Origin of the sequence: Mesorhizobium sp. ES1-3 (assembly GCF_020164795.1) — a bacterium.
Lineage (GTDB): Bacteria > Pseudomonadota > Alphaproteobacteria > Rhizobiales > Rhizobiaceae > Mesorhizobium.
Genome location: NZ_JAIUGW010000002.1, coordinates 284,862 through 342,223, shown reverse-complemented (window position 1 = coordinate 342,223; position 57,362 = coordinate 284,862). Strand labels below are relative to the sequence as shown.

At 62.5% G+C, this 57,362-nt stretch carries 53 protein-coding genes (2 of these 53 cut by a window edge); 19 read left to right on the top strand and 34 right to left on the bottom strand.

The annotated features are described in order from the left end of the window. The 4 genes from LB536_RS04680 to tpiA form a co-directional block, all read right to left on the bottom strand. A protein-coding gene (locus LB536_RS04680) for a CTP synthase (RefSeq protein ID WP_318013397.1) crosses the window boundary here: on the bottom strand, nt 1–1,623 show its 5' portion. It extends 15 nt beyond the left edge of the window; 1,623 of the gene's 1,638 nt are visible here — the first part of the coding sequence; its start codon is at nt 1,621–1,623; its stop codon lies off the left edge, out of view. A 301-nt stretch (nt 1,624–1,924) separates the two neighbouring features. Further along, nucleotides 1,925–3,055, bottom strand: coding sequence for a L,D-transpeptidase (locus tag LB536_RS04675; RefSeq protein WP_224590275.1), 1,131 nt, complete (start codon nt 3,053–3,055; stop codon nt 1,925–1,927). Between the two features lie 211 nt (nt 3,056–3,266). Next, nucleotides 3,267–3,716 (bottom strand): preprotein translocase subunit SecG, encoded by a 450-nt coding sequence (secG, locus tag LB536_RS04670; RefSeq protein WP_140808433.1) that lies wholly within the window; start codon nt 3,714–3,716, stop codon nt 3,267–3,269. Nucleotides 3,717–3,883: 167 nt separating this feature from the next. Continuing rightward, nucleotides 3,884–4,654: a triose-phosphate isomerase gene (gene tpiA / locus LB536_RS04665; protein WP_140757441.1), complete on the bottom strand. Its 771-nt coding sequence runs from the start codon at nt 4,652–4,654 to the stop codon at nt 3,884–3,886. Nucleotides 4,655–4,797: 143 nt separating this feature from the next. Here tpiA and LB536_RS04660 point away from each other — a divergent pair, with 143 nt between their 5' ends. The 5 genes from LB536_RS04660 to glp all read left to right on the top strand — a co-directional run bounded on the left by LB536_RS04660 (nt 4,798) and on the right by glp (nt 10,303). Beyond that, complete coding sequence (locus tag LB536_RS04660; RefSeq protein ID WP_224590274.1) at nt 4,798–6,690, top strand: SurA N-terminal domain-containing protein; 1,893 nt, start codon at nt 4,798–4,800, stop codon at nt 6,688–6,690. Further along, nucleotides 6,687–7,697 carry an anthranilate phosphoribosyltransferase gene (trpD, locus tag LB536_RS04655; protein WP_140808436.1) on the top strand — a complete coding sequence of 337 codons (1,011 nt, stop codon included), beginning with the start codon at nt 6,687–6,689 and terminating at the stop codon, nt 7,695–7,697. Before LB536_RS04660 ends, trpD begins: the two co-directional genes overlap by 4 nt. 3 nt (nt 7,698–7,700) lie before the next feature. After that, nucleotides 7,701–8,549: an indole-3-glycerol phosphate synthase TrpC gene (gene trpC, locus LB536_RS04650; protein WP_224590273.1), complete on the top strand. Its 849-nt coding sequence runs from the start codon at nt 7,701–7,703 to the stop codon at nt 8,547–8,549. Between the two features lie 66 nt (nt 8,550–8,615). Then, nucleotides 8,616–9,098: a cyclic pyranopterin monophosphate synthase MoaC gene (gene moaC, locus LB536_RS04645; RefSeq protein WP_224590272.1), complete on the top strand. Its 483-nt coding sequence runs from the start codon at nt 8,616–8,618 to the stop codon at nt 9,096–9,098. Next, the gene (glp, locus tag LB536_RS04640) at nt 9,098–10,303 is read left to right on the top strand and encodes a gephyrin-like molybdotransferase Glp (protein ID WP_224590271.1); all 1,206 of its coding nucleotides are present in this window, start codon (nt 9,098–9,100) and stop codon (nt 10,301–10,303) included. The genes moaC and glp overlap by 1 nt, the downstream gene beginning before the upstream one ends. Nucleotides 10,304–10,349: 46 nt before the next feature. On the opposite strand, the gene LB536_RS04635 is transcribed toward glp, so the two are convergent. Beyond that, nucleotides 10,350–11,180 carry an alpha/beta hydrolase gene (locus LB536_RS04635; protein WP_224590270.1) on the bottom strand — a complete coding sequence of 277 codons (831 nt, stop codon included), beginning with the start codon at nt 11,178–11,180 and terminating at the stop codon, nt 10,350–10,352. Between the two features lie 313 nt (nt 11,181–11,493). Between LB536_RS04635 and LB536_RS04630 the strand changes: the two genes are divergently transcribed. Next, entirely contained in the window at nt 11,494–13,119 is a 1,626-nt protein-coding gene (locus LB536_RS04630; protein WP_224590269.1) for an AMP-binding protein, read from the top strand. Next, nucleotides 13,116–13,952, top strand: a complete 837-nt coding sequence (gene kynA, locus LB536_RS04625) for a tryptophan 2,3-dioxygenase (protein ID WP_263488823.1) — start codon at nt 13,116–13,118, stop codon at nt 13,950–13,952. The genes LB536_RS04630 and kynA overlap by 4 nt, the downstream gene beginning before the upstream one ends. A gap of 69 nt (nt 13,953–14,021) precedes the next feature. Here kynA and kynU read toward each other — a convergent pair whose 3' ends face one another. Genes kynU through LB536_RS04605 form a run of 4 tightly spaced genes read right to left on the bottom strand, consistent with a single transcriptional unit; the run spans nt 14,022 to nt 18,057 of the window. After that, entirely contained in the window at nt 14,022–15,269 is a 1,248-nt protein-coding gene (gene kynU, locus LB536_RS04620; RefSeq protein WP_224590358.1) for a kynureninase, read from the bottom strand. 34 nt (nt 15,270–15,303) lie between these two features. Further along, nucleotides 15,304–16,227 carry an ABC transporter permease gene (locus tag LB536_RS04615; RefSeq protein ID WP_224590268.1) on the bottom strand — a complete coding sequence of 308 codons (924 nt, stop codon included), beginning with the start codon at nt 16,225–16,227 and terminating at the stop codon, nt 15,304–15,306. 5 nt (nt 16,228–16,232) lie between these two features. After that, complete coding sequence (locus LB536_RS04610; protein WP_224590267.1) at nt 16,233–17,012, bottom strand: ABC transporter ATP-binding protein; 780 nt, start codon at nt 17,010–17,012, stop codon at nt 16,233–16,235. 58 nt (nt 17,013–17,070) lie between these two features. Beyond that, the gene (locus tag LB536_RS04605; protein ID WP_224590266.1) at nt 17,071–18,057 is read right to left on the bottom strand and encodes an ABC transporter substrate-binding protein; all 987 of its coding nucleotides are present in this window, start codon (nt 18,055–18,057) and stop codon (nt 17,071–17,073) included. Nucleotides 18,058–18,210: 153 nt separating this feature from the next. Here LB536_RS04605 and LB536_RS04600 point away from each other — a divergent pair, with 153 nt between their 5' ends. Next, the gene (locus LB536_RS04600) at nt 18,211–18,984 is read left to right on the top strand and encodes a GntR family transcriptional regulator (protein WP_224590265.1); all 774 of its coding nucleotides are present in this window, start codon (nt 18,211–18,213) and stop codon (nt 18,982–18,984) included. Between the two features lie 410 nt (nt 18,985–19,394). After that, on the top strand, nt 19,395–20,138 hold the full coding sequence (gene lexA, locus LB536_RS04595) for a transcriptional repressor LexA (protein WP_140757454.1): 744 nt from the start codon (nt 19,395–19,397) through the stop codon (nt 20,136–20,138). On the opposite strand, the gene LB536_RS04590 is transcribed toward lexA, so the two are convergent. Continuing rightward, entirely contained in the window at nt 20,132–22,585 is a 2,454-nt protein-coding gene (locus LB536_RS04590) for a ComEC/Rec2 family competence protein (protein WP_224590264.1), read from the bottom strand. The genes lexA and LB536_RS04590 overlap by 7 nt on opposite strands. 103 nt (nt 22,586–22,688) lie before the next feature. Between LB536_RS04590 and gltX the strand changes: the two genes are divergently transcribed. Next, nucleotides 22,689–24,113 carry a glutamate--tRNA ligase gene (gene gltX / locus LB536_RS04585; RefSeq protein ID WP_140808458.1) on the top strand — a complete coding sequence of 475 codons (1,425 nt, stop codon included), beginning with the start codon at nt 22,689–22,691 and terminating at the stop codon, nt 24,111–24,113. Between the two features lie 199 nt (nt 24,114–24,312). Further along, the gene (gene gltA / locus LB536_RS04580) at nt 24,313–25,635 is read left to right on the top strand and encodes a citrate synthase (RefSeq protein ID WP_224590263.1); all 1,323 of its coding nucleotides are present in this window, start codon (nt 24,313–24,315) and stop codon (nt 25,633–25,635) included. Between the two features lie 84 nt (nt 25,636–25,719). Here the strand turns inward: gltA and lpxB are convergent, their stop codons facing one another. The 13 genes from lpxB to LB536_RS04515 form a co-directional block, all read right to left on the bottom strand. Next, entirely contained in the window at nt 25,720–26,895 is a 1,176-nt protein-coding gene (gene lpxB / locus LB536_RS04575) for a lipid-A-disaccharide synthase (protein ID WP_224590262.1), read from the bottom strand. After that, nucleotides 26,888–27,802, bottom strand: coding sequence for an LpxI family protein (locus tag LB536_RS04570; protein ID WP_411966529.1), 915 nt, complete (start codon nt 27,800–27,802; stop codon nt 26,888–26,890). Before LB536_RS04570 ends, lpxB begins: the two co-directional genes overlap by 8 nt. Further along, on the bottom strand, nt 27,774–28,607 hold the full coding sequence (lpxA, locus tag LB536_RS04565) for an acyl-ACP--UDP-N-acetylglucosamine O-acyltransferase (protein ID WP_140808464.1): 834 nt from the start codon (nt 28,605–28,607) through the stop codon (nt 27,774–27,776). The genes LB536_RS04570 and lpxA overlap by 29 nt, the downstream gene beginning before the upstream one ends. A gap of 13 nt (nt 28,608–28,620) precedes the next feature. Continuing rightward, nucleotides 28,621–29,088: a 3-hydroxyacyl-ACP dehydratase FabZ gene (gene fabZ, locus LB536_RS04560; RefSeq protein ID WP_140757460.1), complete on the bottom strand. Its 468-nt coding sequence runs from the start codon at nt 29,086–29,088 to the stop codon at nt 28,621–28,623. Beyond that, nucleotides 29,081–30,136: a UDP-3-O-(3-hydroxymyristoyl)glucosamine N-acyltransferase gene (gene lpxD, locus LB536_RS04555; RefSeq protein WP_224590260.1), complete on the bottom strand. Its 1,056-nt coding sequence runs from the start codon at nt 30,134–30,136 to the stop codon at nt 29,081–29,083. The genes fabZ and lpxD overlap by 8 nt, the downstream gene beginning before the upstream one ends. A 73-nt stretch (nt 30,137–30,209) precedes the next feature. Continuing rightward, entirely contained in the window at nt 30,210–32,582 is a 2,373-nt protein-coding gene (bamA, locus tag LB536_RS04550) for an outer membrane protein assembly factor BamA (RefSeq protein ID WP_224590259.1), read from the bottom strand. A 217-nt stretch (nt 32,583–32,799) separates the two neighbouring features. Further along, nucleotides 32,800–33,942, bottom strand: coding sequence for an RIP metalloprotease RseP (rseP, locus tag LB536_RS04545; protein WP_224590258.1), 1,143 nt, complete (start codon nt 33,940–33,942; stop codon nt 32,800–32,802). Nucleotides 33,943–34,039: 97 nt separating this feature from the next. After that, entirely contained in the window at nt 34,040–34,855 is an 816-nt protein-coding gene (locus LB536_RS04540; protein ID WP_224590257.1) for a phosphatidate cytidylyltransferase, read from the bottom strand. Then, nucleotides 34,852–35,586: an isoprenyl transferase gene (locus LB536_RS04535; RefSeq protein WP_140757465.1), complete on the bottom strand. Its 735-nt coding sequence runs from the start codon at nt 35,584–35,586 to the stop codon at nt 34,852–34,854. Before LB536_RS04535 ends, LB536_RS04540 begins: the two co-directional genes overlap by 4 nt. 32 nt (nt 35,587–35,618) lie before the next feature. Beyond that, a complete protein-coding gene (gene frr / locus LB536_RS04530; RefSeq protein ID WP_027142617.1) occupies nt 35,619–36,173 on the bottom strand; it encodes a ribosome recycling factor in 555 nt (184 codons plus the stop codon). 101 nt (nt 36,174–36,274) lie between these two features. Next, nucleotides 36,275–36,997, bottom strand: coding sequence for a UMP kinase (pyrH, locus tag LB536_RS04525; RefSeq protein ID WP_140808474.1), 723 nt, complete (start codon nt 36,995–36,997; stop codon nt 36,275–36,277). A 151-nt stretch (nt 36,998–37,148) separates the two neighbouring features. Next, nucleotides 37,149–38,258: an aldo/keto reductase gene (locus LB536_RS04520; protein ID WP_224590256.1), complete on the bottom strand. Its 1,110-nt coding sequence runs from the start codon at nt 38,256–38,258 to the stop codon at nt 37,149–37,151. Between the two features lie 35 nt (nt 38,259–38,293). Continuing rightward, nucleotides 38,294–38,821: a nuclear transport factor 2 family protein gene (locus tag LB536_RS04515; protein WP_224590255.1), complete on the bottom strand. Its 528-nt coding sequence runs from the start codon at nt 38,819–38,821 to the stop codon at nt 38,294–38,296. Between the two features lie 117 nt (nt 38,822–38,938). Here LB536_RS04515 and LB536_RS04510 point away from each other — a divergent pair, with 117 nt between their 5' ends. Beyond that, a complete protein-coding gene (locus LB536_RS04510; RefSeq protein ID WP_224590254.1) occupies nt 38,939–39,874 on the top strand; it encodes a LysR family transcriptional regulator in 936 nt (311 codons plus the stop codon). Nucleotides 39,875–39,887: 13 nt separating this feature from the next. Here the strand turns inward: LB536_RS04510 and tsf are convergent, their stop codons facing one another. The 4 genes from tsf to LB536_RS04490 all read right to left on the bottom strand — a co-directional run bounded on the left by tsf (nt 39,888) and on the right by LB536_RS04490 (nt 43,050). Continuing rightward, complete coding sequence (gene tsf / locus LB536_RS04505; protein WP_027142611.1) at nt 39,888–40,808, bottom strand: translation elongation factor Ts; 921 nt, start codon at nt 40,806–40,808, stop codon at nt 39,888–39,890. 110 nt (nt 40,809–40,918) lie between these two features. Further along, a complete protein-coding gene (gene rpsB, locus LB536_RS04500; protein ID WP_023777441.1) occupies nt 40,919–41,701 on the bottom strand; it encodes a 30S ribosomal protein S2 in 783 nt (260 codons plus the stop codon). 203 nt (nt 41,702–41,904) lie between these two features. Continuing rightward, on the bottom strand, nt 41,905–42,183 hold the full coding sequence (locus LB536_RS04495; RefSeq protein WP_140808480.1) for a DUF4031 domain-containing protein: 279 nt from the start codon (nt 42,181–42,183) through the stop codon (nt 41,905–41,907). 36 nt (nt 42,184–42,219) lie between these two features. After that, nucleotides 42,220–43,050: a cell envelope integrity EipB family protein gene (locus LB536_RS04490; protein WP_140757471.1), complete on the bottom strand. Its 831-nt coding sequence runs from the start codon at nt 43,048–43,050 to the stop codon at nt 42,220–42,222. A gap of 138 nt (nt 43,051–43,188) precedes the next feature. Between LB536_RS04490 and LB536_RS04485 the strand changes: the two genes are divergently transcribed. The 5 genes from LB536_RS04485 to LB536_RS04465 all read left to right on the top strand — a co-directional run bounded on the left by LB536_RS04485 (nt 43,189) and on the right by LB536_RS04465 (nt 47,644). Next, nucleotides 43,189–43,656: a RidA family protein gene (locus LB536_RS04485; RefSeq protein ID WP_140757472.1), complete on the top strand. Its 468-nt coding sequence runs from the start codon at nt 43,189–43,191 to the stop codon at nt 43,654–43,656. 10 nt (nt 43,657–43,666) lie between these two features. Continuing rightward, entirely contained in the window at nt 43,667–44,395 is a 729-nt protein-coding gene (locus LB536_RS04480) for a glycerophosphodiester phosphodiesterase (RefSeq protein WP_224590253.1), read from the top strand. Nucleotides 44,396–44,450: 55 nt separating this feature from the next. Beyond that, complete coding sequence (locus LB536_RS04475) at nt 44,451–45,665, top strand: GNAT family N-acetyltransferase (RefSeq protein WP_224590252.1); 1,215 nt, start codon at nt 44,451–44,453, stop codon at nt 45,663–45,665. Between the two features lie 174 nt (nt 45,666–45,839). After that, nucleotides 45,840–46,271, top strand: coding sequence for an HIT family protein (locus LB536_RS04470; protein ID WP_140757475.1), 432 nt, complete (start codon nt 45,840–45,842; stop codon nt 46,269–46,271). Between the two features lie 254 nt (nt 46,272–46,525). Then, nucleotides 46,526–47,644: a phosphatase PAP2 family protein gene (locus LB536_RS04465; RefSeq protein WP_224590251.1), complete on the top strand. Its 1,119-nt coding sequence runs from the start codon at nt 46,526–46,528 to the stop codon at nt 47,642–47,644. A 278-nt stretch (nt 47,645–47,922) separates the two neighbouring features. On the opposite strand, the gene clpA is transcribed toward LB536_RS04465, so the two are convergent. The 3 genes from clpA to LB536_RS04450 all read right to left on the bottom strand — a co-directional run bounded on the left by clpA (nt 47,923) and on the right by LB536_RS04450 (nt 51,331). Further along, nucleotides 47,923–50,391 carry an ATP-dependent Clp protease ATP-binding subunit ClpA gene (gene clpA, locus LB536_RS04460; protein ID WP_224590250.1) on the bottom strand — a complete coding sequence of 823 codons (2,469 nt, stop codon included), beginning with the start codon at nt 50,389–50,391 and terminating at the stop codon, nt 47,923–47,925. Nucleotides 50,392–50,397: 6 nt separating this feature from the next. After that, nucleotides 50,398–50,727: an ATP-dependent Clp protease adapter ClpS gene (gene clpS, locus LB536_RS04455; RefSeq protein WP_010909565.1), complete on the bottom strand. Its 330-nt coding sequence runs from the start codon at nt 50,725–50,727 to the stop codon at nt 50,398–50,400. Nucleotides 50,728–51,001: 274 nt separating this feature from the next. Then, a complete protein-coding gene (locus LB536_RS04450) occupies nt 51,002–51,331 on the bottom strand; it encodes a phasin family protein (RefSeq protein ID WP_095774324.1) in 330 nt (109 codons plus the stop codon). Nucleotides 51,332–51,627: 296 nt separating this feature from the next. On the opposite strand from LB536_RS04450, the gene LB536_RS04445 reads away from it, so the two are divergent. Further along, nucleotides 51,628–53,049 carry an SPOR domain-containing protein gene (locus LB536_RS04445; protein ID WP_224590249.1) on the top strand — a complete coding sequence of 474 codons (1,422 nt, stop codon included), beginning with the start codon at nt 51,628–51,630 and terminating at the stop codon, nt 53,047–53,049. A gap of 47 nt (nt 53,050–53,096) precedes the next feature. On the opposite strand, the gene LB536_RS04440 is transcribed toward LB536_RS04445, so the two are convergent. From LB536_RS04440 to LB536_RS04430, 3 genes are all read right to left on the bottom strand, one after another. Then, nucleotides 53,097–53,798, bottom strand: a complete 702-nt coding sequence (locus LB536_RS04440; RefSeq protein ID WP_224590248.1) for a DnaJ domain-containing protein — start codon at nt 53,796–53,798, stop codon at nt 53,097–53,099. A 274-nt stretch (nt 53,799–54,072) separates the two neighbouring features. Further along, entirely contained in the window at nt 54,073–54,510 is a 438-nt protein-coding gene (locus tag LB536_RS04435) for a DUF1489 family protein (protein ID WP_224590247.1), read from the bottom strand. 76 nt (nt 54,511–54,586) lie between these two features. Then, nucleotides 54,587–55,990, bottom strand: coding sequence for an L-serine ammonia-lyase (locus LB536_RS04430; protein WP_224590246.1), 1,404 nt, complete (start codon nt 55,988–55,990; stop codon nt 54,587–54,589). A 169-nt stretch (nt 55,991–56,159) separates the two neighbouring features. On the opposite strand from LB536_RS04430, the gene LB536_RS04425 reads away from it, so the two are divergent. Next, nucleotides 56,160–56,903, top strand: a complete 744-nt coding sequence (locus LB536_RS04425) for a DUF599 domain-containing protein (RefSeq protein WP_140757482.1) — start codon at nt 56,160–56,162, stop codon at nt 56,901–56,903. On the opposite strand, the gene LB536_RS04420 is transcribed toward LB536_RS04425, so the two are convergent. Further along, a protein-coding gene (locus LB536_RS04420; protein ID WP_224590245.1) for a YdcF family protein crosses the window boundary here: on the bottom strand, nt 56,852–57,362 show its 3' portion. The gene runs 287 nt beyond the window's last position; only the last 511 of its 798 coding nucleotides appear in the window; its start codon lies beyond the right edge, outside the window; its stop codon occupies nt 56,852–56,854. The genes LB536_RS04425 and LB536_RS04420 overlap by 52 nt on opposite strands.

Here is a 57,362-nt window from a genome sequence, read left to right as displayed (position 1 = left end):
CTGCTCCACCGCCGCCTCGATGAAGCTGGCGAACAGCGGATGCGGATCGAGCGGCCGGCTCTTCAGTTCGGGGTGATATTGCACGCCGATGAACCAGGGATGGTCGGGATACTCGACCGTCTCCGGCAGCACACCGTCGGGCGACATGCCCGCAAACACCAGCCCGCAATCCTCCAGGCGCTGCTTGTAGTCGATATTGACCTCGTAGCGGTGCCGGTGACGTTCGGAAATCTGGGTGTCGCCATAGATATCGGCGATCTTCGAGCCCTTGGCGAGCTCGGCCTGATAAGCGCCGAGCCGCATGGTACCGCCGAGATCGCCGCTCGCCCTACGCTTTTCCAGCATGTTGCCCTTCAGCCATTCGGTCATCAAACCAACAACCGGTTCCGTGGTCGGGCCGAATTCGGTCGACGAGGCATGTTCGACGCCGGCCAGCGATCGCGCCGCCTCGATGCAGGCCATCTGCATGCCGAAGCAGATGCCGAAATACGGCACCTTGCGCTCACGCGCGAATTTCGCCGCCAGGATCTTGCCTTCGGAGCCGCGTTCGCCGAAGCCGCCGGGCACGAGGATGCCATGCACCTTCTCCAGCCAAGGCGTCGGGTCCTCCTTTTCGAAGATTTCCGATTCGATCCAGTCGAGCTTGACCTTGACGTGGTTGGCCAGCCCACCATGCGAAAGCGCCTCGATCAGAGATTTGTAGGCGTCCTTGAGGCCGGTATACTTGCCGACGATGGCGATGGTGACCTCGCCCTCCGGATTGTGGATGCGGTTCGAGACCGCCTGCCACGGCTCCATGCGCGGCTTAGGCGCCGGGTCGATGCCGAAGGCGGCCAGCACTTCCGAATCGAGACCTTCCCTGTGATAGGCCATAGGCACGTCGTAGATATGCGGCACGTCGAGCGCCTGAATGACGGCGCTCTCCCTGACATTGCAGAACAACGACAGTTTGCGGCGCTCTTCCTTGGGGATGGCACGGTCGGCGCGCACCAGAAGAATGTCAGGCGCAATGCCGATGCCGCGCAATTCCTTGACCGAATGCTGGGTCGGCTTGGTCTTCAGTTCACCCGCCGTCGGGATATAGGGCATCAGTGTCAGATGGACATAGACGGCGTTGTTGCGCGGCAGATCGTTGCCGAGCTGGCGGATCGCCTCCAGGAACGGCATCGCTTCGATGTCGCCGACCGTGCCGCCGATCTCGCACAGCACGAAATCATAGTCGTCATTGCCGTCGAGGACGAAGTTCTTGATCTCGTCGGTAACGTGCGGGATGACCTGCACGGTCGCGCCGAGATAGTCGCCACGCCGCTCGCGCTCGATGATGTTCTTGTAGATACGCCCGGTCGTGATGTTGTCCTGCTGATTGGCGGAACGGCCGGTGAAGCGCTCGTAATGGCCAAGATCGAGATCGGTCTCGGCCCCGTCGTCGGTGACGAACACTTCGCCATGCTGGTACGGCGACATCGTGCCGGGATCGACATTGAGGTAGGGGTCGAGTTTTTTGATGCGTGCGCGATAACCTCGCGCCTGCAGGAGAGCCCCAAGGGCCGCTGCGGCAATGCCTTTTCCAAGTGAGGAAACCACGCCGCCTGTGATGAATACATATCGCGCCATGGGAGTCATCGCTTAACGCGGCCTGATTGATTCCGCCAGAGAAAAAACCGCCGCGAAGGCTTTTTCCCAAAAAGGCGCTCGGACCATGATTCCCGAAAAGTGGAATCCGGTTTTCGGACGGGATCACGACCAAACGGGTTGACCGGGACCTTAGAGCAATTCCAAGAAAAAGCTCGTAGCGGTCTTCCGTCCGGAATTGACATAAAAACAAAGACTTGGAGCGGGTTGGCGATTCTACAAAACGTTGGACCGCTCCAAGCAAAACAAAAGGGCCGGCTGAGCCGGCCCTTTCGGCATGATGATGGAGACGTCAGATGATGACGACTTTGGTGCCGACCCGGACTCGGCTGTAGAGATCCATGACGTGCTCGTTCATCATACGGAAGCAGCCATTGGAGGCGCTGGTGCCGATAGACTGCGGCGCGATGGTGCCGTGGATACGCAGATGCGTGTCCTTCTTGCCGTCATAGAGATAGATGGCGCGGGCGCCGAGCGGGTTCTGGCCACCGCCGGCCATGCCGTCCTTGTACTGGCCATAGTGCTTGGGCTCGCGCTTCTGCATGTCGAGCGTCGGGATCCAGCGCGGCCATTCCTGCTTGTCGCCGACCGCGACCGTGCCCTTGAACTGCAGGCCTTCGCGACCGACCGCGATGGCGTAGCGACGCGCGGTCGTGGACGATTCGACGAGATAGAGCCGGCGAGCGCTGGTGTCGATGACGATTGTACCGGCATCATAGCCCGTGAATTCCACGTCCTGAGGCACGAATTCCGGCTTTACCTTGAACGGCTTCTTGGCGTTCTTCTGGGCAAGTGCCGAGTCGAGCGCGCGTGTCTCGGGCAGATAACTGATCGATGAGCCAGATAAGGTTCCACCGAACAGACCAGCAAACAGACCGCCGCTCGACTGCTTCTGGCCACCGACGACCTCGCTGCGCAATTCGCCATTGTTACCGGTCAAAGCGACATTCATCGCCTCGGCCGGGATCGGCTCGGCCGACTGGATCGGCGTGACCGGTTCAATCGGCTCGATGACCTTGATGGTCTTCTTGGCCGGTTTGGCATCGGCCACTTCGGTTGCTGATGCTTTCTGGCCCTTGCTGGCCAGGAATGCCTTCCGGTCCGCGTCAGCCCTGGCTTTGGCTGCCTCGCGCATCGCCAGCTTCCTGGCTTCGAGCGCCTTGGCTTTGGCGTCTTCCTTGGCAGCGGCGATCTTGGCCTCGATCTTCTTGATCTGGGCGAGATCGTCCGGTGTCGGGGTTTTCTTCCTCTTGAGAAGCTTCAACTGCGCCGCATCGCTCTTGGCCGCGACGGGGATGGCGTCGGTTTTTTCAAGCGACACCGACTGTTGTGCGGCCATATTTGCCGGCATGCCGGCGAAGGCCGGGGAACTCATGCCGATTGCGGCGCAAAGTCCCAGGAAAATGAAGCTGCGAAGCTGCATGGCGAAGATCCGATCGTTCAATGCTTGTTGCCCACGGCGTCGCCCGGCGTCCCCCAAGGACGCCGAAAATGCCGCGTGCAATCTATAGTCGAATAAGCGCGGATGCCTCAAGCGCGAGACCGCACTGCCGCCCGTCGAATCTTCGTGATCGCGCAGCATTTGCCGCGACTGTGTTCAAACGATCACAGATCGCGGTTTGGAAACGTGGAGGTTACTGGTTCGGAACCTGAGGCGCCGCCGGCGCGGTGCTGGTGGTCCCATTGGTCGTTGGCGCGGTGGCCGGGGCCGTTGCCGGAGGCTTTGCCGCGGCGTCGTTTCCGGACGGCGGCGTCGGCGTGGCGTTGCCGGCGGGTGCCGGCGTGGTCTTACCCGGCAGTTGGTTGAGCACGCCCTTGCCGTCCGAGGTCGTGGGAACCCGATCGAGAATGTCGATCGGCTTCTCGCCGTAGCGGGCAATGATCGACAAGGTCAGCGAGGTCACGAAGAACGCAGCCGCCAGGATCGCCGTCGCCCGGGTCAAAGCGTTGGCGGCGCCGCGCGCCGTCATGAAGCCCGATCCGCCACCAATGCCGAGACCGCCGCCTTCGGAGCGCTGCAGCAGCACCACGCCGACAAGGGCGAGCACGACCATTAGATGGATGACGATCAGTACGGTTTGCATAGTTTATCCTGGCAAGGCCTTGCCCGGCCGCGGACACGACCGGTGAATTGGAGGCGGCTCAATACAATGCTTTCACGGCATTTCCAAGCCCGTGGCCGGAATATGGGAAGCAACGCGCCCTTTGCAACGAATTTGGACGGGACGAGAGCCGCCCATCCTCGTGAATCTCAGCCTGCAATGCTGCGATAGGCTTCGGCGATATCCAGGAAATCAGCCGCTTTCAGGCTGGCGCCGCCGACCAGCGCGCCATCCACATTCCGGACGCCCAGCAGTTCCACCGCGTTGGACGGCTTGACCGATCCGCCATAGAGAATGCGCATTCTAGCAGCGGCGGTCCCCAGCTTTTCCGACAGCTTTTCGCGGATATGCGCATGCGCTTCAGCCACATCGGCGGCGGTTGGCGTCAGGCCGGTGCCGATCGCCCACACTGGCTCATAGGCAATGACGGTGTTGGAGTGCGTCGCGCTTGGCGGCACCGAGCCGGCCACCTGGCGCGACAGCACCTCCAGCGTGGCTCCAGCCTCACGCTCCTGCCGCGTCTCGCCGATGCAAACGATGGCCACCAGCCCGGCACGCCAGGCCGCGGCGGCCTTGGCCTGGACCGTCGCGTCGTCCTCGCCCCTTTGTTCGCGGCATTCGGAGTGACCGACAATGACATGGCTCGCGCCCGCGTCCTTCAGCATCTCCGCGGAAATGCAGCCGGTATAGGCGCCGCTTTCCTTGCTATGGCAGTCCTCACCGCCGGCATGGACAGGCGTGCGTGACAGGATCTCCGCAGCATGGGAAAGCAGCGTCGCGGGAACACAGACCAGTGCTTCCGTCTCGGCGTCGAGCCCGCTCATGAAACCGTTGCCGATCATCCTGAGCTCGTTCAGCGAGGCGCTGGTGCCGTTCATTTTCCAGTTGCCGGCGACAAGCGGGCGAATTCCTGGCGTCATGGTGTGCTTCTCCGGGCGATATCAGGCTCTGGCCCTCACTACCAAAATCAGGCCACAAAGCAATCGACAGTGGGCCGGAAGGGCGCTATTGCGCTTGTTTCAGACTCGGCGCACGCGAAAATGCGCATAAATCGGAAGTAACCATGCTTGGTGTATTGAGAAACGCGGCGGGTACCTGGGTCGCGAAGACACTGCTTTCGCTACTGGTGGTCAGTTTCGCCGCCTGGGGCATCTCTGGACGGCTGATGGGTGGCTTTGCGGGCCACGATTCGGTGATAACCGCTGGTGGCACCAAGGTATCGATCAACGAATACCGCCTTGCCTATGACCGCCAGCTCGCCGTCATGTCGCAGCAGTTCGGTCAGCGCCTCACTCACGAACAGGCAAAGGCGCTGGGCATCGACAACCAGGTGCTGGCGCAACTCGTTTCCGGTGCCGTTCTCGACGAACAGGCACGCAAGCTGGGCCTCGGCCTGTCCAAGGACCGGCTGGCCGAACTCACCCGCGAAGATCCGGCGTTCAAGGGCCCTGGCGGTCAGTTCGACCGACGGACATTCGATTACATGCTGCACGAGGTCGGCATGCGGCCCGAGGATTACCTGAAGAACCGCGCCCAGGTGGCGGTGCGCCAGCAGATCGTCGAGGCGGTCTCGGACGGCCTCAAGGCCCCGGATACGTTCTTCAAGGCGGTCGCGCTCTACCGCGGCGAAGACCGCACGGTCGATTATTTGACGTTGCCGAAGACGCTGGTCGAGCCGATCGAGGCTCCGAGCGACAGCGTGCTCCAGGCATATTTCGAGGCCAACAAGAAAACCTACGCCGCGCCTGAATACCGCAAATTCTCCTATGTCCGCCTGGAACCGGTGGACATCATGGATACGACCGCGGTCACCGACCAGCAGGTCAGTGACGACTACAACAAGAACAAGGCACGCTACACCACGCCCGAAATGCGCACCATCGAGCAGCTTGTGTTCAAGACGCCGGATGCGGCCAAGGCAGCGCTCGATTCGCTCAAGGCCGGCGCCACCTTCGACAAGCTGGTGACCGCCGAAGGCAAGACTCCGGCCGACACGCTGCTTGGCACACTCGCCAAGGACAAGATCGCCGACAAGGCTGTTGCCGATGCCGCCTTCGCGCTCAACGTCAATGAAGTCAGCCAGGTCGTTCAGGGTACCTTCGGTCCAGTGCTGCTGCGCGTGACCGAGATCAAGCCCGAGGTGGTGAAGCCGCTCGCCGAAGTGTCCGACCAGATCCGCAAGGACCTGGCGCTGGGTGAGGCAAGCCGCATCCTTTTGGATGTGCATGACAATTATGAGGACACCCGTGCATCGGGCAGTTCGCTGGCCGACGCGGCTGCCAAATTGAAGCTTAAGGACATCACCATCGACGCCATCGATCGCAATGGCTTGAGGCCCGATGGCTCCATCGTCAAGGACCTGCCGGAATCGCCGTCGCTGATCAAGGCCGTCTTTGATGCGGAACCCAACACCGAAAACGAGGCGCTGACCACCGCGGACAACGGCTTCGTCTTCTATGAGGTCGGTTCGATCACGCCGGCCCGCGACCGCACTCTTGATGAGGTGCGCCAGAAAGTTGTCGCCGACTGGACGGCGGCCGAGACCACCAAGCGGCTCGCCGCCAAGGCGGGCGAACTCGAGAAGCGCCTCAAGGCCGGCGCCACGCTCGACGTCATCGCCGGTGACCTCAAGCTGGAAAAGCAGACCAAGCGCGGCTTGAAGCGCGAAGCCGATGACGCCGATTTCGGCAAGCAAGGCGCCGCCGTGATGTTCGGCGTCGGCGAAGGCGGCACCGGCTTGATCCCCTCGCCCACTGGCGACGGCCAGATCCTGTTCAAGGTTGCCGAAGTGTTCGAACCGGCCGGCGCCGACGCCAGCTCGGTGCCGGACGACGCGCAGAAATCATTCACCTCCGGCATGTCCGACGACCTGCTCGACCAATTGGTGGCGCAGTTGCAGACGCAGTACGACGTCCGCATCGACCAGGCCGCCGTTGCCCAAGCCTCGACAAGATGAGCGCGCTGAAAGCCCATATCGCCAAGGTCGCGACCGGCACCGCGCTGTCCTTCGAGGAGGCCTGCGAGGCCTTCGACATCATCATGTCGGGCGATGCAACTCCAGGGCAGATCGGCGGCTTCCTGATGGCGCTGCGCGTGCGCGGCGAAACGGTGAACGAGATTTCGGGCGCTGTCGCCACCATGCGCGCCAAAATGCTGCGCGTCGATGCCCCTGATGGCGCCATCGACATCGTCGGCACCGGCGGCGACAATTCGCACTCGGTCAACATCTCGACGGCTTCCGCCTTCGTCATTGCCGGTAGCGGCGTGCCGGTCGCCAAGCACGGCAACCGCGGTCTGTCCTCGTTGACCGGCGCGGCCGACGTGCTGATTGCCCTCGGCGTCAAGATCGACATAGCGCCGGAGATTATTGGCAAGTGCATCCATGAAGCCGGCGTCGGCTTCATGTTCGCGCCGGCGCACCACCCGGCGATGAAGCATGTCGGTCCGGTTCGCGGCGAGCTTGGCACGCGCACCATCTTCAACCTGCTCGGACCGCTTTCCAACCCGGCCAGCGTCAAACGGCAGATGGTCGGCGTGTTCATGCCGGAATGGATCATGCCGGTGGCGGAAACGCTGAAGGCGCTCGGCACCGAACATGCCTGGGTCGCCCATGGCGATGGCTATGACGAGATCACCACCACCGGCGAGACGCAGGTCGCCGAACTGGTTGGCGGCGAAATCCGCAGCTTTACGCTGACCCCGGAAGAGGTTGGACTGAAGCGCCATACCAAGGATGAGCTGCGCGGCGGCGATGCCGCCTACAATGCCAAAGCCTTGCGCGACATGCTGCGTGGCGCCGCCGGCGCCTACCGCGACACGGTGTTGATGAATGCCGGTGCCGGACTGGTGATTGCGGGCAAGGCGACGACGCTCCGCGACGGCATCGCCATCGCCGCGCAGGCGATCGACAGCGGCCGGGCGCTGCAGGTGCTCGACCGGCTGGTCGAAATTTCGAACGGGTGAACCGTGTCTGACATTCTGCGCAAGATCGAAGCCTACAAGCGCGACGAGATCGCCGCCGCCAAGGCGCGCGTGTCGCTAGCCGAGATCAAGGCGCGCGCAAAAGACGCGGACGCACCGCGCGGCTTTCTCGCCGCGCTCGACGCGAAGCGCAGGTCGGGCGGCTTCGCACTGATCGCCGAGATCAAGAAGGCAAGTCCGTCCAAAGGGTTGATCCGTGCCGATTTCGATCCGCCGAGCCTGGCCAAGGCCTATGAAAAAGGCGGCGCGGCCTGCCTTTCCGTGCTGACCGATGCGCCCTCCTTTCAGGGCGCGCCGGAATTCCTCACCAGGGCAAGAGCCGCCGTCGCCCTGCCCGCGCTGCGCAAGGATTTCCTGTTCGACCCCTACCAGGTCTACGAGGCGCGGGCCTGGGGTGCGGACGCCATTTTGATCATCATGGCCAGCGTCGATGACGCCATGGCCAGCCAACTCGAATCGACCGCGTTCGAGCTCGGCATGGATGCCCTGATCGAGGTGCACGACGAAGCCGAGACGGAGCGCGCGCTGAAACTGTCATCGCAATTGATCGGCATCAACAACCGCAATCTGCGGACATTCGAGACCAGCCTCGATACGTCGGAGCGGCTGCGGGCGATGGTGCCGGGTGGTCATTTGCTGGTCAGCGAAAGCGGCATCTTCTCGCATGACGATTGCCTTAGACTGCAAAGGATGGACATCGGCGCCTTCCTGGTGGGCGAGAGCTTGATGCGCCAACAGGATGTGACTGCTGCAACGCGCTTGCTGCTCACGGGCAAGGCGTCCGATGCATCGGCCCGAAAATCGGAATCGATTTTCGGAGAGCACGATGCATAGAGTCGAAGTGATAGAGCGCACTTTGTGCGTCCGAATGGACGCACGTCGCTCCATGGCGATTTGACGATGGCGGCCGGCCTCACTCATCTCGGTGCGCAGGGCGAGGCCAACATGGTCGATGTCGGCGACAAGGACGAGACGACGCGCACCGCGATTGCCGAGGGTTTCGTCTCGATGCGGCCAGAGACGTTGAAGACCATCCTCGCCGGCAATGCCAAGAAAGGCGATGTGCTCGGCACCGCGCGCATCGCCGGCATCATGGCGGCGAAGAAGACGCATGAGTTGATCCCGCTCTGCCATCCCCTGCTGTTGACCAAGGTTTCCGTGGACATCGAGGCTGACCACGCGCTGCCCGGCCTGAAGGTCACCGCCTTGGCGCGCGTCACCGGCAAGACCGGGGTCGAAATGGAAGCGTTGACCGCCGCGTCCGTGGCCTGCCTGACCATCTACGACATGGCCAAAGCCGTTGACCGCGCCATGGTCATCTCAGGCGTCCGGCTGGTCGAAAAGACCGGCGGCAAGTCCGGCGACTACAAGGCAGGTGCCTGATGGCGCTGGTTCCGGTCGCCGAGGCGCTCGAACGCCTGCTCGACGGCGCCATGCCGCTGGCCGGCGAAAGCGTCCCTCTCATCGAGGCTGTCGATCGTGTGCTGGCGCAACCGGTCGTCGCACTTCGCACCCAGCCGCCTTTCAACGCTTCGGCCATGGACGGGTATGCGGTGCGAACCGCCGACGTCGCTTCGGTACCCTCGAAACTCTCGGTGATCGGCATGGCGCCAGCCGGGCGTGGCTTTGACGGCACGGTCGGTAAGCGCCAAGCAGTGCGCATCTTCACCGGCGCACCGCTGCCTGACGGTGCCGACACCATCGTCGTCCAGGAAAACGTCCGGGATCTCGGCGGTGGCAACATCGAAGTGATCGAGCCGACCGCGGAGTGGCGCAACATCCGCCGCATCGGCCTCGATTTTTCCAAGGGCGACGTGGTGCTGGAAAAGGGGCGCGTGCTCGACCCGGCGGCACTGTCGCTGGCGGCATCGGCCAACCATCCCCAGGTGAGCGTGGTGAAACGGCCGCAGGTCGCCATCATCGCCACCGGTGACGAGCTGTTGCCACCCGGTAGCCAACTCGGACCCGACCAGATCATCTCGTCCAACGCTTATGGCGTCGTCGCGGCAGCACAATCGGTCGGCGCCCGCGCGCTCGATCTCGGTATTGCCGCCGACCGCAAGGACGTCATCGCAGCCCTTGTCAGGGAAGCAGTCGCGGCGGGTGCCGATGTCATCGTCACGCTGGGCGGCGCCTCGGTCGGCGACCACGACCTGATCCATGACGTGCTGACCGGCGAAGGCATGACCCTCGGCTTCTGGAAGATCGCCATGCGTCCCGGCAAGCCGCTGATGTTCGGGCGCCTCGGCGATATCAGATGCATCGGCCTGCCCGGCAATCCCGTGGCAAGCCTTGTCTGTTCGCAATTGTTCCTGAAGCCGCTTTTGGCAAGACTGGGCGGCCGCGCCTACCGTCAGGACATCCGTCAGGCGCGGTTGGGCACCGCAATGCCGGCCAACGACCTGCGCCAGGATTATGTGCGGGCGGTGGTCAGGGAAGACCACGGCGAAATGGTAGCAACGCCGTTCGGCATCCAGGATTCTTCGATGCTGAGGATGCTTGCCGACGCCAACGGGCTGGTCGTACGCGCGCCTTTTGCCCCTGCATCTGTTGCCGGAGACGCTTGCAGCGTTCTGATGTTACGCTGAAGAATTTTCCGATAATGAGCTGATAAGAAGATAAAAATGATCTCGGCTATTCCGAGATCAAGGTTCGCGTCAGCGCGTGCGCAGGGTCGGCAAGGCCATCGACAACATCGTAATGATGCCGGTCGGGTTCGACCACGGCGCTGGTGGTGGCACCAAGCCCGGTCCAGATGTTGGCCAGCAACGCATTCTGGCGCAGCAATTCCGAGCGTTCACCCCCTCCGACCCAGCAAGTGATGCGGACACCATCCATGGGCCGCAGCAGTGCCGGGCTTTCCGTCAGCGCCTCATGCTCGTCGATCTTCAGCACCGCGTTCATGTCCGTGCGCATCAGCGGACGCAAATCATGCAAGCCTGAAATCGAAACGACATGGCGTATGCGCCTTGCAACATCTGGGACCAGAGGTGCTGTTTCGGTCACCATGCGGCTGGCGAGATGTCCACCGGCCGAATGTCCGGTCAGCATCAGTGGTCCCCCGACCATGGTCGCCGCCTCGCCGATCGCCGCCCCGATTTCGCTGACAATGCCGGCGATGCGTATGTCCGGGCATTGCGTATAGGACGGCATCGCCACGGCGAAGCCGTTGCCGACCCCGCCACCGGCGAGGTGCGACCACAAGCTCTTGTCGGTCTCCATCCAATAGCCGCCATGGATGAACACCACGAGCCCCCTAGGAGCGCTATTGGGAAGGAAAAGATCGAACCGATTGCGCGGCCGATCACCATAGGCGATGTCGAGCCGTGCCCGGCCCTGCGCCGACAGTGCGTCACGAAACGCTTGCGCGGGTTCCGCCCAGGCGGCCGGCCAACGGTCGCTGCCGGCGATATTGGCGCCGTTGGCGTAGGCATTGTCCCAGTCGGCAATGCGATGGTCGAGCATCGGCACCCTCCCCGAAGCGGCATCGTTTCAACACTAGCAATGGCCGCCGCCATGTCATGCGTCAATGCTCCAAGGCAAAACATTTTAGGCTTGAAACAAATTTCGACTGGTGCGATCCTGCCTACGAACAGCCGACAAAAAATGGGAGGTCCGCTGTGCTGTCCGACATGTCGATGGTCACCTTTCCAGTGGCATGTCGACAAGATGTTTGCGGGCTGCACGAAGCCTTTCGCGAGAGACAGGAATTCAGATCCACCGCCTTTGGTCACGTGCCCAGCACGCTGGCCGGGCAGCAGACAGGGACAGCGGCGACATGCTTGGGCCTTCAGCGCATACCGACACGTTCACGCGCGATCATCTGCCGCCGCCCGAGCAATGGCCGGACTTCCTGCTCGACGGCTTCGACTATCCAGAACACCTCAACGCCGGTGTCGAATTGACCGACAGGCTGGTCGAGAAGGGCCTCGGCGACCACACCGCCCTGATCGGCAATGGCCGTCGCCGCACCTACAAGGAACTGTCCGACTGGACGAACCGGCTCGCCCATGCGCTGGTCGAGAATTATGGCGTCAAGCCGGGCAACCGGGTGCTGATCCGCTCCGCCAACAACCCGGCAATGGTAGCCTGCTGGCTGGCCGCCACCAAGGTCGGCGCTGTCGTCGTCAACACCATGCCCATGCTGCGCACCGGTGAACTCACCAAGATCGTCGACAAGGCCGAGATCACGACCGCGCTCTGCGACACCAGGCTGATGGACGAGATGACTGCCTGCGCCAAGGACAGCGTGTTCCTGAAGCAGGTGATCGGCTTCGACGGCACCGCCAACCATGACGCCGAACTCGACCGCGCCGCCCTCGACAAGCCGGTTACCTTCACCGCCGTCAGCACCGGCCGCGACGATGTCGCCCTGCTCGGCTTCACTTCGGGCACCACGGGCGTGCCGAAGGCTACGATGCATTTCCACCGCGATCTCCTGATCATCGCCGATGCTTACGCCCGTGAAGTCCTGCAGGTGACGCCCGACGACATCTTCGTCGGCTCGCCGCCACTCGCCTTCACCTTTGGTCTTGGCGGGCTCGCCATCTTTCCCCTGCGCTTCGGCGCGGCGGCGACGCTGTTGGAGCAGGCGACGCCGCCCAACATGATCCACATCATCGAGACCTACAAAGCGACTATTTCGTTTACCGCGCCGACCGCTTACCGGGCCATGCTGAAGGCCATGGACGAAGGCGCCGACCTGTCATCGCTGCGCGTTGCCGTTTCCGCCGGCGAGACCTTGCCGGCTCCGGTCTTCGAAGAGTGGACACGAAAGACCGGCAAGCCGATCCTGGACGGCATCGGCGCCACCGAAATGCTGCATATCTTCATCTCCAACCGCTTCGACGACAGGAAGCCTGCTTCGACCGGCAAGCCGGTCGGCGGCTACGAGGCGCGCATCGTCGACGACGAGATGCGCGAGGTGCCGCGTGGCGAGACCGGACGGCTGGCGGTGCGCGGTCCGACCGGCTGCCGCTACATGGCCGATGACAGGCAGAAGGACTATGTGCGCGACGGCTGGAACCTCACCGGCGACACCTTCACGCAGGATGAGGACGGCTTCTTCCACTTCGCAGCGCGTTCCGACGACATGATCGTCAGCGCCGGCTACAACATCGCAGGCCCCGAGGTCGAGGCGGCGCTGCTGTCGCATCCCGATGTCGCCGAATGCGCGGTCATCGGCGCCGAGGATGGCGAGCGCGGCCAGATCGTCGAGGCGCATGTCGTCTTGGTACAAGGTGTCTCGCCAGACGCGATGACCGTCAAGCGCCTGCAGGACCATGTCAAGGCAACCATCGCGCCCTATAAATACCCGCGATCGGTCAAATTCATCGCAGCCCTGCCCAAGACCCAGACCGGCAAGATCCAGCGCTTCCGGCTGCGCACGGAGAAAATCAATTGAGCGAGCCCTACGATCCGGCGTCCGAAGGTGCTGAGATGTCGTTCAAGGAACGCATGTCCTACAGCGACTATCTGCACCTGGAGAAAGTGCTCGACGCGCAGGCGCCGCTATCGTCGGCGCATGACGAGGTGCTGTTCATCATCCAGCACCAGACATCAGAACTCTGGATGAAGCTCGCCTTGCATGAGATTGGCGCGGCGATCCGCTCGATTCGTGCCGACCGGCTCGAGCCGAGCTTCAAGATGCTGTCGCGCGTTGCCCGCATTTTCGAGCAGTTGAACAATGCCTGGGATGTGCTGCGCACGATGACGCCCAGCGAATACACCGAGTTCCGCGACGCGCTCGGCCAGTCCTCGGGTTTCCAGTCCTGGCAGTATCGCGCCATCGAGTTCATGGCCGGCAACCGTAACCTCGCCATGCTCGGGCCGCACAAGCACCGGCCGGACCTCAGCGCCAAGCTGGAGACAATCCTGACCGAGCCGTCGCTCTATGACGAAGCGCTGCTGCTTCTGGCGCGCAACGGCTTCGACATTGGCGCGGACGCAAAGCGCACGGACTGGCGCGAGACGCGAACGGAAAACGAAGAAGTCCTCGTCGCCTGGCAGACCATCTACCGCGATCCGCAGCGCTACTGGATGTTCTACGAACTGGCCGAGAAGCTGGTCGATTTCGAGGACTACTTCCGTCGCTGGCGCTTCAACCACGTCACCACCGTGGAGCGCATCATTGGCCTGAAGCGCGGCACCGGCGGCACATCGGGCGCCTCGTATCTCAAGAAGATGCTCGAGGTGGTCCTGTTTCCGGAACTCTGGAACGTCCGTACCCGGCTCTGAATTCTTTGTTTTGCGCAATTCCTGTAGGAAAACCGTGTCACAGTTTTCCCGCAGGAATTGCGCCGACTTTCAGGTCACCGCCGTCTTGACCGCGAAGCGCGCATCCTTCCAGGCGCCGGTGCGCAGGATATCTTCCAGCACCTCGACGGCCCGCCATACATCGGTGTAACCGACATAGAGCGGCGTGAAGCCGAAGCGGATCGTCGACGGCGCGCGGAAGTCGCCGATCACGCCGCGGTCGATCAGTGCCCGCATCACCTGATAGCCGTGCGGGTGGAGGAACGAAACCTGACTGCCGCGCTGCTTGCCGTCTCGTGGGCTTTCCAGCTCCAGCCCGTAGGCGCCGCATTTGGTCTCGACGAGTTGGATGAACAGATCGGTGAGTGCAATGCTCTTCTTGCGCACCACCGCCATGTCGACATCGTCCCAAAGGTCCAGCGCTCCCTTGAGCGCCCGCATCGACAAGACAGGCTGCGTGCCGCACAGAAACCGGCGGATGCCGCTGCCGGCCGCATAACCCTGTTCGAAGGCAAAGGGCCGCGCATGGCCCCACCAACCGCTGAGCGGCTGCTGGACTTTGTCGTGATGACGCTTGGCGGCGTAGATGAAGGCCGGCGCGCCCGGACCGCCATTTAGATATTTGTACGTGCAGCCGATGGCGAAATCGGCATTGGCGCTGTCGAGTTCGACCGGCAAGGCGCCGGCCGTATGGCAGAGATCCCAGACGACCAGCGCACCGACCTGATGGGCCTTGCACGTCAGTGCCGCCATGTCGCGCAGCTGGCCGGATTTGTAATTGACATGGTTGACCAGGATGACCGCAACGCGCTCGTCGATCAGCTCCTCAATGGTCGGCGCATCGACGCCCTCGAGCCGCAGCACGGTGCCGGGTCGCGTCGAGGCCACGCCTTCGGCCATATAGAGATCGGTTGGAAAGCTGTCGCCCTCGGCGACGATGACCGAGCGGTCCGGCCGCATGCCAAGTGCGGCATGGAGCACCTTGTAGATGTTGATCGAGGTCGTATCGCAGACCACCGTCTGGCCGGCCGCCGCACCGATCAGGCGTCCCAGCTGATCGCCAAGCGCGACCGGCATGTCGAACCAGCCGGCGGTGTTCCAGGCGCGGATCAAATCCTGCGCCCACTCCTGCGTCGCTGCCTTCTGCAGCTCGTTGAAAATCGCGGGTGCCGCGGCGCCGAGCGAATTGCCATCGAGATAGATGACGCCTTCCGGCAAAGTGAACCGGTCGCGCATGGCACGCAGCGGGTCCGCCGCGTCCATGGCTTCGACGGCTGCGAGATCGAGCGTTGCGTGCATGATCTGTGACATTCCCTGGTTATTCACGTCCTGGTTACTCACGAATGGCTTCGCGTAGCGGTGCGGCTCCCCGGCTGCGCTTCAGGCTGGGCAAGGCAAGCATGGCCAGCACGAACAGGCCCGTTGCAAGCTTCAGATCAGGCGGCGGCATGCCGGCGGCGAGGCAGAACGACACCAGCTGGTAGTAGATGATCGCGCCGGCGAAGGGCGCCAGCAACTGACGCCAGACCGTCTGCTTGCCGACGACGGCCTCGCCGATCATCAGCGCGGCAAGGCCGTTGATGAGAATTCCCAGGCCCATATTGACGTCGGCGAACCCCTGCGACTGCACCATCAGCGCGCCGCTTGAAGCCGAAAAAGCGCTCGCCAACCCGACACCGCCTATGGTCGCGGCCCAGACATTGATGCCTTGCGCCTCGGCCATGTCAGGATTGGCGCCCACGGCGCGCACGGCAGTCCCCTTCTCGGTCCTGAAGAACATGTAGAGCAGCATGAAGGCGACAAGCGCGAGAAGGCCCGCGACGGCGATCTTGCTGGCGGGGAAACCCGGCCGCGCGAACGGCACCCAGTCGAACACCGTCGGCGACCCGAACACGGAGAGGTTGGACTTACCCATGATCCGAAGATTGATGCTGTAGAGCATCGTCATCATCAGGATGCCGGCAAGAAGCGTGTGGATGCGGAAGCGCAGATGGATGAAGGCAGTGCAGCAGCCCGCCGCGAAGCCGGCAACGAGGGCGGCAGCGATGCCCATCAGCGGCGATGCGCCGGCGGCAAGGAGAACGCCGCAGACGCAGCCGCCCAGCGGAAAAGCGCCTTCGCTGGTGAGATCGGGAAAATTCAGCATCCGAAACGGGATCATGATCCCGAGCACGACAAAGGCCAGGATCAGGCTTTGCGCCAGGGTGACCGGCATGATCGCGACGAAGCTGGTGAGAACGTCCTCGATAAAGCCCATGATGATCAGCTCGCCAGCAGCATGCGGTCGGTCTTGACGGAGAAATGGCCGATCAGATCGATAACCGTGACCCTCGCCTTCTCTTCGCCTGTGACCTCCAGGAGGACACGGCCGGCGTCGAGCATGATCACCCGGCTGCCATAGTCGACGGCGTGTTGCATGTTGTGGGTCACCATCAAGGTCGTCAGCTTCAATGCGCTGACGGCGCGCACCGTTGCCTGCATGACGATCTCGGCCGTGCGCGGATCGAGTGCCGCGGTATGCTCGTCGAGCAGCAGCAGGTCCGGCGATCCGCCGACTGCCATGATCAGAGACAGGGATTGCCGCTGCCCGCCCGAGAGCAGGTCGACGCGCGTGTCGAGACGATTTTCGAGGCCGAGGCCCAGTATCGACAGGCGCTCCCTGTAGGACGCAAGCCGGGTGGCGTTCAGCCCCTGGCGCAAGGTGCGCTTGCTGCTGCGCAAATCAGCCAGCAGCATGTTTTCCGCGACCGTCATGCTGGCGGCGGTACCGCGCATCGGGTCCTGGAACACGCGAGCCAGTTTCGCGGCGCGCTTGTGCACGGGCATGCCAGTCACATCGGCGCCGTTGATCAGGATCTGGCCGGAATCGAGGATCAGGGCGCCGGAAATGGCATTGAGCATGCTGCTCTTGCCGGCTCCGTTGGAGCCGATGACGATGCCGAACTCGCCCGTGGCCAGCGACAGGCTGAGACCGTCCAGCGCGATCTTCTCGTCGGCCTGGCCCTTGTAGAACACTTTGCGTGCGGATCGGATCTCGAGCATCGTTCCTCCCTGACCTCAGGGTGACGGCGTCCGCGCCGTCACCCCTGCTGCCCCGATGTCAGTCGACGATGCAGCCGCAATCGGCCATCGAAGCCGGTATCTCGATGCCGAACGCGGCCATCGCCTTGCGCGAGATCGTTGCCATGTGATCCTTGTAGGCCGGGCGCGACGGCGCGATCGTCTTGGGATCCTTGCCCTTCAGGATTTCGGCTGCGATGTTGCCGGCGTTGATACCGACCTGCGTATAATTGACCGCGAAGCTTGCCGGCACGGTGCCGTTGCGGACCGCGCTGTCATCGGAATTTACGACCGGAATACCAGCCTGGCGGGCAGCCGCGGAGACAGCGGCGATCGCCGGCTGGATCAGGTTCGAAGCCGGGCCGTAGATCACGTCGGCCTTGCCGGCGAGCGAGGCGATGCGCTGCTGGATGTCATTGACGTTGTCGATGCCGACTTCCACGACCTCGAAGCCGGCGGCGGGTGCCGCCGCCTTGATCTTTTCGACCAAGGCAACGTCGTTGGCCTCGCCCGGATTGTAAGGCACGCCAAAGCGCTTGGCGTTCGGCAGCAGCTTCTTGGTGAAGGCCATTACCGCGGCGACGTCCTGCAGGTCGCTGGCGCCGGTCATGCCTTCGTCTCCGGAGTCCCATGACGGTACCAGCTTGGCCGCCACCGGATCCGTGACCGCGGCAAAGACGATCGGAATGCCGGAGCCCGCGAGCGCCTTCTTGGCGATCTGCGAGACCGGCGTGGTGATGGTGTAGATCAGCTTGGGCTGCTCCGCCTGCAGCTTGGCGATCATCTGCGGCACCAGCGATGCATCGAAATTCGTATGGCTCTCCGTATAGACGACGTCCTTGCCCTCGACGAAGCCATTATCCGTCAGCGCCTTCTTGAAGCCGGCTATAGCGGCGTTGAGCTGCGGATGCTCGCCGAAATTGGCAATGCCGATGCGTATCTGATCGGCAGCGGCAGTACCCGCGCTCACCATCAATGCGCCGGCCAGGAACAAACCCGACAACCAAGCGGATTTCGACTTCAACATCATTTCCTCCCAGATTTGATCAGCGCCGCTTGGAGCGCGGCTACTGCGGCGATCATGGTCAGTCCGCCGGCCCGTGTCAAATATTATATATAATTCTTGCCATGCTCCGACATCATATATAATTTTTCTCTGCCAGACGACGGATGGACCGCGATGCAGGATCAAACCAGCTCCACAAAGACGGAGGCAGCCTATCAGCTGTTGCGGCGCGATATCCTGACCACGCGCCTCATGCCCGGCTCCCCGCTCAAGCTGAGTGCGCTGCGCGGTACCTATGGCGTCGGCTGGACGCCGTTGCGAGAAGCCTTGTCGCGGCTCGAGGCCGAACGCCTTGTCACCGCCATCAGCAATCGCGGCTTTACCGTGGCTCCGGTATCGCGGGCCGAACTGGAGGACCTGGCGCGCGCCAGGATGGTGGTCGAGATCCCCCTATTCCTCGAATCGATGGAGAAAGGCAGCAAGGAGTGGGAGGATGCTGTCGTCACCGCCCACTACCGGCTCTCCCGCTGCAAGACCGCGGTCGACGATCCCTCGGATGCGGCCGTCGACAAATGGGACGAGAACCACGAGGCTTTCCATGCGGCGCTGCTGAGCGCCGCCACATGCGATTGGCTGCTGCGTTTCCGCTCGACAATCTCGGATCAGCTGCGCCGGCATCATCGCTTTCTTGGTCTGGCGCCGACATTGCGGGCCGCGGCTGGCCTCAAGGATGGCTATGAAGAGGCTATGGAGGCACTGCGTGAAGCGATTGCGATCGAACACCATACCGCGATCATGGAAGCGGCACTCGATCGTGACGTCGAGCGGGCCAAGGCGCTGATGACTGCGCATATCGGCTACACCCTGCATGTCTATGTCCACAGCGAAGACAGTGGCGCGACCGAATACGCTGCCCGCGCCGGCAGCTTGAAAGCGGGTTCCGGATGACTTCAGCGCTTCCGCAACGCCTGTTCGCACGCACTTGATCGGGGCCGGCCGGACGCCTGGATCGATCGCTGCCCGAAGCTACGATCGTTGGCGTTTTGATTTCGTTTCGTTCCGCGAATGATGGATCCACAATTTTTACGATCCACCCCCGGGAAAGCCCTCCAAAAGACTGATGCCAAGCCTGGGCGGAGGATGGGCCACAGCCCATTAACCAAAACGATTTCAATGTGCTTGCCGACGGCGGAAAGGGTCGATTGCCGTCCGCTGTCGCGGGCAAAAAACTTCAGACGTCTTAACAAATTCATTAAACTTTAAACGGTTGCGGAACACAACTGGAACAGATAGTGTTTGTTCTGGGTTTGTTTTTCGATTCTGGTTCAGACCTTTCGTTCACTGCCTTGGGGGCCGCCATGCTGACACGCAAGCAACATGAACTGCTGATGTTCATCCACGAACGGCTCAAGGAAAGCGGGATACCGCCCTCCTTCGACGAGATGAAGGAAGCGCTCGATCTTGCCTCCAAGTCGGGGATCCATCGCCTGATCACGGCGCTGGAGGAACGCGGCTTCATTCGCCGGCTGCCCAACCGGGCGCGCGCGCTGGAAGTGCTGCGGCTGCCGGACTCGATCGCGCCGGGCCTCAATGCGGCGAAGAAGTTCTCGCCAAGCGTCATCCAGGGCAGCCTTGGCCAAGGCGGTCTCGGTCGCCAGATCAGGCCGGCGGCCGCGCCGTCGCGCCTGCCCGCAGCCGGTAACGACGACGATGCGGTTTCAGCCGTGTCCATCCCGGTCATGGGCCGTATCGCCGCCGGTGTGCCGATCGATGCCATCCAGCACCAGACGCATTCGATTTCGGTGCCGCCGGACATGATCATGGGCGGCGAACACTATGCGCTGGAAGTCAAAGGCGACTCGATGATCGAGGCCGGTATCTTCGACGGCGATACGGTCATCATCCGCAATGCCGACACGGCAAGTCCGGGCGAAATCATCGTGGCGCTGGTCGATGAGGAGGAAGCAACGCTGAAGCGGTTCCGCCGCAAGGGCGCCTCGATCGCGCTCGAAGCCGCCAATCCAGCCTACGAAACGCGCATCTTCGGACCGGATCGGGTCAAGGTGCAGGGCAAGCTTGTCGGGCTGATCAGGCGCTACTGAGCCGGCTTGCCATCGAGCTTGTCGGACTTTTTATAGGGCAGCAGCCCTCTCGCCTCGCGTGAGAATTTTCGCTGCTCGTGCCAGGGGCGGTATGGTCCGTCGACGGCGAATTCGATCGCAGCCGGGCTCGTGGCCGACTGGGGATCGAAGTAGACGGCGGCACTTCCCTTGCGGGCGAGCTGTCGTTTGGTGACCACGAGAACCAGCGGATCGTGGCAGGCGTCATAGGCGGTCGCGTCATTGACGACGATCAGGTCGGCGAAGGCGCAGGCCTTCCAGGTGCTCTTGCGATCCTCGACATAGGCGATGATCGCACCGGAGGGGTGCCTGGCAAGACACAGGCCTTCGCGGCAATAGAACGGCGATCCCCGCGGCAGGTCGGTGGGACTAGCGATATCGAATTGCCCGTCCATCTTGTCGAACATTTCCGGTTTGACGATTGTTTCGGAGATCAGAGCGCGTTTCCAGTTGTCGGCTGCGAATTCGTTCGGACGTTCCCGGTTGACGGCCAGTTCGCCATTGCCGATCGGCAGGGCGACCAGCCGCGCGTCTTCCGAGATCAGCACATCGGGCGTATGTGTGTGCGACACAGTCAAAAGGCCGGCAAGCGCGAATGGCAGCGCGGCGAGCCGCAACCAGGTCGTCGCCACCGTCGCGATGACCAGCGCGACGGTGACCAGCAGCACGGATTGCTGCGAGATCAGCCCGACCCCATCGATCGGAGAGCGCTCCGATATCCACGCCGATACGGCGATCATCGCCGTCAGGCCCTTGCCCATGAGGTAGAGAGCCGGCCAATCCAACCCGAACGGCATCAGCAACGCGCTGGCGACAGCCAGGAACATCACGACCGATACGATCGGCATGACGGCCAGATTGGCGAACAGGCTGAGCGGCGACACCCGCTGGAAATGCCAGATGGCAAACAGCGCCGTTGCGCTGCCGGCGATGATGGACGTCATGGCCAATCCACCTGTCGCCAGCAGGAATTTTCGCGTCAGGAACCCGGGCAGGGATCGCTTTGGCGGCGGCGGCCTCGTCTTTCCCGCATGGTGGTCGGCCCAGCCGGCATAGGCGCCGACCAAGGCCGCGGTCGCCGCGAACGACATCTGGAAGCTCGGGCCGACGACCTCGTGCGGGGAAACCAGGATGACGGCGATCGCCGAGATCGCCAGGTTGCGCATGGTCAGTGCCGCGCGATCGAACAAGACGGCGACCAGCATCACCGCCAGCATGATGAAGCTGCGCTCGGCGGCGACGACGACGCCGGAAATGACGAGATAGGCGGCGATAGAGAAAAGTGCGGCGGCGGCCGCGTATTTCTTCACCGGCCGGCGCGCGGAAAAGCCTGGAAACAGCGCGAAGACGCCGCGTAACAGACCCATGATGGTGCCGGCCACCAGCGCCATATGCAGTCCCGAAATGGAGATGATGTGATAGATGCCGGTACGCCGCATCGCTTCGTTGATTTCATTGGGAATGCCGGCGCGCACGCCAACGATCAGCGCCGCCGCGATCTCGCCTTCGGCGCCGCCAATGCTGCCCCTGATATGGTCGGCGATGGCTTCGCGGGCATCTTCGATGCCAGAAAAAAGGCGTGCCGGCAGCGGCATCTGACCGTCGTCGGCGGAGACAACGGTTGGATTGCCGAGAAAGAAGCCGCTGCCGCCGATGCCGGCGAAATAGCTCTCGAAGGAGAAGTCGTAGCTGTCCGGCCGCACCGGACCGGTCGGCGGCAGCAGTTTGGCATAACCTGTGACAAGCGAGCCGGCGGTCATTTCCGGCGGTATCTTGCGTGCCGAAAGCCGGACCCTTTCCGGCGCATAGCGCAGTTTCGGGCGGGCCGTCGAAATCACGTCCATGGTCAGCCGGATGCGGCCGGTCTCCATTTCTTCGATCGAGACCACGCGGCCGGTCAGCTGCGTCGATATCTCCGAGCCCAGCATCCGGGTTCCGGCTCGCCATGTTTCGACCTTCGCCGCGAGCAGGCCAAGCACACACAACAGCACTGCCATGAAACACAGATGGGTTTTCGGCCAAGAGCGGGAGACGAATGCACAGATCGCCGCCAGCATCACGGCAGCGACGGGCCTTGCAAAATCGGGCTCGGACGCCAGCGAAAAGTAGCCGATCGCCCCAACGGCCAGGCAGACCGGCACCAGCAGGAAGGCGATGCCCCGGTCGAGTTCCAGCTCCGCCGCCTTGGCCACGCCGTGACGCAGGCGAGGCAAGGCAATCAGGCCGATTTGCCGGCGCACGCGCACAATCCCGCGCGCGGCGGGAGACGGAGTTGGCGCCGGGCTGTCCGCCTGCGGCGGCTGGATTGCGGGCGCAGCCACGAGCGGCGATGGCAGTGGGATCGCCGGAGGCGTTGTAAACAGGGACCGCTCGCTGACGCCGACAATGGCGCCCTCGCCCCGATCCGAGCCCCGGCCTCGTCCAGTCATCGGGTCTGCCCCTTGCGCCCTCGACACCCTATGCTACATGAACGCGCGACGCGCGAAAGTCCGCGCACTCCGCACCCAGCTTCAGACGTTTTCCGAGAGTTTCATGCCCGACAAGGTCATCACCCGTTTTGCCCCCTCGCCGACCGGCTATCTGCACATCGGCGGCGCACGCACGGCGCTGTTCAACTGGCTCTATGCCAAGCACACCGGCGGCACGATGCTGTTGCGTATCGAGGACACCGATCGCGAGCGCTCGACCGAGGCGGCCACATCAGCCATTCTGGACGGACTGACCTGGCTCGGTCTGTCATGGGACGGTGAAGCGGTCTCCCAATTCGAGCGCGCGCCGCGCCACCGGGAGGTCGCCGAGGAACTGGTGCGGCTGGGCAAGGCCTATTACAGCTACGAGACTTCAGCCGAGCTCGAGGCGATGCGCGAGGCGGCCCGCGCCAAGGGCCTGCCGCCTCGCTATAACGGCCACTGGCGTGACCGCGTCCCGTCGGAGGCGCCCGCCGGCGTCAAGGGCGCCATCCGCATCAAGGCACCGACCGAGGGCGAGACGGTGGTGCAGGACCGGGTCCAGGGCGAGGTGCGCTTCCCCAACAAGGATCTCGACGATTTCATCATCCTGCGCTCGGACGGCAACCCGACCTACATGCATGCCGTCGTCGTCGACGATCACGACATGGGCGTCACCCACATCATCCGTGGCGACGATCACCTGACCAACGCCGCGCGCCAGACCGTGATCTACAACGCCATGGGCTGGGACGTGCCTTCGATGTCGCATATCCCGCTCATCCATGGCGCCGACGGCGCCAAGCTGTCGAAGCGCCACGGCGCGCTTGGGGTCGAGGCCTATCGCGCCATGGGCTATCTGCCGGAGGCGCTGCTCAATTACCTGGCGCGGCTCGGCTGGAGCCATGGCGATGACGAGATCATGTCGATCAAGGACATGATCTCCTGGTTCGATATCGGCGACGTCAACAAGGGCGCGGCGCGCTTCGACTTCGCCAAGCTCGAGGCGCTGAACGGCGTCCATATGCGCCGCATGGCCGATATCGAATTGTTCGACATCTTCATCGCCACCTTGCCTTATCTGGAGAGTGGCCCGGCGATGGCGGCGCGCCTCGACGAGAAGAACAAGGCGCAGTTGCTGGCAGCGCTCCCAGGCCTGAAGGAGCGCGCCAAGACGCTGGTCGAGCTCGTCGACGGCGCCGGCTTTCTGTTTGCCACGCGGCCACTGCCGATCGACGACAAGGCGGCTCTCCTGCTCAATGACGATGCCCGCAAGATCCTGCGTGGCGCTCACGAAGCTTTGAATGCGCTGTCCGGCGACTGGACAGCGGCCACGGCCGAGGCCGCGATCCGCGACTATGCGCTGGCCGGCGGCTACAAGCTTGGCGCCGTGGCCCAGCCGTTGCGGGCCGCTTTGACCGGTAAAAGCACCTCGCCAGGCGTGTTCGACGTGCTGGCCGTGCTGGGGCGCGAGGAAAGCCTCGCGCGCATAGCGGATCAAATCGATTAGGAGCAAACTGGCCCAAGAAGAAACTGGCCCAAGAAGATTGGCATTGAAAGGCGCGTTTCGCAGTGCAACATTAGGCCCTGGCCCAATCTGGCACGCACCTCCTAAAATGCGGTGGCGACTACGCGCATTGCGGTGATTTCGACGTGTCGCTCTGCGGAATTTGCCTTTGCCGGCATGAGGAAACAAGAAGGAGTTTGCAATGACCGAAGCTGCGAAAAAACTGGATATGGGCGGCCAGGAGGCCACGGCAACGCTGGAATTCGCCGGCAAGACCCACGAATTCAAGGTGCGAAGCGGCTCGGTCGGACCTGACGTCATCGACATCGCCTCGCTCTACAGCACCACCGGCGCCTTCACCTATGACCCCGGCTTCACCTCGACGGCAAGCTGCGAGTCGGAGATCACCTTCATCGACGGTGATGCCGGCATCCTCCTGCATCGCGGCTACCCGATCGACCAGTTGGCCGAACACGGCGACTTCCTCGAGGTCTGCTATCTCCTGCTCTACGGCGAACTGCCCACCAAGGCGCAGAAGGACGATTTCGACTATCGCGTGACGCGCCACACCATGGTGCACGAGCAGATGTCGCGCTTCTTCACCGGCTTCCGCCGCGACGCGCACCCGATGGCGGTGATGTGCGGCGTGGTCGGCGCGCTGTCGGCCTTCTATCACGACTCGACCGACATCTCCGACCCGTACCAGCGCATGGTTGCCTCCATGCGCCTGATCGCCAAAATGCCGACGATCGCGGCCATGGCCTACAAGTACCACATCGGCCAGCCTTTCATTTACCCGAAGAACGAGCTGAATTTCGCCGCCAACTTCCTGCACATGTGCTTTGCCGTGCCCTGCGAGGAATACAAGATCAACCCGGTGCTGGCGCGGGCCATGGAGCGCATCTTCATCCTGCATGCCGATCACGAGCAGAACGCTTCGACTTCGACCGTTCGTCTCGCCGGCTCCTCGGGCGCTAACCCCTTCGCCTGCATTGCCGCCGGCATCGCTTGCCTGTGGGGCCCGGCCCATGGCGGCGCCAATGAAGCGGCGCTTAACATGCTGGGCGAGATCGGCCATGTCGATCACATCCCGGAATTCATCGCCCGTGCCAAGGACAAGAACGATCCGTTCCGCCTGATGGGCTTTGGCCACCGCGTCTACAAGAACTATGATCCACGCGCCAAGATCATGCAGAAGACGGCGCATGAGGTCCTGGGCGAACTCGGCATCAAGGACGATCCGCTGCTCGACATCGCGATGGAACTGGAAAAGATCGCGCTGACCGATGCCTATTTCATCGAGAAGAAACTCTATCCGAACGTCGATTTCTATTCCGGCATCACACTGAAGGCGCTGGGCTTCCCCACCACCATGTTCACCGTGCTGTTCGCGGTCGCCCGCACGGTCGGCTGGATCGCGCAGTGGAAGGAAATGATTGAGGATCCGCGCCAGAAGATCGGCCGCCCGCGTCAGCTCTACACCGGCGCGCCGGAGCGCGACTACGTGCCGATCGCCAAGCGCTGAGACAAGTTGGTAGTGAGTAGTGGGTAGTGAGATTGGAGAATGTGCTAACTCACTACTCACTACTCACTACTCACTACTGCCTACTCACTCTCTTCCTCTCTTCACGCACCCCATCACCACCTGCGCTGCGATCTCACCAGATGGCTTGTCCGTTGCCATGCGCCGTGAGATCTCGGCAAACCCGTCTTTCTGCCAGGCGCGCATGCCACTGTCGGCCAACAGCGCTTCCAGCTGGCGCGCCAGATTGTTCGGTTTGACATACTCGTTGTAAAATTCCGGGATCAACGCGCGATCCGAGATCAGGTTGGGCAGCAGGGCCGACCAGACGGAAACGAGATACGGCGCGACGACACGCGCGACCGGGTCGAGCCGGTAGCAGGAGATCATCGGCACCCCGGACAATGCCAGTTCCAGGGACACGGTGCCGGACGCGATCAACGCGCCGTCGGCCTTGCCGAAGGCCTGCCATTTGCGCTCGGGCTCGAGGATGATCTCGGGTTTCTCGTCCCAGCGCGTGACCGCGGACCGCACGGTATCCGCGACATGCGGCACCGTCGGCAGCATCAGGCGGAGCCGATGCCCGCGAGCCCGCAACATCGACACGGTCTCGCCGAACGGCTCGAGCAGCCGCCGCACCTCGCCGCGCCGCGAGCCGGGCAGGACAAGCAGCGTCTTCACGCGGTCTGGTGAAAGATCACGCGGCTGGCCTTGAGCCTTTGCCGCCGACAGCACGCCCGGATCATGCGTCAGGCGATGCCCGACATAGGTACCGGGCGGACCACCTAGCCGATCGAGCTCCTTCACCTCGAATGGCAGGATGCACAGGATGTGGTCGACATAGGGCTTCATCGCCACCGCCCTGCCCGGCCGCCATGCCCAGACGCTCGGGCAGACATAGTGGACGATCGGGATCGACGGGTTGGCCGCGCGCACCTTCTTGGCGACGCGCAGCGAAAAATCGGGGCTGTCGATGGTGACGAGGCAGTCGGGCTTGGCGTCCGCAACGATCCCCGCCAGCTGGCCGATCCGCCGGACTAGGCGCGGCAGGTCACGCAGGACGGCACTGAACCCCATCAGCGCGACCTCGCCGGCGTCGAACGGCGAAACCAGCCCGAGCGCCTGCAGATGGCGGCCGCCGAGCCCGACGAGTTGCACCTCGCGACCTGTTGTCTGGCGGAGCGACCGGACGATGTCGGCGCCAAGCAGGTCGCCCGACTCCTCGCCCGCGACGATCGCGATCTTCAGCGCCCTGTCAGCCATGTTCGGACTCCGCTGCGGCCAGGCCGACGATGAACAGCCCAAGGTCATTGGCACACGAGAGAGTTGCGGGGCCTTCGAGGATCAGGGAGCGTCCCGCCTCGACGGCAATGCCGGCAAGCCCCGCGGCATGCGCTGCCTCAACCGTCTGTGGCCCCATGGAAGGAAGATCCGCGCGCAACTCCTGGCCAGGCTTGGCGCATTTGACCAGAACGCCGCGCGTCTTGCCGGCGATACGGCCGTGGCCGCGCAGCAACCTGGCGCGGTCCAGCAATCCGGCCGTGCCCTCGATGCCTTCAAGCGCAATGGTCCGGCCGCCGATCGCGATCGCCGCCTGGCCGATATCCAGCGCCCCGATGGCCTTTGCCGCGGCGAAACCCGCCTCGATGTCGCGCCAGTCCGATTTCTGAGGCGCGGCCCTGGTCAACACCCCTTCGGCGGCGACAAGGCTCGGCACGATCTCGTGGGCGCCCACGACCTTTATGCCCCGAGCCTCTAGCCCGCTCGCCACCACCTTGAGCAGCCCATCGTCGCCACGCGCCAACGCCATGACAACGAGGGGTACCACGGCGAGCAGGCTGAGGCTTGGACGCAGATGTGTCAGTCTGGGCCTGCGCTTTATCTCGCCGGCAAGCACCAGATGGGTAATCCGGTTGCGCTTGAGCAGCGGAACGAGCGACCCTATCGCCTCCAGGGCAAGCGTCTCATGCTCGTACTGGCGCAACTCCGCCAGGCGGTCGGCCTCGCCGTCCATGAGCACGATGAAGGGCGGATGACCCTGTTCGGCCAAACCGGCAGCGACTTCGACCGGAAGGCTGCCACCGCCGGCGATGATGCCGACCCTGGCATCAGGCGGGAGACCAAGACCAGCCGCGGCTGTCTCAGCCTTCGTCATCGGTATCGTCGCCATCGCCGCCCTTGAGCGATGGCACCGCATAGTGCCGCTTGCCGCGACTGCTGATGAAGTCGATGATCTTCATCGCTGTCGGCGACGAGGCGAACTCCGCTTTGGCCAATTCGATGTTCTCGCCGACTGTGCGGGAGCGGTCGAAGATCGTCTTGTAGGCCTTGCGCAGCAGATAGATCTCGGACCGCGGCAGACCGGCGCGCTTGAGGCCGATGATGTTCAAGCCGCGCAAGCTGGCGCGGTTACCGACCGCGATGGCATAGGGAATGACATCACCGACAAAAGCCGAGCACCCGCCAAGAAAGGCGTTGTCGCCTACACGCACGAATTGATGAACGGCGCTGAGGCCGCCGATATAGACATTGTTGCCGATCTCGCAGTGGCCGCCCAATGTCGCCCCGTTGGCGAAGGTAGCGTTGTTGCCGACGACACAGTCATGGGCGATGTGGGCGTAAGCCAGAAAATTGCCATTGTCGCCCACCGTGGTCTCGCCGCGGCTGGTGTCGGTGCCGACATGCATGGTCACGCCTTCGCGGATGGTGCAGTTGGCGCCGATGACGAGTGTGGTGCGGCCGCCCTTGTGCTTGGTATTCTGCGGCGGTCCGCCCAGGATCGCCATCGGATAGGCCTTGGTCGACGCTCCGATAGTGGTCGCGCCCATCACCGAGACATGGCTGACCAGTTCGACACCGTCACCGATCACAGCGTCGCCGCTGACATGGCAGAACGGCCCAATGCGCACACCCTGGCCGATTTGGGCGCCTTCTTCCACGATGGAGGAAGGATGGATTGACGTCTTGATTTTCATAAGCACTCGATCGTCAGTCGCCGGTGACCATCATGGCTGAAATCTCGGCCTCGGCCGCCTTGGTACCTTCGACCAGGGCTTCGCAGGCGAATTTGAGCAGGTTGCCGCGCTTCTTGATTTTCTTGACATGGATCTTCAACTGGTCGCCGGGAACGACCGGTTTGCGGAATTTGGCGTTGTCGATGGTCAGGAAATAGACCAGCGACGGTTTCGACGCCCCGAGGCTTCGGATGCAGATGGCGCCGGCCGTCTGCGCCATGGCCTCGACGATCAGTACGCCCGGCATCACCGGCTGCTCCGGGAAATGCCCCTGAAAATGCGGCTCGTTTATGGTCACGTTCTTGATGCCGATGGCGGATTCGTCACCATCGATGTCGACGATGCGGTCGATCATGAGGAAGGGATAACGGTGCGGCAGGAGCTTCATCAGCCCCAGTATGTCGACCGCTTCCAGCGTTGTCGCCGCCACCATGTCAGCCATTGTCCTTGCCCTGCTTGCGTGCCCTGGCCATCGTGCGCAACATGGCTATCTCTCGCATGGCTTCCGCCATCGGCTGTGCCGGATAGCCACCCCATATCTCGCCGGCGGGAACATTGCTCATAAATCCACTTCTGGCGGCAAGCTTGGCACCTGAACCAATCGTCAGATGATCCGCAAGCCCGACGCCGCCGCCCATGGTGACATTGTCACCCACCACGACGGAACCGGAAATACCTGAAAGCCCGGCTACTATGCAATTGCGGCCGATGCGGACGTTATGGGCGATCTGCACGAGATTGTCGATCTTGGTGCCTTGCCCGATGATCGTATCGGACATGGCGCCGCGATCGACTGTGGAATTGGAGCCGATCTCGACATCGTCCTGGATGATAACCCGTCCGATCTGTGGAACACGTTCCGGCCCCTTGGCGCCGCCGACAAAGCCGAAGCCGTCCTGGCCGATCCTGGCGCCACCATGGATGATGACCCGATTGCCGATCAGCGCGTACTGGATACTGGCGGCCGGGCCGACATAGCCGTCACGGCCAATCTGGCAGGACTGTCCGATGACGGCGTTCGGCGCAATGACGGTGCCGCCGCCGATCGAGACGCCTGGGCCGATGACCGCGCCGGCCTCGATGATAGCGCCGGCTTCGACATGCGCGGTCGGATCGATATGGGCATGCGGCGAAACGTCGGTCTCACCGGTCATTGGCCCCGGCGTGGCGGCTGTCGGGAACAAGAGGCGCCCAACCAGCGCGAAAGCCTGTTGCGGCCGTGGATGGATCAGGACAGCGATGCCGGCAGGCGCCTTGTTTGCGAAGTCCGCCGGACACAGAACCGCCGCCGCCCGCAGCGACGGCATCAGCGCAGAATTGCGTTTGCCGTCGACGAAGACGAGCGCGTTGGCGCCACCTTCATGAGCTGGCGCCAACGCTTCGATCGAAACGTCGGATTGGCCGGAATCGACAAGCACCGAGCCGGTCAGATTCGCGACTTCGGCCGCCGTATACCGGCGTGATGGCGCGAAGAACACCGGATCGGTCATTCCAGAAGCTATATCCAGCTAGGTCGGAACATTTCTCCCGGATCCAAAACCCGGGAGCATCGTTGGCCGCCGATCAGAAGCGGGTCGATATGCCGAAGTTGAATTCCTGCACGTCGTCTTTGGCTTCCTTCTTGACCGGGATCGCATAGTCGATACGGATCGGCCCGAACGGCGAGGCCCACATCAGGCCGACACCGACCGAGGCACGAAGCTTCATGTCGAGAGAAGCCTGGTCGACCGTCGTGCTGATCTTGCTGCCGTAGAGCGTCGCAGCGTCCGCGAATACAGCACCGCGGAGACCGAAGCTCTCGGGAATAACCGGCAACGGGAACTGCGCTTCGGCCGAGGCATTGAAATAGGTCACCCCGCCCAGATGGTCACCCGTATTCGGGTCCACCGGACCGATGCCATTATACGCAAAGCCACGGATCATGCGGTCGGTGCTCTGGAACTGATCGAAAATGCGCAGAGTACCGTTGTTACCATAACTCTCGACATGACCGGCGCCGCCCGAAATCAAACCGACCAGATCAAGCTGCTCGGACAACGTCTGATAGATGCTGCCGCGCCCGGTAAGCTTCACGAACTTAGCATCACCACCAAGTCCGGCCACTTCGACGGTCGTGTTGGCGTAGATACCCTCGTGCGGGTTCTTCATGTCGTCGATCGTGTTGTAGACCAGCCCTAGGCTGATCGACGATTTGATCCAAGGACTTTGAGCGATACCATCCAGGATGGCCGGTGAAATCGTGCAGGTGCCGTCCGGATTTCCGATGGTGGTAGGACCACAGCTATCGTCGACCTTATACTTCTCTTGCGAGATGTTGTACGCGAGCTGGGTCGTGATGCTATTGGTGATCGGCAGTCCGAACCGGATCGTCGCGCCTGTGGTGTCGCTGTCGTAGTTGTTGTTGTACTGCCTGGTCGACTTGTAGATGTCGAAACCGGCAGCGATGCGCCGGCCGAGGAAGTAGGGCTCGGTGAAGGACAGGCTGTAATCGCGCGAGTTCTTGCCGCCGCCGGCGGACACCTTGATGAACTGGCCGCGACCGAGGAAGTTGCGCTCGGTGATCGATCCTTCGACGGACGGTCCGGCCGTATCGCCACCGGTCGAATAGCCGGCACCAACCGAGAATTCACCCGTCGACTTCTCGACCACATCGACCACCAGCACGACCTGATCAGGGGCCGAGCCAGGCACGGTCGAAATGTCGACTTTGTCAAAGTAATTGAGGTTTTCCAGGCGCTTCTTCGCGCGCTGGATGAGCACCTGGTTGAACGCGTCGCCTTCGCTGACGTCGAATTCGCGGCGAATGACATAGTCGCGCGTCCGATCGTTGCCGCGGATCTCGATGCGCTCGACATAGGCCTTGGTGCCCTGGTCGACCGTGTAGACCACCGAAATCGTATGGTTCTCGAAGTTGCGGTCGCCGCGCGGCGTCACCTGCGCGAAGGCATAGCCGGAACCGGCCACCTTCTCGGTCAGGGCGATGATGGAGTCTTCGACATTCTTGGCATTGTAGACATCGCCCTTGCGGGTTTCGACCACCGATTCCAGAGACTTGGAGTCCACTTCCGGGATCGTGCTTTCGACGCTGATGTCACCGAAATTGTAGCGCTCGCCTTCCTGGACGGTGATGGTGACCGTGTATTTGTTGGTCGCATTGTCGAGCTCGCCGACAGCGGACACGACCTGGAAATCGGCGTAGCCGTGATTGAAGTAGAAGCGGCGCAGCAGTTCCTGGTCGGCGCGCAGCTTGTCTTCATCATAGACGTCGTCGCGCAGGATGAACGAGACCCAAGATGAGCGCTTGGTGTTGATCACGTCCGACAGGCGGCGGCTCGAATAGGCGCTGTTGCCGACGAAATTGATTGCCGCGATCTGCGTGCGATCGCCTTCGGTGATGTGGAACACCACATTCACGCGGTTGTCGCCGAGCTCCATGATCTGTGCGGTCACGCCGGCATCGTCACGGCCGATGCGCCTGTAAGCGGCCTTGACCGCCTCGACGTCCGAATCGAGCGTAGCCTGGGAGAACGTGCCGCGCGGCTTCAGCTGAACTGCTGCCTGAAGCGCGTTGTCCTTGAGCTTCTTGTTGCCCTGGAACAGCACCTGGTTGACGACCTTGTATTCCGAAACCTTGACCACCAGGGTCGAGCCGACCTGGTTGATCTGGACATCCGAGAACAGTCCGGTGCCGAACAGCGCCTTGACCGCGCTATCGACATCGGAGCTGGAGAAGGCCTTGCCGGGCTTGATGGTGATGTAGTTGCGGATGGTATCGGCGTCGACACGCTGATTGCCGCTCACCTCCACCCTGCTTACGACAGCGGCTTCGGCCGCCGATGTGGCAACGAACTGCACTGCGAACGCACCGGGTACGACCAGAGCGGCGGACAGTGCCGCCGCTGACGCGGCGTTTAGAAACTTGGATGCTGCCTTCATCGGGCTTAATAACCTTTTCTCGTAGTCCCCACGGCGAGAAAACCGGACGTGCGGTCATTTCCCCTACCGTATTAACCGGATTTTCCCTACACGCAAGGCTTCTGGTTAATTTGTATTTACTTAACCCTGTTGCGTGGCTTTCGCGTCACTCATATCCCCGTGCATGGTAAACGGCGTCTCAACATCGACCATGCCCGGGCCAAATTCCTTCATGATTTCAGCACCCAAAGAGATCGTTCCAGAACACGAACCCCATGAAGCACAGCACCAGAAGCAGACCGGCCCGATAGGCCATTTCCATCATCCGTTCCGACACCGGCCGGCGGATGACGGCCTCCACCCCGTAGAACAACAGGTGGCCGCCGTCGAGGGGGGGAATCGGCAAAAGGTTTAGAATGCCTATCCCAACGGAGAGCAGCGCGACGAGCTGCACCAGCCACTCGAAACCGAGTTTGGCAGCCTTGCCGGCCATGCCGGCGATCTTGACCGGACCACCCAACTGGCACTTGTCCTCGCGCCCGACGACGAAGCGCTGCAGAAACTGGCCAGTGCGCTCGATGACGTGGCCCGTTTCCTCAACGGCCGCCGCAACGGCTCCCACCGGAGTGTATGTGATGAGACGAGGCTGGCCGAGTTCCTTGTTGTTGACGACGCCGATTACCGCGACCTTGATCTTGTTGCCGAGCGCGTCCTCCTGCTCCATCAGCTGCGGCGACGCGGTCACCGTGACCTCCTTGCCGTTGCGCAGCATGACGAAGGTGATGGTATCGCCTGCGCGGCCCGAGACCAGCCGCTGCACGTCGCCGAAGGTTTCGACCTTGCTGCCGTCGACGCTGACGAATCGGTCTCCAGGCAAAATGCCGGCCTTGGCCGCGGGACTGCCTGTTGTAACCTCCGCCACCATGGGCTCCGCGACATAACGCCCATAGGAGGCAAACAGCACGGAAAAGACGACGATCGTTAGCAGGAAGTTGAACAGCGGCCCGGCCACCACAGTTGCCGCGCGCTTCCAGATCGCCTGGGTGTGGAAGGCAACCTTGCGTTCCTCGTCGGTCAGCGTTTCGAGCTCGTCCGATGTCGGCTTGCTGGAGGTGGCGCTCATGTCGCCGACAAACTTGACATAACCGCCTAGCGGTATGGCGCAAAGCTTCCAGCGCGTACCGTGCCTGTCGTTGAAGCCGATGAGCTCCGGACCGAAGCCGATCGAGAAGGCCCTGACCCCGATGCCGCACCACCGGCCGACGAGGTAGTGGCCCATCTCGTGAACGAACACCACCACGGTCAGTACGAAGAGAAACGGCACGAGCGTGCCGAGAAAGAGGCCTTCCGTGCTGAAAATCGCGTGAAGAATCTCGTTCAACTCAAGCCCTCAAATTCTTCCGCGGTCGCTGCATGACTGTGACATCAATACAGGCGAATCCAAGGCACGTTCGCGCCAGATCGTGGAATGACACCGTTCAAATGGGAAACAGCCCCTGTGCCGGATGATCGGCGCCCACCAAAATCCAACCGATGACGTATAGGGCAAGAGCGGCCGCGACAAGCCCGTCGACACGATCCATGATGCCGCCATGGCCAGGAATGAGCACGCCTGAATCCTTGCGGTCGTGCCGCCGTTTGACCCAGGATTCGAACAGGTCGCCAGCCTGGGCGACAACGGACAGCACCAGCGCCACAAGGCCGAGCAACGCCAGGTTGCCGGCGCCGGCAATGGCTGCCAGCAGAAGTCCCGCGACGACGCCACCGACCGCCCCGCCGAATGCGCCGCTGCGCGTCTTGCCTGGCGAAATCGACGGCGCCAGTTTGGGCCCGCCGACGGCGCGCCCAACGAAATAGGCGAAAATGTCGGTCGCCCAGACGACAGCGAACAGGAACAGGATGGCGATGAGGCCCGAATGATCGCCGTCGCGCAGCAGGGCAAGCGACAGGCCCGACACGCAGGCATAGGCAAGACCGCCGGCGTCCCACTGGCCGATCTTGCGGATTCCCGCGGTGGCTGCCGTTATCGCAACCAGAATCACCATGAGCGGCAGCAGCCAAAATGCGGACAGGCCGGCAATCAGGGCGCCGACGAAAATGACCATCAGCGCTTCCGGCAGGAAACCAAGCCCGTCGGTCGCGGCGGGCCGCGCCATGCGTGTCCACTCATAAAAGATCATTGCCGCCATCGCGGCGCACAGCAGCCGGAAAGGCAGGCCGCCAAGCCAGGTCAGGCCAAGGGCGACAATGGCCAGCACGACCGCCGAAATCACACGCAGCTGAAGGTTGCTCATCCCGCGGCCGGTCGCGAAGCGACGTCTTGCGGGCCCAGTCCGCCGAAGCGGCGCTCGCGGCCGGCATATTCACGCAAGGCCTCGGCGAAGTGCTCACGGTTGAAGTCCGGCCAGTAGCACGGCAGGAAGACGAGTTCGCTGTAGGCGGCCTGCCACAAGAGGAAGTTGGACAGGCGAAGCTCGCCGCTGGTGCGGATGACCAACTCCGGATCGGGAATGCCTTGCGTGTCGAGAGAGCCGGCAAAGCTTTCGGCGGTGATCGCCTCGCTGTCGATTTCACCGCGCGCCACCGCCTCGGCGAGCTTGCGCGCCGTGCGAACGATCTCGTCGCGCCCGCCGTAGTTGAAGGCAATCACAAGCGTCAGCGAGGTGTTGTGGATCGTCAGTGATTCGGCTTCGTCGAGCAGCCCTCTGATGTCCGCCTGCAGCCCTGCCCGGTCGCCGATGATCCTGACCCGCACGCCGCTCTGGTGCAGCTCGGCAAGGTCGCGACGAATGAACAGCTTCAACAGACCCATAAGGTCGCTGACCTCGGACTTCGGTCGCGACCAGTTCTCCGACGAGAAAGCATAGACGGTCAGGAAGGAGATGCCGAGACCAGGGGCGGCACGCACAGCCTTGCGCAGCGCCTCGACGCCGGCGCGATGACCCGCGAGCCTCGGCATACCGCGCGCCTTGGCCCAGCGTCCATTTCCATCCATGATGATCGCGACATGCGCGGGCGTTGTCATGATCTCGCTTTCGGGTCAGCCAAGGGCCAACCCTAAACCTGCATGATTTCAGCTTCCTTGTCGGAAAGCAGATGATCGATAGTGCTGATGGTTTCGTCGGTAAGTTTCTGGACCTGGTCGGAACGCTTGCGCTGATCGTCCTCGCTGATGTCGCCGTCCTTCTCCGCCTTCTTCAGGAAATCCATGCCGTCACGGCGCACATGGCGCGCGGCGACACGCGCGTTCTCGGCATAGCCGTGCGAAATCTTGACCAGCTCCTTGCGGCGCTGTTCGTTGAGCTCCGGCAGCGGAATCCTCAGATTGGTGCCGTCGACGATCGGGTTGAAGCCCAGATTGGATTCCCGGATCGCGCGGTCGACCGCACCGACCATCGACTTGTCCCAGACCGAGACCGAGATCATCCGGGGCTCCGGCACGGTAACGTTGGCCACCTGATTGATCGGCATGGTGGTGCCATAGGCTTGCACCTGGATCGCGTCGAGCAGGTTGCTGGAGGCGCGACCGGTCCGCAGCGAGGCCAGATCATGCTTGAACGCCGCGATTGCCCCATCCATGCGTCGCTTGAGATCGTCGTACTCACCACTCATGTTAGTCTCCTCGACCCGTCTGCCGGGGGTTCACTGCTTCGGGGCAAAGCCCTGTGTTCGAGCCCGATTTCGAAATCCGGTTTCCCTTCTTCGGGCCCGGATCACTCGTCCGCGACGACCGTACAGCGGCCCCCGCCCCTCAGAATATCGCCGAAACCACCTTTTTCGTGGATCGAATAGACGATTATCGGAATGTTGTTTTCGCGCGCAAGTGCAATCGCAGCCGTATCCATGATCGAAAGCCCTCGATTTATGACCTCGGCATGGCTGATGCGCTCGAAACGTGTCGCATTCGGGTCCTTTTTCGGGTCGGCAGAATAGACGCCGTCGACTTGCGTGCCCTTGAACAGCGCGTCTGCGCCGATCTCGGCCGCGCGGAGCGCGGCAGCCGAATCAGTGGTGAAGAACGGATTGCCGGTGCCGCCGGCGAAGATCACCACCTTGCCCTGGTTCATGTAGGCGGTCGCCTGGCGCTGCGAAAAGCTCTCGCAAAGCTCGGGCATGGCAATCGCGGACAGCACGACGGCGTCGACGCCGATCTTGTTCAGCGACGTGCGCAGTGCCAGCGAATTTATGACCGTGGCAAGCATGCCCATATGGTCGCCGGTGACGCGGTCGCCGCCCTTGGAGGCGACGGCCACGCCGCGAAAGATATTGCCACCGCCGATGACGACACCCACCTCGATGCCCAGCGCGCGCGCCTCGGCGATATCGGCGGCGATGCGGTCCACGACCGAGACGTCGATGCCGAAATGCTGTTCGCCCATCAACGCTTCGCCCGAAGCTTTCAGCAGAACACGTCGGTAGAGGGGCTTCGCCGTCATCTGGTTCCTCGAAAATCCCGGCGCGGCAAGCTCCGAAGGCGAAAGAGGCCTCCTGGTTCGCCGGCGGTGCTGTCATGACGGGTTGACCGGATACACGAAGGGCGCAGCGATGTCACGCCGCGCCCTTGTGCAAAATTCCAGGCTTTTTGGATCAGTTGCTGCTGATGGCAACGGCCTCGCCTTCGACCACGACCGGCAATGCATAACCGGACGGCTTGTCGCCGGTCACGACACCGCCGGCGACACGAACCTGGATCTCGGGACCGAAATACGAATGCGGGAATGGCGCCGGCGTGCCGCTCACCTTGTCCAGCCGCTGACGAAGCGCTGGCGGTATGGAGAAATCGAGCGCCGCAAGATTGTCCTGCAACTGCGAAAGCCGCGTTGCCCCAAGGATGACAGTGGCGATTCCCGGCTGTGTCGCCACCCAGTTGAGCGCCACTTGAGCCATGCCGCGGCCGAGTTCGGCGGCGACTTTTTCCAACTCCGCCACGACAGTCCAGTTGTGCTCGGTGAATTTCTGGAAGCCCGGATGGGTGGTGTTGCGGAAACCGTCGAGCCGGCCGGCATTGCCCGCTTGCACCGGGCGGTATTTGCCACTCAACAGCCCGCTGGCCAGCGGGCTCCAGACCATGATGCCGGCGCCATGGCGTGTCCCGAACGGCACGAATTCATGCTCGATGGCACGCTCCGCCAGCGAGTATTCGAGCTGCAACGCCGAGATCGGCTCATAGCCGCGCAGTTCGGCGATCGCCTGCGCCCGCCCGGCATACCAGGCCGGCACGTCGGACAGGCCGAGGTGACGTATCTTGCCTGCCCGAACCAGATCGTCGAGCGTACGCAGCACCTCCTCGGCCGGCGTCAGCTTGTCCCAGATATGCATGAGATAGAGATCGATGTAGTCGGTACCCAGCCGCTTCAGCGAGGCGTCGACGGCACGCATGATGTTCTTGCGGCCGTTGCCGCCGGCGTTCGGATTGCCGGGGTTCGAGTTCATGGTGAATTTGGTGGCGATCACCGCCTTGTCGCGCAAGCCCCGCTCGGCCACGAATTCACCGAGCCAGGTCTCGGCGGTGCCGCCGGTATAAAGGTCGGCGGTGTCGAAGAAATTGCCGCCGGCCTCGACATAGGCGTCGAACATCGTTCGCGCCGTGTCCCGGTCCGCGCCCCAGCCCCATTCCGTGCCGAAGGTCATCGTGCCCATTGCCAGCCGGCTGACGCGCAGGCCGCTGTTGCCGAGTGTGTAGTAGCTCATCGTCATTGTCTTCTCCGATCCTGATCCGGTTGATGCGGGCGTCATGGGCCCGGGGTCGTCTTGACCCAGGGATTGCCGCGTTCATGCGTCATGCGGAAGGTGAAGCCGTCGACCTTCCAGGCTGTGCCGGAACGTGTCAGGTGGTGCTCATATGTGCCCCAGACTTCCCAGAGTGGATCGCCATTGCCCTCCATTCGGTTCCAGGCATAGCCGTTCGACAGAACAGTCGCCGTGTCCGCCTCGAGGACGACCTGGTGATTGGTGCGCAGATGCAGGCTGGTCTTGCTGCCCTTGAGATTGCCGGCCCAGGCGCCGATCAGATCGTCCGAGGCAATGTTGGCCGCGGGCTGACCCGACAGGGTGCTGAAGTCGGCGGTGACCCGGTCGGCGAAATAGCTGCGCGCGCGTTTCCAGTCCTGCGCGTCGACGGCGCGATCGATGGCATCGGCGATACGAATGACGGCGCGTTCATCGGCAAGGGCCTGCCAGCCGGTCGGTTCGGCACCACCGGCATCGACGGGTGCCAAGGCAAGGCCTGCGGCGAAGGTAACGTGTTTCAAGGCATTCATGTCTCTTCTCCTTTGTGCCACCAGCCCGATCGCCGATGTGTTGGCGACAATGTGGACCTCTGCCTCGGCGTCGATAAGATTGCATGATCTGCATGGACTATGCGATGTAGGTCATGAATGGACCGGGACCTGCTCGCCCACCTGCCTGTCATCGTTGCCGTCGCCCGGCGCGGCGGCTTCGCGCTTGCCGCGGCTGAACTCGGCATGAGCCCTTCGGCGGTCAGCCATGCGGTGCGTCTCGTCGAGGAGCGGATCGGCCAGCCGCTGTTTGCGCGCACGACGCGCAGCGTTTCGCTCACCGAGGCCGGCAAGGCGCTGGTGGAAACGGCCGCCCCTGCCCTCCAGGATATTGCCGAGCGGATGGAGCGTATCCGCAGCGTCAAGGGCAGGCCGTCCGGCCTGCTCAGGATCAACGCCTCCAACATCGCGATTCCATTGGCGGTGACGCCGGTCGTCGCCGCGATGGCCGAGCGCTATCCCGACATTACGGTCGAGATTTTTGCCGATCAGGGATTGGTCGACATCGTCGGCGAAGGCTTTGACGCCGGCATCCGGCTCGGCGAGATGATCGCGCAGGACATGGTGGCCATCCGGCTGACGCAGCCCTTCAAGGTCGTCATCGTCGCCTCTCCCGCCTATATCGGGCGACGTGGTCGTCCGCGCCGCGTAGCCGATCTCGCGAACCACAATTGCATCGGGTACCGGCTCGTCCGTTCGGGTGCTCTCTATCGCTGGGATTTGACCGAGGATGGCAAGGATGTGGTCATGGAGACCAGCGGTACGGCCATCGTGACGGACTCGCTCGCCGCCATTGATCTGGCGCTCGCCGGCGTCGGCCTCGCCTATATGTTCGAGCCGCTGGCGCGCGCGGATCTTGCAGCCGGGCGCCTGGTGCAGGTCCTGCCGCAATCGGCGATCGAGGAACCCGGCCTTTTTCTCTACTTCCCGCGCCGCGCGGCGATGGCGCCGAAGCTCAGGGCCTTCATCGACACCGCAAACGAAATCGGCCGGGCATCCCCGCGGACGCCCGGCCGAAAGACACAGCCGCAATAATGCGGTAGGACGCTTACTTCTTGACCGCCGCAGCGACCTCCGCGGCGAAATCGGACTCTTCCTTCTCGATGCCCTCGCCAAGCGCGAAGCGCAGATAGGCCGTGATCTTGGCTGGCGCGCCGATTTCCTTTTCGGCATCCTTCAGCGCCTTCTCGACGGTGATGTCGGGATTGAGCACGAACGCCTGCTTCAAGAGCACGACTTCCTCATAGAACTTGCGCAGGCGACCCTCGACCATCTTTTCGATGATGGCTTCCGGCTTGCCCGACTGACGCGCCTGGTCGGAGAAGATTGCCTTCTCGCGCTCGACGGCTGCCGGGTCGATCTGCTCTGCGGTCAGCGCCATCGGGTTGGTGGCGGCGACATGCATGGCGACCTGGCGGCCAAAGGCGTTGGCGGCGTGCTCGTTGCCGGTGGTCTCGATCGCGACCAGCACGCCGAGCTTGCCAAGGCCGTCGGCAACCGAATTGTGGACGTAGGTAGCAACCGCGCCGTGCGGAACGGTCAGCTTGGCCGAGCGGCGAAAGCCAAGGTTCTCGCCGATGGTGCCGACAGCGTCCTTGATGGTGTCCGTGACCGACTTGTCCGAACCCGGATATTTCGCGGCGGCCACAGCTTCGGTCGTGCCATAGGCGAGCGCCACCTTGGCGACGTTGGCGACGATTTCCTGGAAGGCGGCATTGCGGGCGACGAAATCCGTCTCGGAATTCACCTCGACGACGGCGGCTTCACGCACGCCGTTGTCGACGCCGATCAGGCCTTCGGCGGCGGTGCGGCCAGCCTTCTTGTCGGCCTTGGAAATGCCCTTCTTGCGCAGCCAGTCGACGGCCTCTTCCATGTTGCCGTTGGTCTCGTTCAACGCCGCCTTGCAGTCCATCATGCCCGCGCCGGTCAAGTCGCGGAGTTCTTTGACCTGTGCAGCCGAAATGCTCATTGTCGCCTCTTTGTTTCAAATGCGCCGACGCACCATCGAATCTCGACGGTGCGTCTGTTTAGCGTGCCAAAATATGAGAAAGATGAAGGCCGCAAGCCGGCCTTCGATTATCAAGCCTCGGGGGCTTCCGACGCCGGAGCCGGATCGAGCGCCGGTTCGACCGGAGCTTCGACGGAAGCGCCGATGTCGACGCCGAGCGCGCCCTGCTGACGGGCGATGCCGTCGATCGCAGCCTTGGCGATCAGGTCGCAATAGAGCTGGATGGCGCGGGCCGCGTCGTCATTGCCAGGGATCGGGAAGTCGATCTTGTCCGGATCGCAGTTCGAATCGATGATAGCGACCACCGGTATGCCCAGGCGCTTCGCCTCGAGGATGGCGATCGCCTCCTTGTTGGTGTCGATCACGAACATCAGGTCGGGCGTCGAGCCCATGTCCTTGATGCCGCCGAGCGCCTTGTCGAGCTTCTCGCGCTCGCGGTCGAGGTTCAGGCGTTCCTTCTTGGTCAGGCCTTGCGCCTCGCCGGCCAGCATCTCGTCGAGCTTGCGCAGGCGCTGGATCGAGTTCGAGATCGTCTTCCAGTTGGTCAGCATGCCGCCGAGCCAACGCGAATTGACATAGTACTGGGCCGAACGCTGCGCCGCATCGGCGACGATGTCCGACGCCTGGCGCTTGGTGCCGACGAACAGCACGCGGCCGCCCTTGGCAACTGTGTCTGAAACCTGCTTCAGCGCCTGGTGCAGCAAAGGCACCGTCTGCGAGAGGTCGATGATGTGGATGTTATTGCGGGCGCCGTAGATGTAGGGCGCCATCTTCGGGTTCCAGCGGTGGGTCTGGTGGCCGAAGTGAATGCCAGCTTCCAAAAGCTGACGCATGCTGAAATCAGGCAGTGCCATTCTCATTTCCTTTCCGGTTAGCCTCCACGGACACAGGCATTTTTGGACCGAAGTCCTTGAACGCCACCGGAGGTTTCAGCCGGATTTCTCCCGGGCAGACACCAAAGTCCGTGTGTGGAATGAGCGGGCATATAGAGGGGAAGTGCGCTAAACGCAAGCGCCGCGGCATCCGTGGCGTGACATGCGACGATACGGCCCTGTCCTCAGCGCTTTACTTTTCCGTTGGGTACCCGCACGCGCCTGAAGATCGCGACGATCTCCTCGCGGCTGCATTCGATGGCGCCGAGCCTCACCGCGCGGTCGCGCTCGAAGCCGGTTATGTCATAGTGCGGCGCCGATGTCCTGGGCGGCCCCTGGTAGGACGAGCGCTTCACGCCAAGCTGGGCTGCGAACCGATGCAACTCTTCGGTGTCGTCGGCCATCAGATGGCACCAGCGATGGCCTGCCCACTTCCAGATCGCCGCATCGACATAGACCGCCATCAGGCCCGCCGCGGTCAACTCAGTTGCGCATCGTTGCTATTTCGATACCGGACAAGGCTTTGTCTGGTCGAACAGCGACAGGTTGACCAGCTTGCCGGTCATGGAGAAGTCGCCATAGTCCATGACGAGATCACGGGTGATGCCGTTCTCGTGCAGCTTGAAGCTGATCCGGTATTCCGGCACTTCCTCGCCCTTCTGGGCGCTGTCGTCGAAATAGGCGATGTCGACAGGCCAATATTTGTCGGTGGCAAGCTTCGCCAGAGCCGGCGCTTCCGGATCGGCCTTGTCGGCTTCGGTCTTCTTGCCGACGACAACCGTGGTCGTCATCACTTTGTTGGCGTCCTCCGAGCCGTCGAACAGGTTGGTCTGGTAGAAGGTTTCGCCTTTTTCGGCCTTGCCGATCAGCTCGACCAGATGCTGGGTCGGAAACTGGGTGGCAGCGAGTTCAAGACTGTTCTTCTCCGGCTTGTCGATATCGACCTTCAGCCCCTTGGCATTCTTTGTCGCGACGCCCTTGACCTCCTTGTCGAGGTTCTGGTCGACGAAGGACTTCGTCACGAAAGAAAACATCTTGCCTTCCGCATCCTCGAAGGTGGTGGTCTGCTGGTCGGTCAGCTTCGTGTTGTCGCTGGTCGCGATCTGCGTGACGAAACGGAATTTCACCGTATAGCCCTCGCAGGCGGAGCCGTTGAACTCGTAGACCATACGGCCGGTGATACCGGTGATGCCGGATCGATCATCCGCTTTCTTGAGGGTGAGATCGTAGACGGCGCGATGCGCCTGCAGCGCCGGTACGGCAAAAGCGGAGCCCACGGGGAAGAGCGCCGACAACAGAACGGCGTGGAATGCAAGGCGCGATGCGCGCATGAGGTACTCCAATCGTCGCGGCTGATGGCAGACCGCAGGGAAAGATGGTCCAGCTTAAAAAAAGTCATGGCGGAAGCGAGGCAAAAATAGCAATTTCGGCCCGGCCAGCGCGGCACCTTCCAGCAATAGGGAAAAGCAATGAGTGAAACAATCGAAAAGCGGCTAAGCGATCTCGGCGTGACGCTTCCTGTTGCCGCCGCGCCTGCCGCCAACTACGTGCCCTATTGCAGGACCGGCAACCTGCTGTTCACGGCAGGACAATTGCCGCTCAAGGACGGCAAGCTGCAGGCGAGCGGCCTGCTCGGCCGCGACGTCGACACGGCAAGCGGCAAGGACGCGGCGAAATACTGCGCCATCAACATCCTGGCGCAAGCCAAGGCGGCACTTGGCGACCTCGAGAAGATCCGCCGTCTGGTCAAGATCACCGTCTTCGTGGCGTCGGCGCCCGACTTCGTCGAGCAGCATCTGGTCGCCAACGGCGCCTCGGATTTCCTGGTTGCCGCGCTTGGCGAAGCCGGCAAGCACGCACGCTCCGCCGTCGGCACCGCCTCCCTGCCGCTTAATGCCGCGGTGGAGATCGAAGCGATCTTCGAAGTCGATGAGTGAAGGTGCGGACATGACCGACCTCTCCTGGCTGACTGCCCGGCCGGTTGCCCATCGCGGCTTTCACGACATGAACAAGACGCGCTGGGAAAACACGCTTTCCGCCTTCGCCGCCGCGGCCGAACGCGGCTACGCGATCGAATGCGACGTGCATCTGTCGTCGGATGGCGTTCCCGTCGTCATCCATGATGACGATTTGCAACGGCTGACCGGAAAGGACGGTTTCGTCTGGCAACGCAGCGCTGCCGAACTTACCGCGCTCCAGGTTGGCGGCACGGCGGATCGCGTGCCGACGCTGCAGGAAACGCTCGATCTCGTCGATGGTCGTGTGCCCATGGTCGTCGAACTGAAAGGAACTCCCGGTCGCGACGAAGGCCTGGTGGCGCGCGTAGGCAAGATGCTGAAGCGCTACAAGGGCAAGGCGGCGATCATGTCGTTCGATCACTGGCTGATCCGCGATTTCCCCCGGCACGCGCCCGGTATTCCGGCTGGATTGACTGCCTATGGGAAGGACGCCAAGCTGATCGAAGCACACTTTTCCATGCTGGCGCACGAACTCTCCTTTACCTCCTACGCCGCCGGCGATCTGCCGAACCCGTTTGTCAGCTTCGTGCGCGAAAAGCTCAAAATGCCTGTCATCACCTGGACGGTGCATGACCAGCCGGCGATCGACCTGACCTTCAGATATGCCGACCAGATGACGTTCGAAGGGTTCGAGCCCGACATGGTCAAAGTCGCCTGAGCAGGGTGCCCGAAACGTGACTTGTAGCGGCCCGAATGGAGCTTAAATAAGCCTCATGGATCAGGGCGACGACTGCGACGGACAAACGGCGAATGCGGACTATTCGATCCGCATCGCCGCGGGCATAGGAGCCTTTACCTGCGATGAATGGAACGGCTTTGCCGGCACCACGCGCGGCGACGCGGAAGCCGGATATAACCCACTCGTTTCATTCGCTTTTTTGAGCGCCTTGGAGGATTCGGGCTGCGCCGTGCGGCGCACCGGCTGGCAGGGCCATCACCTGCGGCTGGAAACCGCGCAAGGCAGGCTGCTCGGCGCTGTTCCCTGCTATCTCAAATCGCACAGCCAGGGCGAATATGTGTTCGATCACGGTTGGTCGGATGCCTTCGAGCGCGCCGGCGGCCGTTACTATCCAAAACTGCAAAGTGCCGTGCCGTTCACGCCCGTCACCGGCCCTCGCCTGCTGGTCGGCAAAGGCGAGGATCAGGACGCGGTCAAGGCGGGGCTTGCCGCCGGGCTCAAAATGGTGACCGACAAGCTCGGCATATCCTCGGCGCATGTCACTTTCGCGCAGGAGAGCGACGTCGCGACGCTGGAGGCCGCAGGTTTCCTGCATCGCACCGACCAGCAATTCCATTTCTTCAACGAAGGGTTTTCCACCTATGACGACTTTCTCGCCACGCTTGCCTCGCGCAAGCGCAAGGCGATGAAGAAGGAACGGCGCGAGGCGCTGGCCGATGGCATCACGATCGACTGGCTGACCGGCAAGGACCTGACCGAAAAGGCCTGGGACGACTTCTTCGCCTTCTATATGGACACCGGCAGCCGCAAATGGGGCCGCCCCTACCTGAACCGCCAGTTCTTCTCGCTGATCGGCGAACGCATGGCGGACGACATCCTGCTGGTGATGGCCAGGCGCAACGGGCGCTACATTGCCGGCGCCATCAACTTCATCGGCTCCGACGCGCTCTACGGCCGCAACTGGGGCTGCATCGAGGATCACCCCTACCTGCATTTCGAGGTCTGCTATCACCAGGCAATCGACTTCGCCATCGAACGCAAGCTGAAGGTGGTCGAAGCAGGCGCGCAAGGCGAGCACAAGCTGGCGCGCGGCTACCGGCCGGTGACCATGCATTCGGCGCACTACATTGCCCATCCCGGCCTGCGCAAAGCGGTCGCCGATTATCTCGGGCGCGAGCGGCGCGAGGTGGAGCGGATGGGCGAATATCTGGAAGAACATACCCCGTTCCGCAAAGATCTCGAGGAATAGCAGGCTTTTTCGACACGCCTGCCGACGCTGTTTACCCTGCGGCAGGTATCCACCAAGCCATGCCTCGGGCATGGACGCGCAAGCGATCTCGGCTGATCGCAGCGCAGCTTCGTCTTGCCGCTCGGAGGCGGCTTCGCTACACCGGAGGGCAAGGCACACTCCGGAGCGTTCACCATGACTGAGGCCGCCTATGACACCGACAACATCTTCGCAAAAATCCTGCGCGGCGAAATACCCTCGCAGCGTGTGTACGAGGACGAAGCCGTCGTGGCTTTCATGGATGTGATGCCGCAAGGACCGGGCCATACGCTGGTGGTGCCGAAAGCGCCGTCGCGCAATCTGCTCGACGCCGACCCGTCGACATTCGGCCCCCTTTTCGTGGTCGTTCAGAAAGTGGCACGCGCGGTCAGGAAGGCTTTCAATGCCGACGGCGTCACCATCATGCAGTTCAATGAGCCTGCATCCGGACAAACCGTCTATCACCTGCATGTCCATGTCGTCCCGCGTTTCGACGGCATCCCTCTGAAGCCGCACACAGGCGCGATGGAGAATCCGGAAGTGCTGGCGCAGAACGCAGACAAGATCCGCGGCGTCCTTCAGAGCTGACCTTAATCCTTTATAAACCGGCGAATCATCTTGTCGCCTGTATTGCTGCCTGCGATTACTTTGTTCATATCTTTGCAAGCCTTCCCGATGCATCTTTTCGCTAGGGATGGGCGGCGATGCAGGACCTTTCGGAAACTATAGGCAGGCAGCCTGACGCCAGCGCGAGCGGCGTCTTTCTGCATCTTTTGGCCGAATCATTTTTTCGCCACCGCGTTGTTCATGCGGTCGCCCTGTTTACTCTCGGATTAAGTTTCGTGATTGGCGCCCGGGTCGGCAACCTGCCGGATTTCGGACTGCTTGCCGAATACGGCTTCTACCTGGTGGTGTATTTGTGGGTCGCCGGATGTATCTACGCGGCATTCCGGCTGTTATGGCTGGCGTTTGTCGACGGTGCCGCATCGCCACTCCGCCTTTTCCTGAATTCGTTCTGGCAGTTGCTGTCCGATCGAAGGCGCATCGCCAACAGCGTGAACGGACTGGTCGCGATCATGGCTTTCGTATCCGGCTTCGCAGTGCTGAAAGGGGCGATCGCGTTGCTGGCGCCTTTCTCCTGGGACCAGGCCTTTGCACAATTCAGCGTCGGCCTGCATTTCGGCCGCCCTACCTACCAATGGGTCTGGTGGATCATTGAAAGCCCCCAGGCCGTTCGTTTTCTCAATCTTTGCTACAATCTTTGGTTCGTGGTGCTGCTCTCGGCGATCTTTTCGAACGTCGCCGCCGCTCGCGATTCCCTGCTGCGCCATCAGTTTCTGCTCAGCTTCATGCTGCTATGGCTGATAGGCGGCTTCGGCATTGCCCTAATATTCTCGTCCGCCGGCCCTTGCTACTACGCCAGGCTCGGCCTTGGCGATCTCTATCAACCGTTGATGGACGCACTTCAATCGGCAAATCAGCAATATCCGATCTGGGCCCTGTCCCTGCAGGACAGGCTGTGGGGCGGCTATCAGGGCTTGCCTTCGGGCAGCATGGGCATATCGGCATTTCCCTCCATGCATGTCGCGTCGGCCGTGCTCATTGCCCTCCATGCGACCAGGCTATCCGCCCGCCTTGGCATCTTGATGTGGATATTCGCGGCGCTGATCATGCTCGGTTCGGTGGTCCTTGGCTGGCACTATGCCATTGACGGCTACGCCGGCGCCCTCATTGCCCTTGCGATCTGGAAAATCACTGGCGCAGCATTGTCCCGAGCGCACGCCGGAACGGTCACGATTTCGGAAGGGCTATCCGACCTCGGCGCCCCACTCATTCGCTTGAGGCCGCAACCGGATCATGGCCTGGCCATGGCGGATGGCGCTTATCCACGTGAAATCATTTGCGGACAGATGGATCAGGAAGGCCGGAGCTCGGCAAAAGACGGATCCGAAAGCCTCTGAAATGCCGTCGGCGGCATCATTCCCGTCAGAAGCCGCCGGCGGATCGCATCCGCGCATTACCCCGGAACCAGGCGTGACGTATCGACTTCCAAATCATACACGCAAGGCCCGTGCACCTCTTCCTGCCACAGGCGTACAGGCAAAGGCACGGGATCACCGGCCATGCGTCACCCCCATTATTCCATGAAAAAAGCCCCGTTTTGAACTGACCCCCGAAGTTGTGTCCAACTTTCGGGGGTCAGTTCATTTCCGGGGCTCTTTTCGACTTTTTGTCAGGCTCAGCCCTTTCTGGGCAGTTGCGGTACGAGGCTGCGCTTACCGCCGTCCTTGCCCTTGGGCTCGGGCTTCTGCGCAACGACCTTCTTTGCCGCGGGCTTCCTGGCCACGGCCTTGGGTGGCTTCGGCGCGTCTTCCGGCTCTTCCTTCTTCGGCTTCACCGGCGCCTCGTCGGCGAGCGATTCGAGCTTGAGGCCGGTCTCGCCGGTTTCCTTCTTCTCGACGGTGACGCGCACCGTGCCGCCCTTCTTGAGCTTGCCGAACAGCACTTCGTCGGCCAGCGGCTTCTTGATGTGCTCCTGGATGACGCGGCCGAGCGGACGCGCGCCCATGCGTTCGTCATAGCCCTTGTCGGCGAGCCAGGCGATCGCGTCGGGCGACAGGTCGAAGGTAACGCCACGCTCGGAAAGCTGGGCTTCCAGTTGCATGACGAACTTCTGCACCACCTGATGGATGACCGGCACCGGCAGCGAGCCGAACGGAATGATCGCATCGAGACGGTTGCGGAATTCCGGCGTGAACAGCCGGTTGATCGCCTCCACATCGTCGCCTTCGCGCTTGGTCGAACCGAAACCGATCGCCGCGCGCTGCGCATCGGATGCACCCGCATTGGTGGTCATGATCAGGATGACATTGCGGAAGTCGATCTGCTTGCCGTTGTGGTCGGTCAGCTTGCCGTGGTCCATTACCTGCAACAGGATGTTGAACAGGTCCGGATGTGCCTTTTCGACCTCGTCGAGCAGCAGCACGCAGTGCGGATGCTGGTCGACACCGTCGGTCAAAAGGCCGCCCTGGTCGAAGCCGACATAGCCGGGAGGCGCGCCGATCAGCCGCGAGACGGTGTGGCGTTCCATATATTCCGACATGTCGAAACGGATCAGTTCGACGCCGAGCGAGGCGGCCAGTTGCTTGGCGACTTCGGTCTTGCCGACGCCGGTCGGGCCTGAGAACAGGTATGAGCCGATCGGCTTTTCCGGTTCGCGCAGGCCGGCCCGCGCCAGCTTGATCGCCGAGGTCAGCGCGGTGATGGCGGTGTCCTGACCATAGACGACGCGCTTGAGCTCGACGTCCAGGCCCTGCAGCACCTTCTCGTCATCGGCCGAGACCGTCTTCGGCGGGATGCGCGCCATGGTGGCGATCGTCGCTTCGATTTCCTTGATGCCGATCGTCTTCTTGCGCTTGGCTTCAGGCACCAGCATCTGCGAGGCGCCGGTCTCATCGATCACGTCGATCGCCTTGTCCGGCAGCTTGCGGTCGTTGATGTAGCGCGCCGACAGCTCCACCGAGGCCTTGATTGCCTCGTTGGTGAACTTCACCTTGTGGAATTCCTCATAATAGGGCTTCAGGCCCTTCATGATCTCGATGGCATCCTCGACGGTCGGCTCGTTGACGTCGATCTTCTGGAAGCGCCGCACGAGCGCGCGGTCCTTCTCGAAGAACTGACGGAATTCCTTGTAGGTGGTCGAACCAATGCAGCGGATCGCACCCGACGACAGCGCCGGCTTCAACAGGTTCGACGCATCCATCGCGCCGCCCGAAGTCGCGCCGGCGCCGATCACGGTGTGGATCTCGTCGATGAACAGCACTGCGCCCGGATAGTCCTCGAGCTCCTTGACGACTTGCTTCAGCCGCTCCTCGAAATCGCCGCGATAGCGCGTGCCGGCCAAAAGCGTGCCCATGTCGAGCGCGAAGATGGTGGCATTGTGCAGCACCTCAGGCACGTCGCCCTCGACGATGCGCTTGGCCAGGCCTTCGGCGATCGCCGTCTTGCCGACGCCAGGGTCACCGACATAGAGCGGGTTGTTCTTGGAGCGGCGGCACAGCACCTGGATGGTGCGGTTGATCTCGCTCTCGCGGCCGATCAGCGGATCGATCTTGCCGGCCTTGGCCTTGTTGTTGAGGTTGACGCAATAGGCGGTCAGCGCGTCCTGCTGCTGCTTCTTCTTACCGCCTTCTTCCTGCGGCTCGGCGCCGTTCTGGCCGCCCTGCTCGTCATCGGCGCCGCGCGGGGTGCGGCTCTCGGACGCGCCCGGACGCTTGGCGATGCCATGCGAGATGTAGTTGACCGCGTCGTAGCGGGTCATCTGCTGTTCCTGCAGGAAATAAGCGGCATGGCTTTCGCGCTCGGCGAAGATGGCGACGAGCACGTTGGCACCCGACACTTCCTCGCGGCCAGATGACTGCACATGGATGACCGCGCGCTGGATGACGCGCTGGAAACCGGCCGTCGGTTTGGAATCCTCATCGTAGCCGGTGACCAGATTGTCGAGCTCGGTATCGATGTAGGTCAGAACAGTATGCTTCAGCTCGTCGAGGTCGACGTTGCAGGCGCGCATGACAGCGGCCGCCTCGGTGTCGTCGATCAGCGCGAGCAGCAGGTGTTCAAGGGTTGCATATTCATGGTGCCGCTCGTTGGCGAGCGTCAGCGCTTGATGAAGCGCCTTTTCCAGGCCTTGGGAGAAAGCCGGCATGTTACCTCACTTCTTCTCCATCACGCATTGCAGCGGATGCTGATTCTGTCGGGCGAAATCCATGACCTGGGACACTTTGGTCTCGGCCACCTCGAATGTATAGACCCCGCACTCGCCCACTCCATGATTGTGAACATGAAGCATGATGCGTGTGGCAGCTTCGCGGTCCTTCTGGAAAAAACGCTCCAGCACGTGAACCACGAACTCCATCGGAGTGTAGTCGTCGTTGAGGATGAGGACCCGGTAAAGGCTGGGCTTCTTGGTCTTGGTTTTGGTGCGCGTGATAACGGCCGTCCCGCGGCCGGCCTCATTGCCGTCGCCGCCGCCATTTTGCATCCGCGCCACTCGTCTCGTGGCAGTCAAACCGATCGTCACGTAGTCCTGCCTCTTCGAATCCTCATGCGAGTTTCACATGTAGGTGTTCGATGGACGATTTTAAGCCCTTCTGGTTAGCTGACAATATGGCTAGGTGACCAACTTGGCGGATTTTCGCGATCGTGAAGCGTTGGCATGAAAAAACCCGGCCGCGTTTCCACGACCGGGTTTCCTTCCCACGCCCAAAGGGCCGGATCTGGAATTCTCAGGGCGAAATCATCCGCCCGAGCAAAAATTACTTCGCCTTGGCAACGATCGATTCGAACGGCTTGTAGGCTTCCTTGGCGAGTTCGGCATAGAGGTCGCCAATCTTGGTGGCCTCGGCGACGAACGCCTCGTAGGACTGTTTGGCATAGTCGGATTGAATCTCGATCGCCTTGTCCAGTGACTTGGCCGAGAACAGCTTCTCGAACGCGGCGCTACCGGCTTCGAAGCTCTTCTTGGTGTATTCGCCGGCCTCGGTGGCGATCGCCTGCGCGCCCTTGGACAGCGAAGCGAAGCTCTTCAGTCCGGTGTCGGCAAACTCTTTGCCGTATTTGCTGAAATCTTCGTAGGTCTGGGTCATTTCCTGATTCCCTTGACGGTTGCCTGTTCATAGGACGCGCCCTAGCCGGGCGGCGTTTTGTGCAATGCACGTAACATATTGTGCGATGCACAAAAAGTCAACATTTCGCCCGCATGGAGGCACTACCCGAACGCCAAGGCTAAGATTCGAATAAAGGAAGGCTCAAACCACCGGAAAATGGTGAACGCGGCGGTTACCATAAACGGATTGGTAACGCTGCCCCGTTAGCTTGGCCGAAAGTGAGGCAGGATCCCTTTGCCGCCTCCAGCGCAACGAGAAATTCAAAGGAACTACCAGTGCGTCAGGCGTTGTCGGGCATCGTTTCCAAATCCGCGTCCCCTCTCAAAACGATCATGATCCTCGCCATGGCGATGACATTCGTCGTCGCGGGTGCCGCATCGTCGCTCGCGGCAAAGTCGGCAGCCATCGTCGTCGACGCCAAGACCGGCAAGGTGCTCTACTCGGCCAACGCCGATGGCCGGCGCTATCCTGCCTCGCTGACCAAGATGATGACGCTCTATCTGACCTTCGAAGCGATGGCGAAGGGCAAGATCAGCAGAAACACGCCAGTCGTGTTTTCGGCTCATGCATCCGCCGAGGCGCCGACCAAACTCGGCGTGAAGCCGGGCGGATCGGTCGCGGTAGAGACCGCGATCCTGTCGATAGTCACCAAGTCGGCCAACGACTCGGCGACCGCGCTCGGCGAAATGCTCGGCGGCAACGAAACCAATTTCGCCCGCATGATGACGGCCAAGGCGCGGCAGCTCGGCATGAACGGCACCGTCTTCCGTAACGCCAACGGCCTGCCCGACCCGGGGCAGTTCACCACGGCGCGCGACATGGCCACGCTCGGCATCGCGCTCAGGGAGCATTTTCCCCAGTACTACGGCTATTTCGCGCAGCGATCCTTTCTCTACGGTCGCCAGCGCATCAATGGCCACAACCGCCTGCTCGGGCGCATCAAGGGCGTCGACGGCATCAAGACCGGCTATACCCGCGCCTCCGGCTTCAATCTTGTCTCGTCCGTCAATGACGGCAACCGCCGCCTTGTCGCCGTCGTCATGGGCGGCACGTCGGGCGGCAGCCGCGACAACCAGATGGCAGGCCTGATCAACACCTATTTGCCGAGGGCCTCGACCCGCGGTGGCGGCGATCTGATCGCCAAGGCGGACAGCAATCCCGTCAGCGCATTGGCGAAGGTTCTCCTGCCCAAGCATGACGCGCCGACGCCGGACGAAAAGCCGGTGGCCGTGGCGGAAGCCGATACGGCCGTCGCGGACGATGCGACCGTTGCCCAGGGCGACAGCGAGGACGAGGATACAGCCGAGGCGGAGGCGCCCAAGCTGGTTGTCCCGGCAAAGAAGGTGAAGACGGTCATCGTCTCCGCTCCCAAGGTCGCCACTGCCCAGGTCGTGGCCGCCTATGCCGAACCCACCCCGGCCGTTGATCCGGTCAGCACCGCGTCGGTTCCGTCGGGCTGGGCCATCCAGGTTGCCTCCTCGCCCAAGCAGTCCGAGGCCCAGGCTCTCCTCGACGAGACTGCCAAGCAGGCTCCCAAGGTGCTGGCCGATGCTTCCGGCTTCACCGTCGCTTTCGACAAGGACGGCGTCACCTACTACCGCGCACGTTTCGGCGGGTTTGGGTCGAAGGATGCCGCCTGGAAGGCCTGCACCGCTTTGAAGAAGAAGAAGATCGAGTGCTACGCCGTCCAGCAATAGGATGGCGTGGAAGGATATCTCCCGGAAAAATTTTGCGTCGAAGGAGACTAGTTGTGATTGGAGAGCAAGACGTCCTTGGCTTCGTTAATCCGCGCCGCCAGGAAAGACGTGCCGCCGATATCGGGGTGCAGGCGCTGCATCAGGCGGCGGTGCGCCTTGCGGACATCCGCCGCGGCGGCCCCCGCTTCAAGACCAAGGACCTTGTAGGCCTCCTCCTTAGTCATGGCGCCCGGACCTGGCGCAACACCCAGCCCTTCGCCACCGTTCGTCTCAGCGTTTTTGCGCCAGACGGGAAATCTGCCGTCAAGATACGTCTCTAGCAACTGCCGGCTCTCCGGATCGCCGGAGAGCTCGCGGTAGAGATGCTGCAATTCCGCAAGGGTCATCGAGCCAAGCATCTTGCCATCGTGACGTCCGGCCAGAACCAGCCCTTCAAGGCCGCCCGTATTATGATCGAGTTCCATCTCGAGTGCCGCTGTCCGCACGGTTGAGCGTTTTGCAGCAACCGGCCTGGCATTTGGCCGGCGCGTACGTGTGGCGCCGTACCAGGCGATTGCCACGAACAGGATGATGCCGCCAATGCCTTGACGCCCGACCACGAGCACGGCGCCGCCGACCAGCGCCAGCAGGATCGGCCCCAAGGTTCTCATCCCGCTTGCGAGTTGCGCCGGATCCGCGCGGAGAAAGGCCGTGGCTACCCCCAGGAGCACCAGCAACAACGCCACCACAACGATAATCGCGCCTAGCATTTCCCATCGCCCCGCAGGTATCCTGTCCGCCTGGACAGCCGCGTGATGTCCTTCAACACTTTTTCTGCGCCAGAATCATGGCCTTTACCCGGGCTGGAAGAGGACCATCATGCTAACTGCGTCTTCAAGGCCGCGGCCTGTGTCGATTTCGACGGTTGTTCATCGCGCATGATTCAAGATGTGGCGTTGTCGCGTCGCTTGCAAGTCCAGCGCGAGACAAGATTGAGGGCCAGAAAAGGTCCGGGCAGAAACAGGCAATCCTTCCACTCAATGTCTAGAGCAAGCCGAGATCGGCCAGCTCGCGCCTGAGTTTCGGCGGCATATCGACCAATCCCGCCTTGCCCTTGCCGAGATCGGACGGGGCGTCCGCTGGCTTCAGATAACGCCAGCCCTGGAAGGCGCGGCGCGGCTGCCAGTCGGTCCGCACCACCTCGGGGTCGAGCATCAAATGGCAGCGGCCGATGCCGTCGTCATCGGTGAACGGCCGGATTTCCGTGATCAATTGCCGGCATTGCACGCTGCCCTTGATCACCCAGTAGAGCGAGCCGCCATCGGTGACCTCGTCGCCACGTGTCGGCACCATGCGGGTGGTGTGCCAGTGTTCGGCTGGTTCGCCGGCGCGGCGGCGCTCTTCAAGACGGAAGGCGATCCACTCTTCGAGATCCTCGACACTGTCGCAGCCGACGCAAAGCTTTAGGAGGTTGAGAGCCATGCACCAAGGTTAGTCCGGGGCGCCGAGACGTCAACGGCCTGGCGGACTTCTCCACAGTGCCGGCTTGGGCCAGCCCTCAACACTCCACGACATTGACCGCCAGCCCGCCAAGGCTGGTTTCCTTGTACTTCTCGTTCATGTCGAGGCCGGTCTGGCGCATGGTCTCGATCGCGGCATCGAGCGGCACGAAATGCACGCCGTCGCCTTTGATCGCCAGGGAGGCGGCCGTCACCGCCTTCACGGCACCCAGCGCGTTGCGCTCGATGCACGGCACCTGGACCAGCCCGCCGACCGGATCGCAGGTCATGCCGAGATGATGTTCGAGCGCGATTTCGGCGGCATTCTCGACCTGTTCGGGCGTGCCGCCCATGACGGCGCACAGGCCTGCGGCTGCCATCGCCGAGGCTGAGCCCACCTCGCCCTGGCAGCCGACTTCGGCGCCGGAGATCGACGCATTGGACTTGATGATGCCGCCGACCGCCGCGGCCGTCAGCAGGAAGTCGCGAATGCTCGGCTGGTCCGCCTCGGGATGGAAATGCAGCCAGTAGCGCAGCACTGCCGGCAGCGTGCCGGCAGCACCGTTGGTCGGCGCGGTGACGACACGCCCGCCGGCCGCATTCTCCTCGTTGACGGCCATCGCATAGATCGACAGCCAGTCATTGGCTAGCAGCGGATTCGGCCGGTTCTGCTGCCACTGCTCCTGCAGCTTGTCATGGAGCTGCCTGGCGCGCCGCCGCACCTTCAGCCCGCCCGGCATGATGCCGTCCTGCGACAGGCCGCGGTCGATGCAGCCCTTCATCGCGTCCCAGATAGCGTCGAGACCGGCGTCGAGCGCCTCGCGCGACATCTGCGTCTCCTCGTTGGTTCGCTTCATGTCGGCGATGGACAGGCCGCTCCTGGCCGCCATCTTCAGCATCTCGACCGCGTTCTTGAAGGGATACGGCACTTTCTTGCCCTCGGTCGTGACCGAGCCCTTGGCCTTCATCCGCTGCAGCTCTTCCCCCGAAACCACGAAGCCACCGCCGATCGAATAGTAGATGCGCTTGAGCAGCAACCGGCCGACGGCGTCGTAGGCATAAAACGCCATGCCATTGGCATGACCGGTGAGCGGTGTCTTGCGGTCGAGTACCAGATCGGTGGCCGGATCGAAATGGTAGGATGGGTGGCCGGGCGGTGAAACCAGCTTGTCGGCGGTGATGCGGCTGATGATGCCGTCGGCCTGGTCAGGGTCGACCGTTTGCGGCGTCTGACCGGCAAGGCCGAGAATCACGGCACGGTCGCTGCCATGGCCGATGCCGGTATAGGCGAGCGAGCCATGCAGGCTGGCGCCGATGCGGTCGACCTTGGCGCCGGCGGGGCGCGGCCAGTCGTCGCCCGCGACCTCGTCGAGGAAGCGCCGCGCAGCCGTCATCGGCCCCATCGTATGCGAGCTCGAGGGGCCGATGCCGATCTTGAACAGGTCGAAAACCGAAAGGAACACGCTGTCTCCTGGATCACGTCGAGGACTACATATAGGAATTCCCGGGATGTTTCCGCTCTTTTGACGATCGCGGCGCAGCACCTGCCGACCTTGTTTGCTCCGGCAGCGACATTGGTTGCCCGACGCTGCGGGGGCGATCGAAGCGATCAAGATGTGATAAATTCACCCTATGGGCGATTCCTCCTACCTTTCGACGGCCGATCTCGCGGCGCTGGGCTTTTTCGTCCTCGTATGGGTGCTGCACACGCTCGCTTCCGACGGCAAGCTGGTAAGCCGCATGTCGCTGACGACCGCCATGAATGCGCAGCGCGAGGCCTGGATGCGCACTATGGCCGAGCGCGAGATCCGCATCGTCGACACCGCCATCATGAGCGGCCTGCAGCAAGGAACCGCCTTCTTCGCCTCCAGTTCGCTGATCGCACTCGGCGGCTGTTTCGCCCTGCTTGGCGCGTCCGACCGGGTGCTTGAGGTGTTGAGCACCCTGCCCTTGGGCGGCGCGCCGTCGCGCTCGGCCTTTCAGATCAAGGTGCTGGGACTTGTGCTGATCCTAGCCTTTTCCTTCTTCAAATTCGGCTGGGCCTACAGGCTGTTCAACTACTGTTCGATCCTGATCGGCGCGGTGCCGATCCCGCATGGCGAAGCCTCGCGCAATCCGGTCACGCAAACGGCTGTGTGGCGCGCGACGCAAATGAACATGCTGGCCGGCAAGCATTTCAACTCGGGCTTGCGCGGCGTGTTCTTCTCGATCGGCTATCTCGGCTGGTTCGTCGATCCGGTGGTGTTCGTGCTGTCGACGCTTCTGCTGCTCGCCGTGCTGGTGCGGCGCCAGTTCTTCTCGGCGGCGCGGCGCGCCGTCATCGGTCAGCCGCCCGGCGCCGGAAACGGCTCATCGATGCGCCCGGAAAGCCAATAGGCGAAAAGTCCGATCCACTCACGAACGGCAATGGTCGTGTTCTCAAGCGAATCGGCCGCATTATCGCGAAAGAAGCCGACGCCTTCCTTCCCCGTGGTGCGATAGTCGACCGGCCATGGAATGGTTGGAAAACCGGCCTTGTCGAATAGCCCCTTGGCGCGCGGCATATGAAAGGCCGACGTCACCAGTAGCCATGTTTCGCCCGGTTTGGGTTTGACCAGTTCGCGGCTGAAGACCGCATTCTCGTAGGTGTTGCGGGACTTGTCCTCAAGGACGAGACGATCTGCCGAAACGCCGAGCGAGCCGAGCAGGCGCGGCGCGGTGTCGGCATCACCTTCGCCGTCGAGGAACAGTGAGCCATTTCCGCCTGACACCACCACTTTGGCCTGCGGGAAGCGCCGGGCGAGGATTGCGGTCTCGACCATGCGATCGCCGCTGCTGTTCAATTCATAGCCGCCA

Excerpts from the sequence above, each read along its gene's own strand:
- LB536_RS04675 (WP_224590275.1), bottom strand. The coding sequence starts at position 3,055 with ATGCAGCTTCGCAGCTTCATTTTCCTGGGACTTTGCGCCGCAATCGGC.
- secG (WP_140808433.1), bottom strand. The coding sequence starts at position 3,716 with ATGCAAACCGTACTGATCGTCATCCATCTAATGGTCGTGCTCGCCCTT.
- tpiA (WP_140757441.1), bottom strand. The coding sequence starts at position 4,654 with ATGACGCCAGGAATTCGCCCGCTTGTCGCCGGCAACTGGAAAATGAAC.
- LB536_RS04660 (WP_224590274.1), top strand. The coding sequence starts at position 4,798 with ATGCTTGGTGTATTGAGAAACGCGGCGGGTACCTGGGTCGCGAAGACA.
- trpD (WP_140808436.1), top strand. The coding sequence starts at position 6,687 with ATGAGCGCGCTGAAAGCCCATATCGCCAAGGTCGCGACCGGCACCGCG.
- moaC (WP_224590272.1), top strand. The coding sequence starts at position 8,616 with ATGGCGGCCGGCCTCACTCATCTCGGTGCGCAGGGCGAGGCCAACATG.
- glp (WP_224590271.1), top strand. The coding sequence starts at position 9,098 with ATGGCGCTGGTTCCGGTCGCCGAGGCGCTCGAACGCCTGCTCGACGGC.
- LB536_RS04635 (WP_224590270.1), bottom strand. The coding sequence starts at position 11,180 with ATGCTCGACCATCGCATTGCCGACTGGGACAATGCCTACGCCAACGGC.
- LB536_RS04630 (WP_224590269.1), top strand. The coding sequence starts at position 11,494 with ATGCTTGGGCCTTCAGCGCATACCGACACGTTCACGCGCGATCATCTG.
- kynU (WP_224590358.1), bottom strand. The coding sequence starts at position 15,269 with ATGCACGCAACGCTCGATCTCGCAGCCGTCGAAGCCATGGACGCGGCG.
- LB536_RS04615 (WP_224590268.1), bottom strand. The coding sequence starts at position 16,227 with ATGGGCTTTATCGAGGACGTTCTCACCAGCTTCGTCGCGATCATGCCG.
- LB536_RS04610 (WP_224590267.1), bottom strand. The coding sequence starts at position 17,012 with ATGCTCGAGATCCGATCCGCACGCAAAGTGTTCTACAAGGGCCAGGCC.
- LB536_RS04605 (WP_224590266.1), bottom strand. The coding sequence starts at position 18,057 with ATGTTGAAGTCGAAATCCGCTTGGTTGTCGGGTTTGTTCCTGGCCGGC.
- LB536_RS04600 (WP_224590265.1), top strand. The coding sequence starts at position 18,211 with ATGCAGGATCAAACCAGCTCCACAAAGACGGAGGCAGCCTATCAGCTG.
- lexA (WP_140757454.1), top strand. The coding sequence starts at position 19,395 with ATGCTGACACGCAAGCAACATGAACTGCTGATGTTCATCCACGAACGG.
- LB536_RS04590 (WP_224590264.1), bottom strand. The coding sequence starts at position 22,585 with ATGACTGGACGAGGCCGGGGCTCGGATCGGGGCGAGGGCGCCATTGTC.
- gltX (WP_140808458.1), top strand. The coding sequence starts at position 22,689 with ATGCCCGACAAGGTCATCACCCGTTTTGCCCCCTCGCCGACCGGCTAT.
- gltA (WP_224590263.1), top strand. The coding sequence starts at position 24,313 with ATGACCGAAGCTGCGAAAAAACTGGATATGGGCGGCCAGGAGGCCACG.
- lpxB (WP_224590262.1), bottom strand. The coding sequence starts at position 26,895 with ATGGCTGACAGGGCGCTGAAGATCGCGATCGTCGCGGGCGAGGAGTCG.
- LB536_RS04570 (WP_411966529.1), bottom strand. The coding sequence starts at position 27,802 with ATGGCGACGATACCGATGACGAAGGCTGAGACAGCCGCGGCTGGTCTT.
- lpxA (WP_140808464.1), bottom strand. The coding sequence starts at position 28,607 with ATGAAAATCAAGACGTCAATCCATCCTTCCTCCATCGTGGAAGAAGGC.
- fabZ (WP_140757460.1), bottom strand. The coding sequence starts at position 29,088 with ATGGCTGACATGGTGGCGGCGACAACGCTGGAAGCGGTCGACATACTG.
- lpxD (WP_224590260.1), bottom strand. The coding sequence starts at position 30,136 with ATGACCGATCCGGTGTTCTTCGCGCCATCACGCCGGTATACGGCGGCC.
- bamA (WP_224590259.1), bottom strand. The coding sequence starts at position 32,582 with ATGAAGGCAGCATCCAAGTTTCTAAACGCCGCGTCAGCGGCGGCACTG.
- LB536_RS04540 (WP_224590257.1), bottom strand. The coding sequence starts at position 34,855 with ATGAGCAACCTTCAGCTGCGTGTGATTTCGGCGGTCGTGCTGGCCATT.
- LB536_RS04535 (WP_140757465.1), bottom strand. The coding sequence starts at position 35,586 with ATGACAACGCCCGCGCATGTCGCGATCATCATGGATGGAAATGGACGC.
- frr (WP_027142617.1), bottom strand. The coding sequence starts at position 36,173 with ATGAGTGGTGAGTACGACGATCTCAAGCGACGCATGGATGGGGCAATC.
- pyrH (WP_140808474.1), bottom strand. The coding sequence starts at position 36,997 with ATGACGGCGAAGCCCCTCTACCGACGTGTTCTGCTGAAAGCTTCGGGC.
- LB536_RS04520 (WP_224590256.1), bottom strand. The coding sequence starts at position 38,258 with ATGACGATGAGCTACTACACACTCGGCAACAGCGGCCTGCGCGTCAGC.
- LB536_RS04515 (WP_224590255.1), bottom strand. The coding sequence starts at position 38,821 with ATGAATGCCTTGAAACACGTTACCTTCGCCGCAGGCCTTGCCTTGGCA.
- LB536_RS04510 (WP_224590254.1), top strand. The coding sequence starts at position 38,939 with ATGGACCGGGACCTGCTCGCCCACCTGCCTGTCATCGTTGCCGTCGCC.
- tsf (WP_027142611.1), bottom strand. The coding sequence starts at position 40,808 with ATGAGCATTTCGGCTGCACAGGTCAAAGAACTCCGCGACTTGACCGGC.
- rpsB (WP_023777441.1), bottom strand. The coding sequence starts at position 41,701 with ATGGCACTGCCTGATTTCAGCATGCGTCAGCTTTTGGAAGCTGGCATT.
- LB536_RS04495 (WP_140808480.1), bottom strand. The coding sequence starts at position 42,183 with ATGGCGGTCTATGTCGATGCGGCGATCTGGAAGTGGGCAGGCCATCGC.
- LB536_RS04490 (WP_140757471.1), bottom strand. The coding sequence starts at position 43,050 with ATGCGCGCATCGCGCCTTGCATTCCACGCCGTTCTGTTGTCGGCGCTC.
- LB536_RS04485 (WP_140757472.1), top strand. The coding sequence starts at position 43,189 with ATGAGTGAAACAATCGAAAAGCGGCTAAGCGATCTCGGCGTGACGCTT.
- LB536_RS04480 (WP_224590253.1), top strand. The coding sequence starts at position 43,667 with ATGACCGACCTCTCCTGGCTGACTGCCCGGCCGGTTGCCCATCGCGGC.
- LB536_RS04475 (WP_224590252.1), top strand. The coding sequence starts at position 44,451 with ATGGATCAGGGCGACGACTGCGACGGACAAACGGCGAATGCGGACTAT.
- LB536_RS04470 (WP_140757475.1), top strand. The coding sequence starts at position 45,840 with ATGACTGAGGCCGCCTATGACACCGACAACATCTTCGCAAAAATCCTG.
- clpA (WP_224590250.1), bottom strand. The coding sequence starts at position 50,391 with ATGCCGGCTTTCTCCCAAGGCCTGGAAAAGGCGCTTCATCAAGCGCTG.
- clpS (WP_010909565.1), bottom strand. The coding sequence starts at position 50,727 with ATGCAAAATGGCGGCGGCGACGGCAATGAGGCCGGCCGCGGGACGGCC.
- LB536_RS04450 (WP_095774324.1), bottom strand. The coding sequence starts at position 51,331 with ATGACCCAGACCTACGAAGATTTCAGCAAATACGGCAAAGAGTTTGCC.
- LB536_RS04440 (WP_224590248.1), bottom strand. The coding sequence starts at position 53,798 with ATGCTAGGCGCGATTATCGTTGTGGTGGCGTTGTTGCTGGTGCTCCTG.
- LB536_RS04435 (WP_224590247.1), bottom strand. The coding sequence starts at position 54,510 with ATGGCTCTCAACCTCCTAAAGCTTTGCGTCGGCTGCGACAGTGTCGAG.
- LB536_RS04425 (WP_140757482.1), top strand. The coding sequence starts at position 56,160 with ATGGGCGATTCCTCCTACCTTTCGACGGCCGATCTCGCGGCGCTGGGC.